Below are 57130 nucleotides of genomic sequence, written 5' to 3'. Positions count from 1 at the left end.
CCTCCTGCCACCCCGCCCGCAGGCCGACCCGGCGCCACCCGTGCCCTGGCCCGCGAACATCACCGAATGGCGCTACACGGGGCTCGCCCAGACCACCGACACCCCCACCACGACCGGCTTCTTCCGCTTCGCCGTCACCGTGGACAGCGGGCCGCCCGTCGCCGTACGGGTGATCGGCGCCGCCTTCGACGGGCTCATCGCCCAGGCCGTCCCCGACCCGTCCTTCACCGTCCGCGCCGGGACGACCCGCCGCGTGACCGTGGAGATATCGGTTTCCGACTGTTCGGGACTGCCCCTGAATGCGGACCTCGCCTTTCTGGACGTAACGCTGCGTAACACGCGCGCAATACAAAGCCACAGTTTCATCTTCGGCAGCGCCTACTCCAAGGACCTTTCCCAGCTCCTCCACAGGGCCTGCGGCACGACAAACGCCAGGCCAGGCCCACGGCCAAGCGGAAGTGCAGGTTCTCAAAATGTGGACCGCGGCTGAATTCCGCCAAACCGGCCGAGACCCACCCTCCACGATCCCCGCCAACCTGCACGTCATAACAAGAAAGTCACAAGCCAGCGCACGACGATGCCCATGCCCACAGACCGGGCTTAGAGTCACGGCCAGTCACCGCTCCATCGGGAGTTGGGTACCAGCGCAGCACCTTGCCGCTCCAGACCGGAGCGACGGTGTCTGCGGAAAGGACTGATTGTGCGACAGCGTTCTTTGGTGATACTGACCTCCGTTCTCACGACCGGAGCTCTGACCCTCACCGCCTGCGGCTCCCGGGACAGCGACAGCAAGAGCGACAGCGGGTCGACCACCCTGACCATCGGTGTCGACGCCCCGCTGTCCGGTGAGAACTCCACCACCGGTCTCGGCATCCAGTACGGCGTCCAGATCGCGATCGACGACGCCAACAAGAACAACTGGGTCCCCGGCGTCAAGTTCAAGATCAAGGCCCTGGACGACAAGGCCCAGCCCGCCACCGGCCAGTCCAACGCCACCGCCTTCACCGGCGACAGCAACGTTGTCGGCGCCGTCGGCCCGCTGAACTCCGGCGTCGCCCAGTCGATGCAGCAGGTGTTCGCCTCGGCCAACATGGTCGAGATCTCCCCGTCGAACACCAACCCCGCCCTGACCCAGGGCAAGGACTGGGCGACCACCAAGACGCGGCCGTACAAGACGTACTTCCGCACGGCCACCACGGACGCCCTCCAGGGTGCCTTCGCCGCCGACTACGCGTACAACGGCCTCAAGAAGAAGAAGGCCTTCGTCGTCGACGACAAGCAGACCTACGGTGCCGGCCTGGCCGGGATCTTCAACAGCGCCTTCAAGAAGCTCGGTGGCTCCATCGCGGGCACCGACCACGTCAACACCGGCGACACCGACTTCAGCACCCTCGTCACCAAGATCAAGACCTCCGGTGCCGACCTGCTCTACTACGGTGGCCAGTACGACGAGTCGGAGAAGATCACCAAGCAGCTCAAGGGCGCCGGCGTCAACATCCCGCTGTTCGGCGGTGACGGCATGTTCGCCACCACCTACATCGAGACCGCCGGCAAGTCCGCCGAGGGCGACCTCGCCACCTCCGTCGGCGTCCCCGCCGACACCCTGCCCGCCGCCAAGGCGTTCATCGCGACCTACAAGGCCAAGGGCTACAAGGGTGACTACGGCGCCTACGGCGCCTACGCCTACGACGCCGCCACGGCCATCATCAAGGCCGTGAAGGCGGTCAAGGACGGCAACGGCGACAAGCTGCCCTCCGGCAACGACCTCCGCTCCAAGGTCGTCGACGCCGTACAGAAGTCGGACTTCGAAGGCATCTCCGGCAAGGTCGCCTTCGACGAGTACGGCGACACCACGAACAAGCAGCTCACCGTCTACCAGGTCACCAACGGCGCCTGGAAGGCCGTGAAGACCGGCACCTTCAACGGCAGCTGATCTCAGCCCAGCACCACAGCACCACCGCACCACGGGCCGCGCGGAAGGAGGATCCCGACCGCGCGGCCCGTTGTCACACCCCCCACCCCCAGGCACGCGATCTGTGCACACGACCACCAGCGACATGGAGGCCATGCGGTGAACACCCTGCCGCAGCAGCTGGCCAACGGGCTGCTTCTAGGCTCGATGTACGGGCTGATCGCCATCGGCTACACGATGGTGTACGGCATCGTCCAGCTCATCAACTTCGCGCACGGCGAGATCTTCATGACCGGCGCCTTCGGCGCCCTCACGGTCTACGCCTACATCCTGCCGGACGGCACCTCGATGGTGGTCGCCGTACCACTCATGCTGATCGGCGGCGGAATCGTCTCCGTCGTCGTCGCGGTAGGGGCCGAACGATTCGCCTACCGCCCCCTGCGGCAAGCACCACGGCTGGCGCCCCTCATCACCGCCATCGGTCTCTCCCTGTCACTGCAGGAACTCGTCCGGAACTTCTACCCGGGCGCCGACAAGGCCCGCTCCTTCCCCAGCCTCGACGGCAACCACGACATCGGCTCCGTCACGATCTCCGACGCCGACATCTTCCTGGTCATCGCCGCCATCGTCTGCATGTCCGGCCTCGCCTGGTTCGTCCGCAAGAGCCGCACCGGCCGCGCGATGCAGGCCACCGCGCAGGACCCGGACACCGCGCAGCTCATGGGCATCGACACCAACCGCATCATCGTCATAGCGTTCGCGATCGGCGGCTTCTTCGCCGCGGTGGCAGCCGTCTCCTACGGCCTGAAGTACGGGAACATCGACTACCGCATGGGCTTCCTGATGGGCCTCAAGGCCTTCACCGCGGCCGTCATGGGCGGCATCGGCAACATCTACGGCGCCATGCTCGGCGGAGTCGTCCTCGGCGTCGCCGAGACCCTCGCCTCCGCCTACATCAGCAAGATCCCCGGCATGGAACAGCTCGGCGGCTCCAGCTGGGCCAACGTCTGGGCCTTCTGTCTCCTCATCCTCGTACTGCTGTTCAGGCCACAGGGCCTGCTCGGCGAACGCGTCGCGGACAGGGCGTGATCACATGACCGAGACGAACGAAACCCCCGAAACGCCGGTCGCCGCCCCCGCGACACAGCGCGGCCTCATCCCGCTGCCCCTCGCGGCCGCCCGCGCCCTCCTGCTCGTCGGAGGCATCGCCACCGCCGCCTCCACCGCACTGCGCTGGACCTGGACCTCCGATTTCCCGGGCGACCTCACCTACAACGGCAGCCCCGCCGGCCTCCAGATCCTCACCCTCGTCGCGGGCGTCATCACCGCGGTGTTCGCCCTCGCCACCTACGGCGTCCGCGGCCTCCGCTGGCTCATGCCCGCCCGCAACAACGCACCCGTCGTGCTCATCGCCCTCGCCGGCTTCGCCGTCACCTGGTACACGGTGATCTCGATCGCCGCCGAACTCGGCGGCATCGCCAACTGGGAACCCGGCACCTACATCGCCGCCGTCGCCTCCCTGCTTCCCGTCATCGGCGCCCTCGCCCTCCCGCAGGACGCCACCGACAACACCAAGGAAGCGCTCAAGGCGTACATCCGCAAGGCCGACAGCATCCCGGCCCCCCAGCCGACCGCACCCTGGATCCAGCGACTGGCCATCACCGTCGTCGCCGCCCTGGGCCTCACCGTCTTCGCCTACGGCATCGACGCGGAGGAGGAACTCTTCGTCGGCTTCCTCATCGTGGTCGTCTTCACCGCCTGGGCCCTGCACAGCGCCGGCCTCTTCGACCGGTTCAGCCACCTCACGGCCACCAACCGCAGCTTCGCCCTCGCCATGGGCTTCGTCGCCGCGATCGCCTTCCCCCTCACGCAGACCAACGACCACTACGCCAACCTCGGCGTCAACATCCTGATCTTCGGCACCGTCGCCCTCGGCCTCAACATCGTCGTCGGCCTCGCCGGACTCCTCGACCTCGGCTACGTCGCCTTCCTCGGCGTCGGCGCCTACACCGCCGCCCTGGTCTCCGGCTCCGAGTTCTCCAAGTTCTCCGGCGTCCAGTTCCCCTTCTGGGCCGCCGCCCTCACCGGCGCCGCCGCCAGCCTGGTCTTCGGCGTCCTCATCGGCGCCCCCACCCTGCGCCTGCGCGGCGACTACCTCGCCATCGTGACCCTCGGCTTCGGAGAGATCTTCCGCATCGCCGTCAACAACATGGACGGCGTCTCCGGCCCCGACATCACCAACGGCCCCAACGGCATCCCGTCCATCCCCGACCTGTCGTTCTTCGGCTTCGACTTCGGCCAGAGTCACGACTTCGCCGGATTCACCATCGGCCGGTTCGCCAACTACTACCTGCTCATGGTCCTGATCAGCGCCCTCGTCGTCACGATCTACCGCCGCGCCTCGGACTCCCGCATCGGCCGCTCCTGGATCGCCATCCGCGAGGACGAGACCGCCGCGACCGCCATGGGCATCAACGGCTTCCGCGTCAAGCTCGTCGCCTTCGCCCTCGGCGCCACCCTCGCAGGCCTCGCCGGCACGGTCAGCGCCCACGTCACCTACAGCGTGGTGCCCAACCCGTACCAGTTCGCCGGAGCGGCCCCGCCCAACTCCGCGTTCCTCCTGGCGGCCGTCGTCCTCGGCGGCATGGGCACCGTCTCCGGACCCTTCCTCGGCGCCGCCCTGCTGTACCTGCTCCCGGAGAAGCTCGTCGCCCTCCAGGACAAGTCGCTCCTCGCCTTCGGCATCGCGCTCATCCTCCTGATGCGCTTCCGCCCCGAGGGAATCATCCCCAACCGCCGACGCCAGCTCGAATTCCACGAGACCGGCCAGCTCGACGTACCGGACACCACGACCCTGACCGACGAACCGGCCATCACCAAGGCAGGGGCGTAGAGAGCCATGACGACACCCGTACTCGAAGCCCGTGACGTCACGATGCGCTTCGGCGGCCTCACCGCCGTCCGCTCCGTCGACTTCACCGTCAACGCCGGCGAGATCGTAGGCCTCATCGGCCCCAACGGCGCCGGCAAGACCACCTTCTTCAACTGCCTCACCGGCCTCTACGTCCCCACCGAGGGCACGGTCTCCTACAAGGGCACGGTCCTTCCGCCGAAGCCCCACCTGGTCACCAAGGCCGGCATCGCCCGCACCTTCCAGAACATCCGCCTGTTCGCCAACATGACGGTCCTGGAAAACGTCCTCGTCGGCCGCCACACCCGCACCAAGGAAGGCCTCTGGTCGGCCCTCCTGCGCGGCCCCGGCTTCAAGAAGGCCGAAAAGGCGAGCGAGGAACGCGCCATGGAACTCCTGGAGTTCATCGGCCTCGCCCACAAGCGCGACCACCTCTCCAGGAACCTCCCCTACGGCGAACAGCGCAAGCTGGAGATCGCACGCGCCCTCGCGTCCGAGCCGGGCCTGCTCCTCCTGGACGAGCCGACGGCCGGCATGAACCCCCAAGAGACGCGCGCCACCGAAGAGTTGGTCTTCGCCATCCGCGACAAGGGCATCGCCGTCCTCGTCATCGAGCACGACATGCGCTTCATCTTCAATCTCTGCGACCGCGTCGCCGTCCTCGTCCAGGGCGAGAAACTCGTCGAAGGCACCTCCGACGTCGTCCAGGCCGACGAACGCGTGGTGGCCGCCTATCTCGGCGAACCGTTCGAGGCCACGCCCGAGGACACCCAGCCCGCGACGGAAGCGGAGAGCACCACCAGCGCCAAGGGAGAAGCCCAGTGACCGCACTGCTAGAGGTCGAGGACCTCAGGGTCTCCTACGGCAAGATCGAAGCCGTCAAGGGCATCTCCTTCAGCGTCGAGGCCGGCCAGGTCGTCACCCTCATCGGCACCAACGGCGCCGGCAAGACGACGACCCTGCGCACCCTCTCGGGCCTGCTCCAGCCCTCCGGCGGCAAGATCACCTTCGACGGCAAGCCGCTCAACAGCGTCCCCGCCCACAAGATCGTCGCCCTCGGCCTGGCCCACTCCCCCGAGGGCCGGCACATCTTCCCCCGCCTCACCATCGCGGAGAACCTCCAGCTCGGCGCCTTCCTCCGCAAGGACAAGGAAGGCATCGAAAAGGACATCCAGCGCGCCTACGACCTCTTCCCCATCCTCGGGGAACGTCAGAAGCAGGCCGCGGGAACCCTCTCCGGCGGCGAGCAGCAGATGCTGGCGATGGGCCGCGCGCTCATGTCCCAGCCGAAACTGCTGATGCTGGACGAGCCGTCCATGGGCCTCTCCCCGATCATGATGCAGAAGATCCTGGCGACGATCGTGGAGCTCAAGGCGTCGGGCACGACGATCCTCCTCGTCGAGCAGAACGCCCAAGCGGCGCTCTCCCTCGCCGACCAGGGCCATGTCATGGAGGTCGGCAACATCGTCCTCTCCGGCACGGGCGAGGACCTGCTGCACGACGAATCGGTACGCAAGGCGTACCTCGGCGAGGACTGAGTTCTCCTTCGCCCTTCGCCACGACGAGGCCCGCGCCCCCAGCTTCGGGGGCGCGGGCCTCGTCGTAGTCACCGTCTCGGGTGTCAGCCCTTCGCGGACTTCTTCTCGTCGGCGTCCTGGATGACCGCCTCGGCGACCTGCTGCATGGACATCCGGCGGTCCATCGACGTCTTCTGGATCCACCGGAACGCGGCCGGCTCGGACAGTCCGTACTCGGTCTGCAGGATCGACTTCGCACGGTCGACCAGCTTGCGGGTCTCCAGCCGCAGCGTGAGGTCGGCGACCTCCTGCTCAAGCTGCTTGAGCTCGGTGAAGCGTGAGACGGCCATCTCGATCGCGGGCACGACGTCACTCTTACTGAAGGGCTTCACCAGGTACGCCATCGCACCGGCGTCCCTGGCCCGCTCGACGAGGTCGCGCTGCGAGAAGGCGGTGAGCATCAGTACGGGAGCGATGCCCTCCTCGGCGATCTTCTCGGCGGCGGAGATACCGTCCAGCTTGGGCATCTTCACGTCGAGGATCACCAGGTCGGGCTTGTGCTCACGGGCCAGCTCGACGGCCTGCTCACCGTCGCCGGCCTCACCGACGACGGTGTACCCCTCTTCTTCGAGCATCTCTTTGAGATCGAGCCGAATCAGGGCCTCGTCCTCGGCGATGACGACACGGGTCGTCAGCGGAGGCACGTGCGACTTGTCGTCGTCGGGCGCGTCTACGGGCTGGGGCGACTCGGGGGCGGTCACGGGGGCTCCTCGTTCAGGGCACGGGGGTAGTGCTGAGCAAGAGCCTACCTAGCTGCGATAAGGTGGGGGCACAGCGGGAGACCGCTGACCTTGGTTTTAGGGGAAGCCCCGGTAGTCCAGCGGTAGAGACAATGGATTCAAAACCCATCAAGCGTCGGTTCGAATCCGACTCGGGGCACTTTTCCTTCGATTCGAAGGACGCGCTTTAAGGCGGAGGTTCACGTTCGCGTGAACCTCCGCTTTCTGCTGCCAGCACACGCGAACGAGGTCGGCGTCAGTCGGAAGCAGGCGAACGCCTACAACATCTCCGTTGCCCGCAAGGCGTCAGTCGCCCTCATGGACACCCGTGTAGGCCTACCGATGCTCAACTCCGGTCTCACGGCCCGTGAATTCGCTGAGGAGTTCCAACTGCCGCCCGGGTTCTCCGAGATGTGAGTGAACCGGGGTTATCACGGGCGCATCCGCCATAACGTGAAGGGAATTCATCGGCGTCGAAAGCCGGCGAATTTCATCCGCGACGGCGACCTTCGCCTCGCCGTCGCTCTTCTCGTGTCCGTAGGCGCTACTTGGGGCTGTCGTCCTCACCGACGTGGTGGACGCGGACGAGGTTGGTGGAGCCGGCGACTCCGGGGGGCGAGCCCGCCGTGATGACGACGATGTCGCCCTTCTGGCAGCGGCCGTGCTTGAGGAGGAGTTCGTCGACCTGGTCGACCATCGCGTCGGTGGAGTCGACATGTGGGCCGAGGATGGTCTCCACGCCCCAGGTGAGGGTGAGTTGGGCGCGGGTGGCCGGGTCGGGGGTGAAGGCCATCACGGGGATGGGCGACCTGTAGCGGGACAACCGCCGTACCGTGTCGCCGGATTGGGTGAAGGCCACCAGGAACTTCGCGCCGAGGAAGTCGCCCATCTCGGCGGCGGCCCGGGCCACCGCGCCGCCCTGGGTGCGGGGCTTGTTGCGTTCGGTCAGTGGGGGCAGGCCCTTGGCGAGGATGTCCTCCTCGGCGGCCTCGACGATGCGGGCCATCGTGGTGACGGTCGCGATGGGGTAGTTGCCGACGCTGGTCTCGCCCGACAGCATCACCGCGTCCGTGCCGTCGATGACGGCGTTCGCCACATCGCTCGCTTCCGCCCTGGTCGGGCGGGAGTTCTCGATCATCGAGTCGAGCATCTGGGTGGCGACGATGACCGGCTTGGCGTTGCGCTTGGCCAGTTTGATCGCGCGCTTCTGGACGATCGGGACCTGTTCGAGGGGCATCTCGACGCCGAGGTCGCCGCGGGCGACCATGATGCCGTCGAAGGCGGCCACGATGTCGTCGATGGCCTCGACGGCCTGGGGTTTCTCCACCTTGGCGATGACGGGCAGGCGGTGGCCCTCCTCGTCCATGATGCGGTGGACGTCGTCGATGTCCTTCCCGCTGCGGACGAAGGAGAGGGCGATGACGTCGAAGCCGGAGCGCAGGGCCCAGCGGAGGTCGACCTCGTCCTTGTCGGAGAGGGCGGGGACGGAGACGGCGACGCCGGGGAGGTTGAGGCCCTTGTGGTCGGAGACCATGCCGCCCTCGACGACCTTGGTGTGGACGCGGGGGCCGTCGACGGAGGTGACTTCGAGGCAGACCTTGCCGTCGTCGACGAGGACGCGCTCGCCGGGGGTGACGTCCGCGGCGAGGCCGGCGTAGGTCGTGCCGCAGGACTGGCGGTCGCCTTCGGCGCCTTCTTCGACGGTGATGGTGAAGGTGTCTCCGCGTTCAAGGAGTACGGGGCCTTCGGTGAATCGGCCGAGTCGGATCTTCGGGCCTTGAAGGTCGGCGAGCATTCCGACGCTGCGGCCGGTCTCCTCGGAGGCCTTACGGACGCGCTGGAAGCGCTCCTCGTGCTCGGCGTGGGTGCCGTGGCTGAGGTTGAAGCGGGCTACGTCCATTCCGGCTTCGACCAGGGCTTTGATCTGGTCGTACGAGTCGGTCGCGGGGCCCAACGTACAGACGATTTTTGCTCGGCGCATGGTTTGAGCCTAGACCTTACCGATGGGTAGGGAATTGGCCGTGCATGACTACTCAACAACCTTTGGGTGAAGGCTTATTGACAAGGCTTGAATGTGCGGCGAGGTGCTCCAATGAGCGTGGGAATGGTCGAATCAAAGGCTCGGTTCATAGGCGCGGTGGTGCCATCGTGAAGCGCGCGTTGACCTGGGCGTAGACCTGTTGCCGTTCGGGTTCGAGGTCGAGGGGCGCGGCGGCGGTGTCCTCGGCGGCTCCGCCCATGAGGGCTCGGGAGCGCATACGGCCCGCGGGTGCCGCGTAGGTCTGGGCGTTCTCGGCGCCGATGTCGGCGAGTTCGACGAGGGCGGCGAGGGTGGTGCCGAGTGCTTCGGCGTATTCGCGGGCACGTTGGACGGCTTCGTGCACGGCCTGTTGGCGGGCCTGGCGGTGGACGGGCGAGTCAGGGCGCAGGGCCCACCAGGGGCCGTCGACGCGGGTGAGTTCGAGGTCGGCGAGGCGGGTGGTGAGTTCGCCGAGGGCGGTGAAGTCGGCCAGTTCGGCGGTGACGTTGACTCTGCCGTGGTAGCGGTGGACGCGTTCGCCCCGGCCGTGCTTGGTGAGTTCGGGGGTGATGGAGAAGCCGCCGGTCTCCAGGCGTTCGACGGCTTCGCCGTAGCTCTTGACCAGGTCGAGGACGGCGGCGTTGCGGCGGGTGAGGTCGTCGAGGGCGGTGCGGCGGTCGGTGCCGCGGGCGGCGACGGTGATGCCGATGCGGGCGATCTCGGGGTCGACTTCGAGGCGGGCCTCGCCGCGGACGGCGATGCGGGGGGCGTCGGGGGTGCCGTAGGGGACGTGGGGTCGGGGGTCGTCCGGGGTGGGGGTGGTCATACGTCCCACTCTGTCAGTTGTGGCGCCTGGTGGTCATCAGATCGAAACCTGCGGGACCTGTCGCGGCCAGTAAGAAGCGAGTAAGAATCTACGCGCGTTGTTGACCGTTTCCCGAGGAGATCCAGACATGCCCTTGAACCGCCGGAAGTTCCTGAAGAAGTCCGCCGTGACGGGTGCGGGGGTCGCGCTGGCCGGTGCGGCGGCGGCTCCGGCGGCGCAGGCCGCAGAGAGGAAGAAGCCGGGCAGGCACCCGAAGCGGTACTCGCTGACGGTGCTGGGCACGACCGACCTGCACGGGCATGTCTTCAACTGGGACTACTTCAAGGACGCGGAGTACTCGGACGCCAAGGGCAACGCGATGGGTCTGGCTCGGGTGTCGACCCTGGTGAACCAGATCCGCCAGGAGAAGGGCCGGCGCAACACGCTGCTGCTGGACGCGGGCGACACGATCCAGGGCACCCCGCTGACGTACTACTTCGCGAAGGTGGACCCGATCACCGCCAAGGGCGGGCCGGTGCACCCGATGGCGCAGGCGATGAACGCGATCGGGTACGACGCCGCGGCGCTGGGCAACCACGAGTTCAACTACGGCATCGAGACGTTGCGGAAGTTCGAGGACCAGTGCCGTTTCCCGCTCCTCGGGGCGAACGCGCTGGACGCGAAGACGCTGAAGCCCGCGTTCCCGCCGTACTTCATCAAGAAGTTCCAGGTGCCGGGCGCTCCGCCGGTGAAGGTGGCGGTGCTGGGGCTGACGAACCCGGGGATCGCGATCTGGGACAAGGCGTATGTGCAGGGGAAGTTGACGTTCCCGGGCCTTGAGGAGCAGGCGGCGAAGTGGGTGCCGAAGCTGCGGTCGATGGGTGCGGACGTCGTCGTGGTGTCGGCGCACTCGGGGTCGTCGGGGACGTCGTCGTACGGTGACCAGTTGCCGTACGTGGAGAACTCGGCGGCGCTCGTCGCGCAGCAGGTGCCCGGGATCGACGCGATCCTCGTCGGCCACGCGCACGTGGAGATCCCCGAGTTGAAGGTCACGAACACGGCGACGGGGAAGACGGTCGTACTGTCCGAACCGCTGTGCTACGCCGAGCGGTTGAGCGTGTTCGACTTCGAGTTGGTCTTCGAGAAGGGCCGTTGGACCGTCGAGTCGGTGGCGGCCTCGCTGCGGGACGCGAAGACGGTCGCGGACGACCCGAAGATCACGCGCTTGCTGAAGGACGAGCACGCGCTGGTCGTGGAGTACGTCAACCAGGTGGTCGGTACGGCGACGGCGACGCTGACGACGGTGGACGCGCGGTACAAGGACGCGCCGATCATCGACCTGATCACCAAGGTCCAAGAAGACGTGGTGAAGGCGGCGTTGGTGGGGACGGCGTACGCGTCGCTGCCGGTGATCGCGCAAGCGTCGCCGTTCTCGCGGACCTCGGAGATCCCGGCGGGCGAGGTGACGATCCGGGATCTGTCGGGTCTGTACGTGTACGACAACACGCTGGTCGCGAAGTTGCTGACGGGCACTCAGGTGCGGGCGTATCTGGAGTACTCGGCGGAGTACTTCGTGCAGACGGCGGCGGACGCGGTCGTCGACACGGAGAAGCTGACGAACGCGAACGGCCGCCCGGACTACAACTACGACTACGTGTCGGGCTTCTCGTACGACATCGACATCGCGCAGGCGGCCGGTTCGCGGATCAGGAACCTGACGTACAACGGTGCGGCGCTGGACGACGCGCAGCAGTTCGTGCTCGCGGTGAACAACTACCGGGCGAACGGCGGCGGCGCGTTCCCGCATGTGGCCTCGGCGACCGAGGTGTGGGCGGAGTCGACGGAGATCCGGACGCGGATCGCGGAGTGGGTGACCGCGAAGGGTGTGCTGAACCCGGCGGACTTCGCTTCGGTGGACTGGAAGTTGACGCGGAACGGGGCGCCGGTCTTCTAAGGCGTCCGGTGTTCTGAGGGGTCCGGTGTTCTGAGGGGTCCGGCGGGTTCTGGTCACCGCCGGGCCCCTGCCTCTGTCTAGCGTCCTTCGACGAGTGGGGTGAGGGTGCGGACGGCCTGCCGGGCCTGGGGGATCTGGGCCTGGGGGTCGAGGCCGAAGGTGGTGAAGGCCGTACGGCCGGGGAGGGGGTAAGGCTCCTTCCCCGTCAGGGAGTTGAGGATGGTGGCGCTGCGCCAGGCGGCGAGGCCGAGGTCGGGGGCGCCGACGCCGTGGGTGTGGAGTTCGGCGTTCTGGACGTAGACCTGGCAGCCGGCGCCGGTGACGGAGGGGTCGAGGACGAGTCTGAACTGGTCGTCGACGCGCGGGCGTTCGGCGCTGTCGCGGCGCAGATAGGGGTCGAGTCCGGCGAGGATGCGGCCGAGGGGGCGTTCGCGGTAGCCGGTGGCGAGGACGACGGCGTCGGTGGTGAGCCGGGAGCGGGTGTTCTGCTGGAGGTGTTCCAGGTGGAGCTCGACCTTGGTGGTCGCGATGCGGCCCGCGGTGCGGACCCGGACGCCGGGGGTGAGCACGGCGTCGGGCCAACCGCCGTGCAGGGTACGGCGGTAGAGCTCGTCGTGGATGGCCGCGATGGTGTCGGCGTCGATGCCCTTGTGGAGTTGCCACTGCGAGCCGACGAGGCGGTCGCGGACGGGTTCGGCGAGGGCGTGGAAGTAGCGGGTGTAGTCGGGGGTGAAGTGCTCCAGGCCGAGCTTGGAGTACTCCATGGGGGCGAAGGCCTCGCTGCGGCCGATCCAGTGGAGTTTCTCGTGTCCCGCGGGGCGGTGGCGGAGCAGGTCGAGGAAGACCTCGGCGCCGGTCTGTCCCGAGCCGATGACGGTGATGTGTCCGGCGGCGAGAAACGTTTCGCGGTGGGCCAGGTAGTCGGCGGCGTGGATGACGGGGACGCCGGGGGCTTCGACGAGGGGCTTGAGCGGGTCGGGGACGTAGGGGGCGGTGCCGACGCCGAGGACGATGTTCTTGGTGTAGGTCCGGCCGAGGGCCTCGGCCTCTCCGTCGCCGTCGAGCTGGGTGAAGTCGACCTCGAAGACGTCACGTTCGGGATTGAAGCGGACGGCGTCGACCTGGTGGCCGAAGTGGAGTCCGGGGAGGCTGTCCGCGACCCAGCGGCAGTAGGCGTCGTACTCGGCGCGCTGGATGTGGAAGCGCTCGGCGAAGTAGAAGGGGAAGAGCCGGTCCCGGGCCTTGAGGTAGTTGAGGAAGGACCAGGGGCTGACAGGGTCGGCGAGGGTCACCAGGTCGGCCAGGAAGGGGACTTGGACGGTGGCGCCGTCGATGAGCAGGCCCGGGTGCCAGTCGAAGCCGGGGCGCTGTTCGTAGAAGACGGTGTCGAGTTCGGCGAGCGGGTGGGCGAGGGCGGCGAGCGAGAGGTTGAAGGGGCCGATGCCGATGCCGACCAGGTCGCGGGGTGGATCGGGTTCGTGGTGTGGGGGGTTGGGGGTCTGGGGGTGACCCGTCGGGGGGTGGCTCATCGGGGGGTGTTTCCTTCCACCAGTTTCAGGAGGGCGGCCAGGTCGTCGGGCCGGGTGTGGGGGTTGAGGAGGGTGACCTTGAGCCAGAGCCGGCCGTCGAATGCGGCCCGGCCGAGCACGGCCCGTCCCTCGGTGAGGAGTTGGCGGCGTACGGCGGCCACCGCGTCGTCGGCGGCTTGGGCGGGCCGGAACAGGACCGTGCTGATGACGGGTGCGCCGTAGAGCTCGAAGCCGGGGTGGTCGCGGACGAGCGCGGCGAACTCCCGTGCGCGGGCGCAGACTTGGTCGACGAGGGTGCCGAGTCCGGTGCGGCCGAGGGTTTTCAGGGTGACGGCGAGCTTGAGGACGTCGGGGCGGCGGGTGGTGCGCATCGAGCGGCCGAGGAGGTCGGGCAGGCCCGCTTCGGTGTCGTCGTCGGCGTTGAGGTAGTCGGCGCGCTGGGTGAGGGCGGCGAGGTCGCGGGGGTGGCGTACGGCGAGAAGGCCGGCGGCCACGGGCTGCCAGCCGAGTTTGTGCAGGTCGAGGGTGACGGTGTGGGCGCGGTCGAGGCCGGCGAGTTTGTCGCGGTGGCGGTCGCTGAAGACGAGGCCTCCGCCGTAGGCGGCGTCGATGTGGAGGCGGGCGCCGTGGGCGGCGCACAGGCCGGCGATCTCGGGGAGCGGGTCGATGAGTCCGGCGTCGGTGGTGCCGGCGGTGGCGGCGACCAGGACGGAGCCGCGCGGGCCGGGCAGTGCGGTGAGGGCCTTGTCGAGGGCGGCGGGGTCGAGGGTGCCTGCGGGCGTGGGGACGACGACGGGGTCGGGCAGTCCGAGGAGCCAGGCCGCGCGGGGCAGGGAGTGGTGGGCGTTGGAGCCGCACACCAACTGCACGCTGCCGTTGTGGGCTTCGCGGGCGAGCAGCAGGGCGAGTTGGTTGGCCTCGGTGCCGCCGGTGGTGACGAGGGCGTCGGCGAGGCCGATCGCGTGGGCGAGGGTGCGGGTGACGAGGGCTTCGAGCGCGGAGGCGGCGGGGGCCTGGTCCCAGGAGTCCAGGGACGGGTTCAGCGCGCTGACGGCGAGGTCGGCGGCGGTGGCGACGGCGAGCGGCGGGCAGTGCAGGTGTGCCGCGCACAGCGGGTCGGCGGGGTCGGCGGCGCCTTCCGCGAGGGCGTGCACGAGGGTGCGCAGGGCGGTCGGATCGCCTTCGTCCGGGAGTACGTCCCCCACGGCGTCCCGCATCCGGGCGGCGACCGCGTCGGGGCCACCGGCCGGGAAGGGCCCGCCGCGTGCGCGGCGTCCGGTGCCGAGGGCGTCGAGGACGGTGTCGAGCAACGGCCGTAGGGCGTCCGGGCCTTCGGCGCCTGAGGCGAGGGGCGCGTTGCTCATGGGCTGTCCTCCGGGGCGCGGGGCAAGGGGGGTTCCAGCTTGTACCTGGATGAGTCGGCGCGCCCGGGAAGAACAACGATCAGAACCCGAAAGTGTTGCTGGGGGCCGATCGTCCTCGGTCGTGGAGCCCAGGAAGGACGATCAGCCCGCAGTGCCCGGGTGCTATGCCTTCCGCACCCTCAACGCCCGTGCCAGGTCGTCGAGTTGGTCGGCGAGCTTGCGACGCAGGGAGGGGGTGAGTTCGGCGTCGCGGAGGCATTCCTCGCCGAGGCGGAGGGTTTCGGGGTCGACGGCGTGCGCGGGGAAGGCCCAGCGGCCGGCGGCGTCGGCGATGGCGGGGCCGCGCCGGGTGGCGAGGGCCACCGCGTCCGGGTAGTAGCGGGGCACGTACTCCCGTACCAGGTCGGCCTGTTCGGGTTGCCAGAAGCCCTGGGCGGTGGCGGTGAAGAGGTAGTTGGAGAGGTCGTCGCCGGCGAACATCGCGTCCCAGGCCGTGCGCTTGGCCTCGGGGTCGGGGAGTGCGGCTCGGCAGCGGGCCGCGCCTTCCTGGCCGGTGGCGGACGGGTCGCGTGCCAGCTCGGCGGCGATCGCGCGCTCGTCGGTGGCGCCGAGGACGGCGAGGCGGGCCAGGACGCGCCAGCGCAGCTCGGGGTCGAGTTCCGGGCCGCCGGGGACGATGCCTTCGGCGAGCCAGGCGGCGATGGTGTCGGGGTGCGCGGCGACGTCGATGAAGTGGCGTACGGCGATGAGGCGCAGGCCGGGGTCGGAGCCGTCCTCGGTGCGGCGGATGAGGTCGCGGCACAGGGCGGTGAGGGTGGCGAGCGCGGCCGGGCGGTCCTCGGGGGTGAGGTAGCGGTCGGCGACCTGGGTGGAGGCGAAGGCGAGGACGCCCTGGACGAGGGCGAGGTCCGTCTCGTGCAGGAGGTGGGCGCGGGCGGCGTCCAGGTAGGCGGAGGCGGGGAGTTGACCGTCCCGGACCGTGTCGCGCAGGGCGTTCCAGACGACCGCGCGGGTGAGGGGTTCGGGGAGGCCGGAGAGGCTGGTGCGGACCGTTTCGAGGGACTCGGCGTCGAAGCGGATCTTGGCGTAGGTGTAGTCGCCGTCGTTGAGGAGGACGAGGGCGGGGCGGGGGCCCGAGGTGCTGGTGAGGCGGGTCTCGGCAGTGGCGGCGAGGTCCTCCTCGATGCGGCCGCGGAGGATCAGGCGGCTCGCGTCGTGCAGGTCACGGTCGTAGAGGCCGATGGTGATGCGGTGCGGGCGGGTGCCGCCGGACGGTACGAGGGAGTTGAGGTGGGTGAGTCCGTCGTGGTCCTGGGAGGGGTCACGCTTGAGCCAGACTCCGAGGCTGCCCTCGTGCTGGACGGAGTAGCTCCAGTGGCCGTCACCGGCTTCGACCTCGGGCGTGAGGGTGTCGACACCCGTCGTGCGCAGCCACGCGTCCGCCCAGGCGTTGACGTCCCGTTCGGTGCCGGAGGCGAGGGAGTCGATGAAGTCGGCGAGGGTGGCGTTGGCGAACTTGTGGCGGGCGAAGTGGGTGTTGATGCCGGCGAGGAAGTCCTTCTCGCCGAGCCAGGCCACCAACTGCCGTAGTGCGGAGGCGCCCTTGGCGTACGAGATGCCGTCGAAGTTGAGGAGGGCGGAGGCGGTGTCGTCGACGTTCTCGGGGGCCACGGGGTGGGTGGAGGGGCGCTGGTCGGCGTCGTAGCCCCAGGCCTTGCGGACGACGCCGAAGTCGGTCCAGGTGTCGGTGAAGCGGGTGGCCTCGGTGAGGGTCTGGTAGCCCATGTACTCGGCGAAGGACTCGTTCAGCCAGATGTCGTCCCACCACTGGAGGGTGACGAGGTCGCCGAACCACATGTGGGCCATCTCGTGGGCGATGACCATGCCGCGGGTCTGCCGCTCGGTGTCGGTGACGGCGGAGCGGTAGACGAACTCGTCGCGGAAGGTGACGAGTCCGGGGTTCTCCATGGCGCCCGCGTTGAACTCGGGGACGAAGGCCTGGTCGTAGGAGTCGAAGGGGTAGGGCTCCTCGAACTTCTCGTGGTAGCGGTCGTAGCACTGGCGGGTGATGTCGAGGATCTCCTCGGCGTCCGCGTCGAGGTGGGGGGCCAGGGAGCGGCGGCAGTGGATGCCGAAGGGCAGGCCGCGGTGTTCGGTGCGGATCGAGTGCCAGGGGCCGGCGGCGACCGCGACGAGGTAGGTGGAGATGAGCGGGGTGGTGGCGGCCTGCCAGCGGCCTTCGCCGAGGTGTTCGGTGATGCCGTTGGCGAGGACGGTCCAGCCTTCGGGGGCCGTCACGGTGAGGTCGAAGACGGCCTTGAGGTCGGGCTGGTCGAAGGCGGGGAAGACGCGCTGGACGTCGTCCATGAAGAGCTGGGTGTAGAGGTAGGTCTCGCCGTCGGTGGGGTCCGTGAAGCGGTGCATGCCCTCGCCGGTGCGGGAGTAGCGCATGCTCGCGTCGACGCGCAGTTCGTGCTCGCCGGCGGTGAGGCCGGGCAGCGGGAGCCGGTTCTCGACCAGGTGCTCGGGGTCGAGGGGGTGGCCGTCGAGGGTGACGGAGCGCAGCTCGGCGGGCTTGAGTTCGACGAAGGTGTCCGCGTCGGCACGAGCGCTGAACCGGATGACGGTGCGGGAGTCGAAGGTGTCTTCGCCCGTCGTCAGATCGAGTTCGATCGTGTAGCGGTGGACGTCGAGGAGCCTGGCACGGGTCTGCGCTTCGTCGCGCGTCAGTACGGACATGGTGGACATGCTGCCTGATGGCACCGACATGGCACAGGGGCGGTCCGGTACGCGGCTTATGTGCGGTCCGGTGCGGGCGCGGTGTTCTGGGCGTCCCGCTGATAGGGCACGTGCGCGCCCGGGTGGGACAGGGCCGGGCGGGGGCCGGGCGGGTCCTTGAGGAGGGCGCGGAGTTCGCGGACCTCCTGTTCGAGGGCCCGGTGGCGCTGGTGGGCGTCGTAGAGGTAGCGGACCTTGGTGCGCAGGATCCAGGGGTCGACGGGTTTCAGGACGAGGTCGGCGACGCCCAACGCGAAGGCGGCGGCGGTCAGTTCGAGGTCGGCGCCGAAGCCGGTGAGGAGGAGGACGGGGATGTGCTGGGTCTGTTCCAGGCGGCGCAGGTAGCGGACGACGTCGAGGCCGCTGACGCCGGGCATGCGCACGTCGAGCAGGAGGAGGCCGACCTGGCCGCGGAGCACCTGCTTGAGCGCCTTGTCGCCGCTGGTGGCGCGGGCGAGCGGACGGCCCAGCGGGGCCAGGGCGCTCTCCAGCGCGTACAGCGTGTCCTCATGGTCGTCGACGATGAGGATCTTGGCATCCGACGGCATGACCCGACGTCCCTCCCGCGTGGGACAACCAGCTTATGGCGCAGGCGTTGACGGGGCGTGCCCGTCGGCTGACAAGGAGTGCACAGCGAAGCATGGCCCCGTGTACCCCCGTTGTCACCTCCCGAACGGAACCCGCGGTGTCAATTCGCCATGGGCGAACCGCCGTTGACGGCGTCCTCCGCGATGCGCTCGTGGTGCCGGATGACCTCGCCGATGATGAAGTTCAGGAACTTCTCGGCGAACGCCGGGTCCAGCTTGGCGCTTTCGGCCAGGGCGCGCAGCCGCTCGATCTGGCGGGCCTCGCGGGCCGGGTCGGCGGGCGGCAGTTGGTGGGTGGCCTTGAGGACACCGACCTGCTGGGTGGCCTTGAAGCGTTCGGCGAGCATGTGGACGACGGCGGCGTCGATGTTGTCGATGCTGTCGCGCAGCCGGGCGAGCTCCTCGCGCACGGCGGGGTCGACGTCACCGGTTCCCTTGGTGCTGGTGGTCATGGGCGACCACCCTACGTGGCGCGCGGCACCTCGATCATCCGGCCTGTCTCGATCACCGGTCGTCCTCCGTGGCGTGCGGCCACTCGATCCTCGGCGGATCGGCCGGATCGGGGACCTGGTAGCTCCAGCCGCCGGGGACGGTGCGGCCCTGCTGGGCGCGGAAGCGGACGGGGGCCGTGCCGACGCGGCGGGTGAACAGACGGGAGAAGTAGGCGGGGTCGTCGTAGCCGACGCGGCGGGCGACGGCGGCGACCGGGAGTTCGGTGGCGGCGAGGAGTTCCTTGGCGCGGCCCAGGCGGATGCCGAGGAGGTAGTCCTTGGGGCTGCATCCGGCGCCCCGGCGGACGGCGGCGCGCAGTGCGGCGGGGGTCATGCCGTGCCGGGTCGCGTGGTCGGCGACGGTGAGCGGCAGACAGGCGTCGCGGGCGAGGGCCTGGAGGACCGGGTCGCCGTCGGGGGCGAGGTCGGCGCGGGCGCGGCGCAGGGCGACGAGGAGTTCGTGGACGGCCGCGCCGGTCTCCACCTCCAGGAGGGGGTTGCCGCGGCGTGCGGCGCGGGCCATGCGCCCGATGACCGCGCGGGGTCCCGCCGCGTCCGAGAGGGCCACCACGGGCCGTTCCGGCTCGATGTAGCCGAGTTCGGTGTACGTCGTCGTCGCGGGCCCGGTGAAGTCGACGAACCCCTCGTCCCAGCCGGCGCCGGGGTCGGGCGCGTAGTGGTGCGGCACTCCGGGGGTGAGCCACAACAGCGCGGGCGCGGTGACGGTCGTACGGCGGCCGTCGGGGGTCAGGTACCAGCCGCCGCCCGCGCTGATCACGACGGCGACGTGGTGGTCGAGGGTGCGGGGGCCGACGGTGGGCAGGGCGCCGTACTGGAGGCCGACGCCGAGGCAGGCGAGGCCGAGGCGGTGGTGGGCGGGTGTGGGCGTGAAGAAGCGCATCCAGGTGTGGTAGGTCGGCGCCCCCTCACGCACGGCCCGCACCCTCTCACTCACCACCCGCGTCTCCTCACGCACCGCTCGGTCTGCTGCGTCCAAGTAGGGGTGATCTTTGTCCATGGACGTGATCGGCGCCAAGGGGAGAGAGTCGGGGCATGAGTGAGTTCACGGTGGGCGACAGGGACTTCCTGCTGGACGGGCGACCGGTGCGGCTGCTGTCCGGGGCACTGCACTACTTCCGGGTGCACGAGGCGAGCTGGGGACACCGGCTGGCGATGCTGCGGGCGATGGGCCTCAACTGCGTGGAGACGTACGTCCCGTGGAACCTGCACGAGGCGGCGCCGGGCGACTTCCGGGACGTGGCGGCGCTGGGCAGGTTCCTGGACGCGGCCCGGGAGGCGGGCCTGTGGGCGATCGTGCGCCCGGGGCCGTACATCTGCGCGGAGTGGGAGAACGGCGGGCTGCCGTACTGGGTGACCGGGGAGGTGGGGGCACGCGCGCGTACGCGTGACGTGCGCTTCATGGGGCACCTGGAGCGCTGGTTCGAGCGGCTGCTGCCCGAGGTCGTCTCCCGACAGCTGGATCGCGGCGGTCCGGTGATCATGGTGCAGATCGAGAACGAGTACGGGAGTTACGGCTCCGACGCGGTCTATCTGAGCCGTGTGGCCGATCTGCTGCGCGAACAGGGCGTCACCGTCCCGCTGTTCACCTCGGACGGTCCCGAGGACCACATGCTGAGCGGCGGCTCGGTCCCCGGTGTCCTCGCCACGGTGAACTTCGGGTCCCACGCGCGCGAGGCGTTCGAGACGCTGCGCCGGCGGCAGCCCGAGGGGCCGCTGATGTGCATGGAGTTCTGGTGCGGCTGGTTCGACCACTGGGGCGGCGAGCATGTCGTCCGCGATGCCGGGGACGCGGCCGACGCGCTGCGGGAGATCCTGGAGTGCGGCGCGTCGGTCAACCTCTACATGGCGCACGGCGGCACCAACTTCGCCGGCTGGGCGGGCGCCAACCGGGGCGGCGGCGCCCTGCACGAGGGGCCGTTGGAGCCCGATGTGACGTCGTACGACTACGACGCCCCGATCGACGAGCACGGGCTCCCCACGGAGAAGTTCTGGCGGCTGCGCGAGGTCCTCGCCGAGTACGCCGACGGCCCGCTGCCCGAACTCCCGCCCGCGCCCGCCGTGTTGGGCCACCGGGCCGAGGCGCGGCTGACCGGCTGGACGTCCCTGGACGACGTGCTGGAGGCGCGCGGTGGGCCGGAGATCGGGACGCCGGTCCCGCCGACCTTCGAGCAACTGGGCGTCGAGCGGGGAATCGTGCGCTACGAAGTGACCGTTCCGGGACCGCGTCCCCCGTATCCGCTCACCGCGCGCGGGCTGCGGGACCTCGCGGTGGTGTACGTCGACGGGGAACGGGCCGGGGTCCTCACGGAGGGCGACGAGCAGCTCAAGGAGCCTGTCGCCGGGCACGCGCGTGTGCAGGTGTGGGTGGAGTCCCTGGGGAGGGTCAACTACGGGCCGCGGCTCGGGGAACCGAAGGGGATCACCGGGGGGCTGCTGCACGAGCGGCAGTATCTGCACGACGTACGCGCGCGTGGGCTGCGGTGGGACGCGCTGGACGACGTCGAGGGGGTCCCGGCGCGGGAGCTGCCCTCGGACGGCTCCCCAGGGCTGTACCGCGGCATCGCGGAGGTGCGCGGCGCGGGGGACGCCGTGCTCGAACTGCCGGGCTGGACGCGGGGGTTCGTGTGGGTCAACGGGTTCAATCTCGGGCGGTACTGGTCGGCCGGGCCGCAGCGGGAGCTGTACGTCCCCGGTGCCGTGCTCCGGGAGGGCGTGAACGACGTGTGGGTGCTGGAGCTCCAAGAGGCGCCGTTCAGCGGGGAGTCCGTCGTCCTGCGTGCTCATCGGGAGACGGGCGCGGAGCCGATCTCGACGACACGGGCCCAGTCCGGCGGTGTGTCCGGCACGTAGTCGGGGTCGTCCTCGGCGTACGCCCCGGTCGAGTACCGGCGTGGGAACAGGCCCACGACCGTCCGGCACGACGGTCGCGCCGACGGCCAGGGGGTCTGGCCGTCGGTGAGGACCACGACCGCGTCGGGCCGGGGCTGGGTGCGCAGTGCCCTGGCGAAACCGGCGCGCAGGTCGGTGCCGCCGCCGCCCAGCAGTTCGATGCCCTCGGCGCGGCACAGCGGCTGGGCGACCCGGGCCGCCGCGTCGCACGGCACCACCGTGACCAGGTCGCGGCGGCCGCCCACCGCCCGGGAGATGGCGGCGACTTCGAGGAGCGCGCTGCCCAACTCGGCGTCGCTGACCGACCCGGAGGTGTCGATGACCACACAGACCCGGGGCGGTCTGCGGCGCAGGCTCGGCAGCACCACGCCGGGCAGTGACACCGCGCGGCGCGAGGGTCTGCCGTAGGTGTAGTCCTCGCCCGCGCCGGGGGCGGAGACCGCCGAGCGGACCGCCGCGCCCAGCAACTCCCGCCAGGGCTGCGGCGGATGGAACGCCTCCTCGGCCCAGCGCCGCCAGCCGTCGGGGGTGCTGCCGGGGCGGCCGGTGATGCCCTGCGCGACCCGGAAGCGGACGGCGTCGCGCTGCTGCTCGCTGAGGCCGTCCGCGCCGTCCGGCCCCAGCTCCCAGTCCCGGTCGAGGCCGTCGGCGCCGCTGCCGCAGTCCAGCCACGCCAACCCCTGGGTGCGCGACCCGAGTTGGAACCAGCGCAGATAGTCCTCCATCAGGTTCCCGGCGGGCAGCCCCAGTGTCTTCGGCTGGATCGCGCCTTCGGGGGTGATCAGGCCGTCGCCGTACGCGTCGTCGTTGATCTCCATGTCGGCGGCGATGTTCATCCGCAGCCGCTCCCCCGGGCCGGTCAGTCCGCGTTCGCGGGCGAGACGGTCGCTGCGGCCGTGGTGGTCGCGGAGCAGGTGCGAGACCTCGTGGACCCAGACGCCGGCCAGGTCCTCGACCGTCGTCCGGTCCACGAAGCCCGGTGAGACGTAGCAGCGCCAGTGGCGGTCGACGGCCATCGTCGGCACCTGCCGCGACTCGACGGTGTGCAGGGCGAACAGGGCCGTGGCGAGGTAGGGGCGGGCGCGGGCGGCGTAGAGGCGGGCGGCGAAGAGCTTGTCGCGGTCGAGAGGGGTCACCGTGTTCATCGGCGGGCCTTCGCGGCCTCGGCGGCGCGGTCCGCCCGCTGGGAGAGGGAGATCGCCCCGGCGAGTCGCTCGATGGACGCGGGCACGTCCCAGTCGTCGCGGCGCAGCGCGGCGAGGGTGGTCGCGGGGACGACGACCAGGTCCGGGGCGCCGGTCTCCAACGCACGCACCAGGAGCGCCCACGCGGCGTCCCAGCGGGCCCGCTCGGGACGGTTGCGGACCGCGGCCACCACACCGTCGAGGACGGCCTGGCGCAGGTCTCCGCGCGCGGGCAGTTCACCGGCCGTCGGGTCGGCGAGGAACAGCTCGGGGTCGGGCAGGTCCATCCGGTCCACCCAGGCCAGCAGTTCCAGGCCGGGGCCGTCCCCGACCGTGCCTCTGACCAGCAGGGACAGCACCTCGCGGGAGGAACCGGCCGCGGTCGCGAACGCGATCAGGGACATCGCCGTCTCCCAGCTCCGGGGCGAGGGCCAGGCGCCGCCGCGCCGCGTCTCGCTGCCGGGGAGCTGGTGGACGAGCTTGGGGCGGCCGGTGAGCAGCCCGCACACCGCGCGGCGCGCGTGGTCCACGGCCTCGGGCAGCTTCTCCGGGTCGAGCCGCGGCAGGGTGGCCCGGGGCCAGGTGCCGCCGAGACCGCGGACGACGACCTCGTGGTCGTGGGTCCACTGGAGGTGCACGAACCGGTTCGCGAGCGGCGGGCTCAGCTCCCAGCCGTCGGCCGCCGAGGACCGCGGGTTGGCGGCGGCCACGATCCTTACCCCGGGCGGGAGTTGGAGCGCGCCGATCCGCCGTTCCAGCACCAGCCGCAGCAGCGCGGCCTGCACGGCGGGCGGCGCGGTGGACAACTCGTCCAGGAACAGCAGCCCCCGGCCCGCCCGTACGAGCCGTACGGCCCAGTCCGGCGGGGCCATCGGGATGCCCTGCTCGGCGGGATCGTCGCCGACGACGGGCAGCCCGGAGAAGTCGGACGGCTCGTGGACGCTGGCGATCACCGTGGTCAGCGGCAGATCCAGGGAGGCGGCGAGCTGGGTGAGGGCGGCCGTCTTGCCGATGCCGGGCTCGCCCCACAGCAGCACGGGGAGGTCGGCGGCGACGGCCAGGCTCAGGGCCTCCAGTTGGGTGTCGGGGCGGGGTTCCGTGGTGGTGTCGCGCAGGAGGGTCAACAGGTCGGCGGCGATGTCCAGTTGAGAGATCTCGGCGGGAGCGCCGGCAGCGGCGTACAGGGTGCGTGTGGGCATGTGTGGTCACCTTTGGGGTCGAGTCGGGATGGGCCGAGGCATGCGTGGGGTGAGGGCGGGCGAACCTTCTGGAGGCGAACCTTCCAGAGGTGGACCTTCCGGAGGCGAACCCACCGGAGGTGGCGAAGTCCCGTGCGGTCAGCGGCTGTTGGTTCGGCGGGGATGAGGGTTCCGGGGGTGCGGACGGCCCTCCCAGAAGCGTCCGGACCGGGGCCCGGGGCCGGCCAGGCCGGCCTTGAACAGGCCGTACCTGAGCCGCCGTTCGGCCGCCGCCTGGAGTTCGTCCCGCAACGCCCCGCCGCGCAGCACCGCTTCAGGACCCAACAGCCCTTCTACGACGGCCAGCGCGCCGGCGATGTCTCCGTGCAGGAGGCGGTCGCGGACGCCGGTGAGGCAGTCCGGGCGGCGGTGGGCGTCGTCGATGACCTGGAGGCAGGGCAGCGGGGTGCCGGTGAGCGCGACGAGCAGTTCCTCGCGGCGGATCTCGGCGGGATCGTGGTCCAGGGGTGCGAGGACCCCGTCGACCAGCCCGATGCGGTGTCGGTCGCCCCGGCAGTCGACCAGGTGCGGTCGGTCCGGCCCGGGACGGTCGGGGCTGTGGACGCGGGCGGGACGGTCCGGTGCGAGTGCGGCGGCGACCAGCGGATGCAGCCGGTCGGCGTCGATCGCGCCGATGCGCAGCAGTTCCAGGTCGGGCAGGACCCAGGTCGCCGCGTCGGGCAGGACCGGCAGCCCGGTGGCCCCGCCGTCCGTCGGTGCCGGTGCGATGCGGAGGGAGTCCGCGCCCGGCTCCGATGTCAGTGCCAACCGGTGCCGGGACCCGAACCGCACGATGACGGGACCGGCGCTCCGCCCCTCGGCGCGCAGCAGGATCGCCGCCTCGGCGGCCCACCGGTCGACGGCGCGACTACGCCCCTCGGGCACCGTGTCCGGCAGCTCCGCCGTACGGTCGACAGGTGGCCGATCGGCCCCGGACCTGACCCGCAGCTCACCGCTCCTCCCCGCGTCCCACAGATGTCGGTGCAGGTCGAGGCGGAACCATCGGCTCGGCCGGGGATGCGGATGCCGACGGGCGTCGGCGTCGCGGCGGGTGCCGTCCCACAGCGCGAGGCTGATCCGCTGGCCGCCGTCCGCCCAGGCCGGTGGAGTGCGGACCACCAGATACGGCGGGCCCGTGGCGTCGTCGCCGTAGCGGGCCAGGGCGATGGTCAGTCCCGGGCGCAGCAGTCCGTCCGGGGCGATCCTCGGCAGATGCCAACGGAGCAGGTCGGGGGCGAGCCGGCGGAGATCGGCGCGGACCCGGGCGGCCAGTTCGCGGCCGTGGGTGCGCGTCACGGACCGTAGATCGAGATCGATGTCGACACCGGCGGCGGCGCAGGCGCCCGCCCAGTCGCCCGCGCGGCGGCGGGCCGTAGCGGTGTCGATCATGGAGTGCGGTACGGCGAACTCGCGTACGCGCAGCCAGAAGGAGAGTCGGGAATCCCCGTTCGCGGTGGGAGGGAGCATCAGCGCTCACCTTGCGCGGACGGGACCCCCGATCTGTGAACAGGGTGGATCGTCTTGGTCGTCATCGCGGGGAGCATAGCCCTCCCGGCCCTGATCTGTCAGGGAAATATGGGGGGCCGCATCCGCGCCTCGTCGGCATACAGTGGATGGGGGTTCAGGGCGTCTCTGGGGGTTGTGGACGTGGCGGACGACGGACCGGTCGAGCACGGCTACCCACACCTCGATACGGTGCGGGACGCCATCACCGCGCTCTACAAGCGGTTGTCCTACGACACCGTCCAGACGTTCGCGACCAGCGTGGCCCCCGTCGACGTGGCGTTCGCCGACACGGACGACCTGCACCTCGGAGCGCAGCGGGTGGCCCGTGAGATGGTCCGGCACTACCGCCTCCCGGACGCACGGCCGATCGTCAGCTTCCGTGAGATGACACATGCGGCGAACGTCGAACTCACCGCCGGACCCGAGTACTTCATCGAGTTGAACGACCGGTTCCGCACGCATCGGCGGGACATCGGCGCGGCTCTGGCGCACGAGGTGATGCACGTCTATCTGCACCGCCTCGACCTGTCCTTCCCCGGCACCCGCGAGAACGAGATCCTCACGGACACGGCGGCGACGTATCTGGGGGCGGGGTGGTTGCTGCTGGACGCGTACCGGGAGGACTCGGCGTCCTCCCAGAAGCTGGGGTATCTCACGCCGGAGGAGTTCGGGTACGTCCTCGCCAAGCGGGCGCTGGTCTTCGGCGAGGATCCCTCCGTGTGGTTCACCAGTCCGCAGGCCTACACGGCGTACGTCAAGGGCATGGCCCAGGCCCGACGTGACGAACAGCAGCCCCCGTTGACCGCGGCGGGGTGGGTCGGCCGGCGCCGCTACGCCCAGGACCGGCGGCACGGGCCCGGCGCTCAGACAGGCGTGCCGTATGCCTTCAGCGGGGACCAGGGGGGCAGCTTGCGGGTGTCGTTCCCTTGCCCCACGTGTCATCAGCGGATCAGGGTGCCGGTGCGGGGGCGAGTACGGGCGAGGTGTTCTCTGTGCCGGACGGTGCTGGAATGCGACACGTGAGGTGCGGTACCGGGGGCATTCCGGCCGGGCGGTGCCACTGAGCGCGGCCCATGCATCCACGAACGTCCCTGGGGGCTCCGCCCCCAGCCTCCCGACCTCTGCCCGCCCACCACCCGACTCGGTCCGCCAAGAAGTGGACGCACAGCAGCAGGCTCGGTCGGTCGAGAAGTGGGCCCACCACTCCTCCGCCTACGCCCCGTACACCACCCCCGGAACCTCCGCCTCAGCCAACAGCTTCAGCACCGTCTCCCCCGCCTCAACCGCCCCCCACCGCGCCCCCTTGTCCACACTCGGCCCCGCCCGCCACCCCTCCATCACGGTGATCCGACCGCCCTCCGCCTCGAAGACGCGCCCGGTCACCCCGGAACTCGCGGCGGACCCCAGCCACACCACCAACGGCGAGACGTTCTCCGGGGCCATCACGTCGAACCCGGAGTCGGGTGCCGACATCGTCTCCGCGAAGGTGTGTTCCGTCATGCGGGTGCGGGCCGCGGGGGCGATCGCGTTGACCTGGACTCCATAGCGGGCGAGTTCGGCGGAGGCGACGAGGGTGAGGGCGACGATGCCGGCCTTGGCGGCGCTGTAGTTGCCCTGGCCGAGTGAGCCCAACAGGCCTGCTCCGCTGCTGGTGTTGATGATGCGGGCGGTCGGGGTGCGGCCCGCCTTCGACTCCGTGCGCCAGTGTGCGGCCGCGTGCTTCAGGGGCAGGAAGTGGCCCTTCAAGTGCACCCGCATCACCGCGTCCCAGTCGTCCTCGTCGAGGTTGACCAGCATCCGGTCACGCAGGTAACCCGCGTTGTTGACAAGGGTGTCGAGCCGGCCGAAGGACTCCAGCGCGGTCGTCACCAAGGACGCCGCACCCGCGCCGGTGGCGATGTCGCCGCCGTGGGCGACCGCCTCACCGCCCGCCGCGCGGATCTCCGCGACGACCTGGGCCGCCGGGCTGTCGGGGTCGGGCGTGCCGTCGAGGCCGACACCGAGGTCGTTGACGACGACCCGGGCACCCTCCGCCGCGAACGCGAGGGCGTGGGCGCGGCCGAGGCCCCGGCCCGCGCCGGTGACGACGACGACCCGGCCGTCGCAGATTCCGCTCGGCTCCTTCAACTCGCGCTCCCTCTCCGATCGTTCAACTCGCCCTCACCTCTCAGGTCGTTCAACTCGCCCTCACCTCTCAGATCGCACAACTCGTTCTCACTCCTCCGGTCGACTCACGTCTGTTTGTTGGCAGTTGCCGCGTCCAGGAACGCCGGCCGCTCCCCGCCCCCGTGGACCAGAAGGCTCGCGCCGCTGATGTACGCGGCGGCGGGGGAGGCCAGGAAGACCGCCGCCGCGCCGACGTCGGAGGGGTCGGCGAGCCGGCCGAGCGGGACGGTCCGGGAGACGGCCTCGACGGCGTCCTCGCCGCCGTAGTGCAGGTGGGCCAGCTCTGTGCGGACCATGCCGACGACGAGCGTGTTGACGCGGATGTCCGGCGCCCACTCCACCGCCATCGAGCGGGCCAGGTTCTCCAGGCCGGCCTTGGCCGCCCCGTACGCCGCCGAACCGGGCGAGGGGCGGCTGCCGCTGACACTGCCGATCATCACGACCGAGCCCTTGGCCCGCTTGAGGTGTTCGTACGCGGCGAGGGAGGCGGTGAGCGGGGCGAGGAGGTTCAACTCGATGATCCGCGCGTGCCGTTCGGCCTCCGCGTCGACCAGGGGGCGGTACGGCGCGCCGCCCGCGTTGTTGACGAGTACGTCGAGGCGGGGCAGGGCCGCGAAGAACTCCCGCACCGCGTCCGGGTCACGGAGGTCGAGGGGGCTGAACTCGGTTCCCTTGACGGGGTCTTCGGGCGGTCTGCGCGCGCAGGTCAGCACTTGGGCGCCGGCTTCGACGAAGGCCCGGGCGATCCCGGCGCCGACGCCTCGGGTGCCGCCGGTGACGAGGACGGTTCTGCCGACGACCGACTGGTCGCGCGAGTTGTCCACAGGGCCTCCCGCTCGGATTCTCCGGCTGCTAGCTTCGAAGCCTCGCACCTAACAAATGTTTGGTGGAAAGGTAGCTGATGCGTCCATGGGTGTCTCCACCTCCTCATCAGAAAAGGCGATTTCCGTCATCACGGTCGACTACCCGCCGGTGAACGCGCTGCCGGTGGACGGCTGGTTCGCCCTGGCCGACGCCGTGCGCGCGGCCGGGCGCGACCCCGGCGTGCGCTGTGTGGTGCTGGCGGCCGAGGGGCGGGGGTTCAACGCGGGCGTGGACATCAAGGAGATACAGGCGCGGGGACAGTCGGCCCTGGTCGGGGTGAACCGAGGCTGCTTCGAGGCGTTCGCGGCGGTGTACGAGTGCGAGGTGCCGGTCGTGGCGGCCGTGCAGGGCTTCTGTCTGGGCGGGGGCATCGGCCTGGTGGGGAACGCGGACGTGATCGTGGCGAGCGAGGACGCCACCTTCGGCCTGCCCGAGCTGGACCGGGGCGCGCTGGGCGCGGCCACGCATCTGGCCCGGCTGGTCCCCCAGCATCTGATGCGCGCCCTGTACTACACCTCGCGCACGGCGACGGCGGCGGAGCTGCACGCGCACGGCTCGGTGTGGCGGGTCGTGCCGCGCGCTGAACTACTGCCCGCAGCGCTGGAGTTGGCGGCCGAGATAGCCGCGAAGGACGGCGAGCTGATCCGCCTCGCCAAGTCCGCGATCAACGGCATCGACCCCGTCGACGTCCGCCGCAGCTACCGCTTCGAGCAGGGCTTCACCTTCGAGGCGAGCGTCAGCGGGGTGGCCGACCGGGTGCGGGACAGGTTCGGGAACACCGGAGGAGATTCGTGAACACCGGAGGAGAGGGGGCGTAGATGACCGACAAGACGATGACCGCCGACGAGGTCGTGTCCCGGCTGCACAGCGGCATGACCCTCGGCATCGGCGGCTGGGGCTCGCGGCGCAAGCCGATGTCGCTGGTCAGGGCGTTGTTACGGAGCGACATCGACGATCTCACCCTGGTGTCGTACGGCGGCCCGGACGTCGGGATGCTGGTGGCGGCCGGCCGGGTCCGCAAGCTGGTGGCGCCCTTCGTCACCCTCGATTCCATCCCGCTGGAACCGCATTACAGGGCGGCGCGCGAGCGCGGGGCGTTCGAGCTGACGGAGGTCGACGAGGGCATGTTCATGTGGGGGCTGCACGCCGCCGCGAACCGGCTGCCGTTCCTGCCGGTGCGCGCGGGGATCGGTTCGGACGTCATGCGGGTCAACCCCGGTCTGCGGACGGTCACTTCGCCGTACGAGGACGGGGAGACGTTCGTCGCGATGCCCGCACTGCGGCTGGACGCGGCCCTGGTGCACGTCAACCGCGCCGACCGGCTGGGCAACGGACAGTATCTGGGCCCCGACCCGTACTTCGACGACCTGTTCTGCGAGGCGGCGGACGCGGCCTATGTCTCCTGCGAACGGATCGTGGACACGGCCGAGTTGACGAAGGAGGCCCCGCCGCAGTCCCTGCTCGTGAAGCGGTTGCACGTGACCGGGGTCGTCGAGGCGCCCGGCGGCGCCCACTTCACGTCGTGCGCTCCCGACCACGGCAGGGACGAGGACTTCCAGCGGCTGTACGCGACGACACCGTGGGCGGAGTTCTCCGAGCGCTTCCTGGCCGGTGACGAGGCGGACTACCGGTCGGCGGTGCGCAACTGGCAGGAAGGGGAGCAGGGATGACGGACATACGGCGGACAGAGACGGACGTACGGCTGACGGAGGTGTCGCGCTCCGAGTACTGCGTGATCGCCTGTGCCGAGGCGTGGCGCGGCGCCGGTGAGATCCTGGCCAGCCCAATGGGTCCGATCCCGTCCGTGGGGGCTCGGCTGGCCCGGCTCACCTTCGCGCCCGACCTGCTGCTGACCGACGGCGAGGCGATGATCGTCCGCCCGGACGGGACGCCGGAGGGCTGGTTGCCGTACCGGCAGCATCTGGCGCTGGTGTCCGGGGGGCGGCGGCACGTGATGATGGGCGCGAGCCAGATCGACCGGTACGGCAACCAGAACATCTCGTGCGTCGGAGACTGGGCGCGGCCGAAGCGGCAGTTGCTCGGGGTGCGCGGGGCGCCGATCAACACACTGAACAATCCGACGAGTTACTGGATACCCCGGCACTCGCGGCGGGTGTTCGTGGAGAAGGTCGACATGGTGTGCGGGGTGGGGTACGACCGGGTCGCCGAGCACCCGGGGACGGCTCGCTTCCACCGTATCCCCCGGGTCGTGTCCGACCTCGGTGTGTTCGACTTCGCGACCCCGGACCGCTCGATGCGGCTGGCCTCGCTGCATCCGGGGGTCACGGTGGAGCGGGTCAGGGAGGCGACCGGCTTCGAGCTGGCGATCCCGGACGAGGTGGAGTCGACGCGTGAACCCACCCCGGAGGAGCTGCGGTTGATCCGTGAGGTCATCGACCCCGGGGACCTCCGTCGCAGGGAGGTGGCCACCTGATGGAGACCGCGCTGACCCGGCTGGTCGGGGTGCGGCATCCGATCGTGCAGACGGGCATGGGGTGGGTGGCGGGACCGCGTCTGGTGTCGGCCACGGCGAACGCGGGCGCGCTGGGCATCCTGGCCTCGGCGACCATGTCGTCCGACCGGCTGCGGGAGGCGATCCGTGAGGTCAAGTCCCGTACGCGGGAGCCGTTCGGGGTGAATCTGCGGGCAGACGCGGCCGACGCCGGCGACCGGGTGCGGATCATGATCGAGGAGGGTGTGCGGGTGGCGTCCTTCGCGCTCGCGCCGTCCGCCGAGCTGATCGCCGAGTTGAAGGAGGCGGGGGTGGTCGTGATCCCGTCGATCGGGGCGCGACGGCACGCGGAGAAGGTCGCGGCGTGGGGTGCGGACGCGGTGATCGTGCAGGGCGGTGAGGGCGGCGGGCACACCGGGGAGGTGGCGACGACGGTGTTGTTGCCGCAGGTAGTGGACGCGGTGGACATACCGGTCGTGGCGGCGGGCGGCTTCTTCGACGGGCGGGGGCTGGTCGCCGCGCTGGCCTACGGTGCGGCGGGCGTCGCCATGGGCACCCGTTTCCTCCTCACCTCGGACTCGACGGTCCCGGACGCGGTGAAGGCGGCCTATCTGGCGGCGACGGTCAAGGACGTCACGGTCACGAGGGCGGTCGACGGCCTCCCCCACCGGATGCTCCGTACGGAACTGGTCGACGCCCTGGAGAACTCCGGCCGTACGAGAACCCTGTTCCAGGCGGTGCGCCGGGCGGCGGGCTTCCGCCGCCTGTCCGGCCTGACCTGGCAGCGCATGATCCGCGACGGCCTCACCATGAAGCACGGCAAGGACCTGACCTGGAGCCAGGTCCTGCTGGCCGCGAACACGCCGATGTTGCTGAAGGCGTCGATGGTGGACGGCCGCACGGACCTCGGCGTGATGGCGTCCGGGCAGGTCGCCGGGGTGATCGAGGATCTGCCGTCGTGTGCGGAGCTGGTGCGACGGGTGATGAAGGAGGCCGACGAGGTGCTGTGGACGCTGGTCCGATCCGACTCCTGAAGAACGCGAGCCGGTCTCAGAGCCGTTCGATGATCGTCACATTGGCCTGGCCGCCGCCCTCGCACATGGTCTGGAGGCCGAACCGGCCGCCGGTGCGCTCCAGTTCGTGGAGGAGGGTGGTCATGAGTTTGACGCCGGTCGCGCCGAGGGGGTGGCCCAGCGCGATCGCGCCGCCGTTGACGTTGACCCTGTCGGGGTCCGCGCCGGTCTCCTTCAGCCAGGCGAGGACGACGGGGGCGAAGGCCTCGTTGATCTCGACGAGGTCGATGGCGTCGATGGTCAGGCCGGTCTTCTTCAGGGCGTGGGCGGTGGCCGGGATGGGCGCCGAGAGCATGCGGATCGGGTCCTCGCCGCGGACGGAGAGGTGGTGGACGCGGGCGCGGGGCGTCAACCCGTGTTCGCGTACGGCCCGTTCGGAGGCGAGCAGCATCGCCGCCGCGCCGTCGGAGACCTGGGAGGAGCAGGCGGCGGTGATGGTGCCGCCGTCGACGACCGGTTTCAGGCCGGCCATCTTCTCCAGTGACGTGTCCCGGCGCGGGCCCTCGTCGACCGCGACCGCGCCGTAGGCCACCGTCTCCCGCTCGAAGCGGCCCTCGTCGATGGCGCGCAGGGCCCGCCGGTGCGAGCGGAGGGCGAACTCCTCCTGGTCCTGCCTGCTGATTCCCCACTTGGCGGCGATCATCTCGGCGCCGGCGAACTGGTTCACGGGCTGCGTCCCGTACCGTGCGCGCCAGCCCTCGCTGCCCGCGAAGGGGCCGTCCGTGAGGCCGAGCGGTTCGGCGGCCTGCCGGGAGGCGAACGCGATGGGGATGAGCGACATGTTCTGGACGCCGCCCGCGACGACCAGGTCCTGGGTTCCGGAGAGCACGCCCTGGGCCGCGAAGTGCACGGCCTGCTGCGAGGACCCGCACTGCCGGTCCACCGTCACGCCCGGCACCTCCTCGGGCAGCCCGGCCGCCAGCCAGGCGGTCCGCGCGATGTCCCCGGCCTGCGGCCCCACCGTGTCCAGGCATCCGAAGACGACGTCCTCGACGGCGGCGGGATCGATCCCCGCGCGCACCACCAGCGCCTTCAGCACATGCGCCCCGAGGTCGGCGGGATGCACCCCGCTGAGCCCTCCCCTGCGCCGCCCGACGGGCGTCCGTACCGCTTCGACGATATAGGCCTCGGCCATGTCAACTCCCCATACAGACCAGTGAGTTATGTGCGTACGGCGATCCCGTCCAGGACCATCGACAGGTACTGCCGGGCGATCTCCTCCGCGCTGTGCTGTCCGCCGGGCCGGTACCAGGAAGCGGCGACCCACACCGTGTCCCGGACGAACCGGTAGGTGAGCCGGACGTCGAGGTCGGCGCGGAAGACCTTGGCGGCGACCCCGCGCTCCAGCGTGGACAGCCACGCCTTCTCGAACTTGCGCTGCGACTCGGCGAGGAACGCGAACCGCTCCTGCGCGACCAGTTGCCTGCTCTCCTTCTGGTAGATCGCGACGGCCGCGCGGTGCCGGTCGATCTCCCGGAACGACTCCGTGACCAGGGCCTCCAGCGTCTCGCGCGGTCCCGACTCGGCGTCCAGGACGGTGTCGTAGCCGCTCCACAGCTCGTCGAGGAAGGTCCGCAGGATCTCCTCCAGCATCGATTCCTTGGAGTCGAAGTGGTAGTAGAGGCTGCCCGCGAGCATGCCCGCGTGGTCGGCGATCTTCCGTACGGTGGTGGCGTTGTACCCCTGCTCGGCGAAGACCTCGGCCGCCGTGTCGAGGAGTTCGCGACGGCGGGCCGGAGCGGCGGTCACCGGGGGTTTCTTCTTGGTCGGCACGGGACCATTGTCGTGCCCCGGCCCCGGCTCCCCGTGCGGCCCCTCGCGCGACCTCCCGCTCGGCTACGCATGCTGGCTGCTGACGGAGACGACCTCGCCGGTCATGTACGAGGAGTAGTCCGAGGCCAGGAACACGATCACGTTGGCCACCTCCCAGGGCTCCGCGTACCGCCCGAAGGCCTCGCGCGCGGTGAGGTCCGCCAGCAGTTCGGGGGTCGTCACCTTCACCAGGTGCGGGTGCATGGCGAGGCTCGGCGAGACCGCGTTGACCCGCACCCCGTACGCGGCGGCCTCGATCGCCGCGCACCGGGTCAGCGCCATCACGCCCGCCTTGGCCGCCGCGTAGTGCGCCTGCCCGGCCTGGGCGCGCCAGCCGACGACAGAGGCGTTGTTGACGATCACGCCGCCGCCGGTCCCGCGCATCGCGCGCAGGGCGGCCCGGGTGCAGCGGAAGGTGCCGTTCAACGTCACGTCCAGCACCTTCGACCACTGGGTGTCGGTCATGTCGACGAGGTCCGAAGTGCCGCCCAGGCCCGCGTTGTTGACGACGACGTCCAGTCGCCCGTGCGCGGCGACCGCCGCGTCGAACAGGGCCTGCACCTGCGCCTCGTCGGTGACATCGCACGGCAGCGCACCCACCGACTCCGCGCCGAACTCTCCGGCCAGCTCGGCCTCGTACTCCTTCAGCCGCCGCGCGTGCGCGTCGCTGATGAACACGCGCGCGCCCTCCTGGAGGAAGCGGCGCGCGGTGGCCCCGCCGATGCCCGCGCCGGCGGCGGCGGTGACGACGGCGGTGCGTCCCTTCAACAGCCCGTGCCCGGGGACGTATGCCGGACTCTCGACGCCTGTCATACGCTCACGCTAACCTACCAAACACTTGTTAGGGAAGGATTCCCGGGGAGGAACCGCCGTCGATGGACCTCGACTTCACGCCCGGCCAGGAGGCATTCCGCGCCGAGGCCCGTGCCTGGCTGCGCGCGCATGTGCCGGCCTCCCCGCTCCCCTCCCTGGAGACCGAGGAGGGCTTCGCCGCGCACCGCGCCTGGGAGGCCCAACTGGCCGCGGACCGTTGGTCGGTGGTGTCCTGGCCCGAGGAGTACGGCGGCCGGGGCGTGGACCTCGTACGGTGGCTGATCTTCGAGGAGGAGTACTACGCGGCGGGCGCGCCGGGCCGGGTCGGCCAGAACGGCATCAACCTGCTCGCCCCGACCCTCTTCGACCACGGCACACGGGAGCAACGCGCGCGCGTGCTGCCGGAGATGGCGACCGGTGAAGTGGTGTGGGCGCAGGCGTGGTCGGAGCCGGAGGCGGGTTCGGACCTGGCCTCGCTCACCTCGCGGGCGGTGCGCACGGGCGGCGGTTGGCTGCTGAGCGGACAGAAGACGTGGTCGTCGCGCGCGGCCTTCGCGGACCGCGCGTTCGGCCTGTTCCGCAGCGAGCCGGACACACCGAAGCCCCAACAGGGTCTGACCTACCTGATGTTCGACCTCCGCGCACCCGGTGTCACGGTCCGCCCGATCGGCCGCCTCGACGGCAGGCCCGCCTTCGCGGAACTCTTCCTGGACGAGGTCTTCGTCCCCGACGCGGACGTGATCGGCGAGCCGGGCCAGGGCTGGCGGGTCGCCATGTCGACCGCCGGCAACGAACGCGGGCTCACCCTCCGCTCCCCCGGCCGCTTCCTCGCCACCGCCGACCGTCTGCTCGACCTCTGGCGGAAGCAGGGCGGTTCGGGGGCCATGAGAGACCGGGTGGCCGATGCCGTGATCGGTGCCCGCGCCTACCAGCTCTTCACCTACGCCAACGCCTCCCGCTTCCTCGACGGCGAGTCCATCGGCCCGGAGTCCAGCCTGAACAAGGTCTTCTGGTCCGAGTACGACATCGCCCTGCACGAGACGGCCCTCGAACTACTGCGCTCCGACGGCGAGTTGGCGGACACGGACTGGGCCGAGGGCTATGTCTTCTCCCTCGCGGGACCCATCTACGCCGGTACGAACGAGATCCAGCGCGACATCATCGCCGAGCGCCTGCTCGGCCTGCCGAAGGGACGCCGCTGATGCGCTTCCTCCTCGATGCCGAACAGCGGGCGTTCGCCGACTCGTTGAACGCGATGCTGACGGCCGCGGACACTCCGTCGGTCGTACGGTCCTGGAGCCGCGGCGAGCATGCGCGGGGGCTCGCGTTGTGGCGCCGGGTCGCGGAGGCAGGGGTGTTCACGCTGGCGGTGCCCGAGGCGTACGAGGGGCTGGGGCTCCGGCCGGTCGAACTCGCCGTGGCGTTCGTGGAGTTGGGGCGGCACGCGGTTCCGGGACCGCTGGTGGAGACGGTCGCGGCGGCGGCCCTGCTGACCGCCCTGGACGACTCCGCCCCGGCCAAGCGACTGCTGCCCGCGCTGGCCTCCGGCGAGTCGACGGCAACGCTGGCGACCGGGCGGTACGCGCTGGACGCGGACATCGCGGACGTACGGCTGACGGCGCGGGCGGCGGGGGTGGCGGGGGGTTCGGTGCGGCGGGCCGTGGCGGAGACGGCCGTAGCGCCTGTGGCTGCTTACCGATCCGCTTGTGGAGAAGGCACGTTGACGCCCGGAGGGAGCACGGCGGCATCCGGGGGAAGCGCGTCGGCGTCCGAGGCAAGCGGCTGGGCGTCCGAGGCGGGCAGGTCGGCGGCGGAGTCGCGCCTCACCCGCCTGCCCGATGGCACATCCCCGGCGGCGGAGCCCCGGCTCACCCCCCTGCCCGGTGACGCACCCCCCGCAGCCGAGTTGCGGCTCGGACCCCCACCCGGCCACGCACCCTCGGCGGCCGAGCCCCACGCGTCCCTCGACCCCGCCCGTCGCCTCTTCCCCGCTCCCACCGGCGGTGAACTCCTCGCCGTCGGACCGCATGTGACCGTCGCCGTCGCCCAGGCCCTCATCTGGGCCCGGCTCGCCACCGCCGCCCAGGCGCTCGGGGTCGGGCTCGCGTTGCTCGACAGGACGGTGGCCTACGTCAAGCAGCGCACCCAATTCGGGGTGCCCATCGGCTCGTTCCAGGCCGTCAAGCATCAACTGGCCGATGCGAAGATCGCGTTGGAGTTCGCAAGGCCCCTGCTCTACGGCGCCGCTCTCACCATGACGGAGTCCGACGTGGCCGCCGCGAAGGTCACGGCGTGCGAGGCGGCGTACCGGACGGCCCGGACCGCACTGCAACTGCACGGGGCGATCGGCTACACCGCCGAGTACGACCTGTCGCTGTGGCTGACCAAAGCCCGTGCCCTGCGCGGCGCTTGGGGCGACCCGGGTGAGTGCCGGGCCGCCGTGCTCGACGGGATCAGTGGTGGTGGTCGCCGCTCGTGAGTTCCTTGTACTCCTCCGCCGTCGGCTTGGGGATGCGCGCCTCGGTCCCGAACATCGCCTTGGCGAGCCGCGCCCGCACCCGCTGCCCACCCTTGACCTGCCGCTCGACACCGTTCGCGTCGACGAGCGGACCGATCGCGTACGGCGGCTCCTGCTCGTGCTGGGTGAGCCTGAACCGCTCGTCGGGCGCGAGGGGTACGTGGACCTCGACGTACTCGCCGTGCGGCAGCATCTTGATGAGGCCGGACTCGCGGCCGTGCAACACCTTGTCCCGGTCCCGGCGTTGGAGCCCGAGGCAGACGCGTTTGGTGACCAGGAACGCGAGGACCGGCAGGACGAAGAAGGAGATCCGCACGAACCAGGTGATCGCGTTGATGGAGAGATGCAGATGCGTGGCCACCACGTCGTTGCCGCCGCCGATCAGCAGCACTCCGTACAGGCTGAGCCAGGCCACCCCGAGTCCGGTGCGCACGGGCATGTTGCGCGGCCGGTCCAGGATGTGGTGTTCGCGTTTGTCGCCGGTGATCCAGGCCTCGATGAACGGGTAGACACCGAGGGCGACCAGGATCAGCGGGAAGAGCGTGAAGGGGATGAAGACGCCCAACTCCAGTGTGTGGCCCCAGGCGTTGATCTCCCATCCCGGCATCACCCGGACCAGTCCCTCGGAGAAGCCGAGATACCAGTCGGGCTGGGCGCCGGTCGTCACCAGGTCGGGCCGGTACGGTCCGAAGGCCCACACGGGGTTGATGCTGGCGATGCCGCCCATGATCGCGAGGACGCCGAAGACGAGGAAGAAGAAACCGCCCGCCTTGGCGGTGTAGACGGGCAGCAGGGGGCTGCCGACCACGCTCTTCTCGTCGCGTCCGGCGCCGGGGTACTGCGTGTGCTTGTGGTAGAAGACCAGGATCAGGTGCGCGACCACCAGGCCCAGCATGATGCCCGGCAGCAGCAGGACATGGATCGGGAAGAGCCGCGAGATGATGTCGTGCCCCGGGAACTCCCCGCCGAACAGGAACATCGACATGTAGGTGCCGACGATCGGCACGGACAGCATCGCGCCGTCCGCGAAGCGGATGCCGGTGCCGGACAGCAGGTCGTCGGGGAGCGAGTAGCCGGTCAGTCCGGTGAGGATGCCGAGGAACAACAGGGTCCAACCGAACACCCAGTTCATCTCGCGCGGCTTGCGGAACGCGCCGGTGAAGAACACCCGCATCATGTGGATGAGCATGCCCGCGATGAAGACGACGGCCGCCCAGTGGTGGATCTGCCGGATCAGCAGCCCGCCGCGCACGTCGAAGCTGATGTCGAGCGTGGACTCGAAGGCCCTGGTCATCGGGATGCCGTTCAACGGCGTGTACGACCCGTGGTAGATGACCTCGACGCCGCTCGGTTCGAAGAACAGGGTGAGATAGATGCCGGTGAGGATCAGGACGAGGAAGCTGTAGAGGCAGATCTCGCCCAGCATGAAGGACCAGTGGTCCGGGAAGACCTTGCGCATGTTGGACTTGGCGATCGCGTAGAGCCCGAGCCGCCCGTCCGCCCAGTCGGCGAGCTTCTCGCCCTTGCCGGGCTCGGCGCGCCGACCGCCGTCCGCGGACCCGCTCGCCGATCCGTTCACCGAACGGCCGCCGTTCACCGATCCGTTCACCGGCCGTGCGGGGTCCGCCGCTCCGTTCACCGATCGTGCGCCGTCCATGCGTGGGCCGCCCTCCCCGTCGGTTCACCGACAGGGTGCCACGGTGGACCGGTTAAGCCAACGGTGCGTCAGAAGACCGTACCGGCCCGCCGATTCCGATCACCGCGGTTCGGCCGTGCGCGTGCAGCAGTGCCTCCGCACCGCCCAACCGGACGGCGTCGTACGGCTGGAGGGTCACTCCGGCCACCTCGGCGGTTCCGTCCAGCGCCACCACCAGGGCATCGGCACCCACCCGCAGCCGCCCGCGCACGACGGCCACCGTGGGGGTCGTGGCGCCGGCTGCCCTGCGCCACATCACGTTGAGGTTGACGACGGGGCCGTCCAGCAGCCGGCATTCGGTCGGCACGTCGCCTCTGAAGTCCCGTGGAACGTAACGGGTGTTGACGAGGTGCCGGGCGCCGCCGACGGTGAGGTCCATGCCCGTGCCCTCGACGAGGGTGAGGGTCCGGTCGATGTCGGGAAAGGCCGAGAACGGCCCGTCCGCCGCGACCTCGGCAAGGCTCACCCGCCACGCGAAGTCGTCCATGCCCGCGCCCTCGGGCCAGGCGGCGATCTCCCGCGTGACGCCGCCGCCGTTCTTCCAGGGCACGGGAGTCCGGGCCGAGGCGGGCAGGGCGCGGGTCACTGGACGATCCCCTGTTCCCTGGCCGCCACGAGCCACTGCGGGAACTCGCCCATCATCCGGTCGTACAGATCGTCGTCGGACATCCTCCGGGGGTTCGAACCGGCCGGGAAGAAACCGGCGTTGTCGATCACCCGCTTCTGCGGCACCGCCAACTCGTCCAGCCTGCGCAGGAAATCGAATTGCTTGCTCCGCGCGTTGCCGAATCCGATGAACTGCCAGAACAGCGGAAGCCGCGCCGCCTTGCACAAGTACCGTTCCGCGGCGGCCTTGTTGCTCGGTCCGCCATCGGTCTGGAAGACGACGAAGGCCGGATCCTTCGCGCCGCTGTCGAGGTAGTGGTCGATCACGGCGTCCATGGCCACGTGATAGCTGGTCTGCCCCATGTGCCCGAGCCCGGAGACGATCCGTTCGATCCGCTCCTGATGACTGTCGAGGGCGATGTCCGTGACCGCGTCGACCTCGGTCGAGAAGAAGACGACCGGCACGGTCCCGTCGTCGTCGAGGTGCGCGGACAGGCCCAACACCCGGTCGGCGAGGGCCTGCACGCTGCCGTCCTTGTAGTACGGCTTCATGGAGCCCGAGTGGTCGACCACCAGATAGACGGCCGCCCGCTGCCCGTCCAGGCCGTGCTTGCGGAGCGAGACCCCGGCGCTCTTGTACAGGCTGACCAGCGCGGGCGCGGTCTCCTCGACCTTGCTGAGCGAGATCGCGGCCACAGGGGGCTCCCTTCGGATCACGGCGAAAGGACCGAGATTACGCCACGGAGGTCCGGCGAGCACAATGTCCCCCCAACCCTCGGAATAACGGACGTAACCGCCCCTACGCTGGCCCCATGAAACGCGCCGGCGTCCTGATGCTCGCCGCCGTACCCGTCGCCATCGCCGCGACGGCCTACGGCTTCTCACCCACCACCCACACCGCCGCGCGGTCCGCGCAGCCGTCCGCCGCGACGCAGCGGAGAGCATCCGAGGGTCTGGCCGCGCCGGCCATGAAGAACCTCGCGCAGAAGCTTGTCGCCAGCGCCGAGAACTCGACGCTCAACTGGCGCAGCGCGTACGGATATGTGCAGGACATCGGCGACGGCCAGGGTTACACGGCGGGCATCATCGGCTTCTGCACCGGCACCCACGACCTGCTCGTCCTGGTCGAGCGCTACACCGCCGCCCACCCCGACAACGGCCTCGCCCGCTACCTCCCCGCCCTGCGCAGGGTCGACGGCACGGACTCCCACCAGGGCCTGGACCCCGGCTTCCCGGCCGCCTGGCGGGCCGAGGCGAAGGTCCCGGCCTTCCAGTCGGCGCAGGACGCGGAGCGCGACCGCATCTACTTCGACCCGGCGGTCAGCACCGCCAAGCGCGACGGCCTGGGCCCGCTGGGGCAGTTCATCTACTACGACGCGATGGTCTTCCACGGCCCGGGCACGGACGGTTTCTACGGCATCAGGAAGCGCGCGACGCAGCGCGCCGAGCCCCCTGCCCAAGGCGGCTCCGAGGAGGCCTACTTGAACGCCTTCCTGGATGTCCGGCGCGCCACGATGCGGGCCGAGCATCCCGGGATCGACACCTCCCGCATCGACACGGCCCAGCGGAAGTTCCTGGCGGAGGGGAACCTGAGCCTGCGGACGCCGTTGGTGTGGAAGGTGTACGGGGAGACGTACAAGGTGCCCTGAGAGTCCGGGACTTGAGCCAGGACATGCGGCGGCGCCTGCCCAGGTCCGGTCGGGGACAGGGCAGGCGCCGTCGAGGGGATCCGGGGTGCTCCCCGGATGACCCGCCCGTACGCCGTTGTACGGGACGCTTTGTGATGAACCGTCAGACCGTGAACCGTCAGGTCGTGAAGCGTCAGACCATCAACGCACGGTCCGTCGGCCGGATCGGCGCCGGGAGTTCGCTGGCTCCCGTGAGGAAGCGGTCGACGCCGCGGGCGGCCGAGCGGCCCTCCGCGATCGCCCAGACGATGAGGGACTGGCCGCGGCCCGCGTCACCGGCGACGAAGACGCCGGGGACGTTGGTCTGGAAGTCGGCGTCGCGGGCGATGTTGCCGCGCTCGTCGAGTCCCAGGGCGAACTGCTCGACCAGGCCGTTCTCGCGGTCCGGGCCGGTGAACCCCATGGCCAGCGTGACCAGTTGGGCCGGGATCCGGCGCTCGGTGCCCGGCTTCTGGGTCAGCTTGCCCTCGACGAACTCGACCTCGACGAGGTGCAGCCACTGGACGTTGCCGTCCTCGTCGCCCTCGAAGTGGGTGGTGTTGACGGAGTAGACCCGCTCACCGCCCTCCTCGTGCGCGGAGGTCACCTTGTAGAGCATCGGGAAGGTCGGCCAGGGCTGCGCGACCGCGTTCCGCTCGTCGCCCGGGCGGGGCATGATCTCCAACTGCGTGACGGAGGCGGCCCCTTGGCGGTGTGCCGTACCGACACAGTCCGCGCCGGTGTCGCCGCCGCCGATGACGACGACGTGCTTGCCCTCGGCCGAGATCGGGGCGGTGACGTAGTCGCCTTCCTGGACCTTGTTCGAGAGGGGCAGGTACTCCATCGCCTGGTAGACGCCGGTCAACTCCCGTCCGGGGACGGGGAGATCACGGGCGGTGGTGGAGCCGGCGGCGATGACGACCGCGTCGTAGCGCTTGCGCAGGTCGGTGGCCTTGAGGTCGCGGCCGATCTCGATGCCGGTGCGGAAGCGGGTGCCCTCCGCGCGCATCTGCTCGATACGGCGGTTGATGTGCCGCTTCTCCATCTTGAACTCGGGGATGCCGTAGCGCAGGAGGCCGCCGATGCGGTCCGCGCGCTCGTACACCGCGACCGTGTGGCCGGCCCGGGTCAGCTGCTGGGCGGCGGCGAGGCCCGCCGGGCCCGAGCCGATGACCGCGACGGTCTTGCCGGAGAGGCGCTCCGGGGCCTGCGGGGCGACGTCGCCCGTCTCCCAGGCCTTGTCGATGATGGAGACCTCGACGTTCTTGATGGTGACCGGCGGCTGGTTGATGCCCAGCACGCACGCCGACTCGCAAGGAGCCGGGCACAACCGCCCGGTGAACTCGGGGAAGTTGTTGGTGGCGTGCAGGCGCTCGGAGGCGGCCGTCCAGTCCTCGCGGTAGGCGTAGTCGTTCCACTCGGGGATCAGGTTCCCCAGCGGACAGCCGTTGTGGCAGAACGGGATGCCGCAGTCCATGCACCGGCCGGCCTGCTTGCCGATGATCGGCAGCAGCGAACCGGGGACGTAGACCTCGTTCCAGTCCTTCAACCGGACGTCCACGGGACGGGACTTGGCGACCTCGCGCCCGTGGTTCAGAAAGCCCTTCGGGTCAGCCATTGATCGCCGCCTCCATCATCTTCTCGGTGATCTCGGTCTCGGAGAGACCCGCTCGCTCGGCGGCGTCCTTGGCGGCGAGCACTGCCTTGTAGGCACTGGGGATGATCTTGCTGAAGCGGTCCACGGAGACGGGCCACTCGGCGAGCAGCTTCTCGGCGACCGTCGAAGCGGTCTCCTCGGCGTGCCGGCGCACCACGTCGTGCAGCCACTGCTTGTCGGTGTCGTCCAACTCGCTTACGGCGCCCGCGTTTCCGACATTCACGTTGTCGGGGTTCAGGTCGATGACGTAGGCGATGCCGCCGGACATGCCCGCCGCGAAGTTGCGGCCGGTCTCGCCGAGCACGACCGCCCGGCCGCCGGTCATGTACTCGCAGCCGTGGTCGCCGACACCCTCGGAGACCACCGTGGCACCGGAGTTGCGGACACAGAAGCGCTCGCCCGTACGACCGCGCAGGAACAGTTCGCCGCCGGTCGCGCCGTAGGCGATGGTGTTGCCCGCGATGGTGGAGAACTCGGCGAGGTGGTCGGCGCCCCGGTCGGGGCGGACGATGACCCGGCCGCCCGAAAGGCCCTTGCCGACATAGTCGTTGGCGTCGCCCTCCAGGCGCAGCGTGACACCGCGCGGGAGGAAGGCGCCGAAGGACTGGCCCGCGCTGCCCGTGAAGGTGATGTCGATGGTGTCGTCGGGCAGGCCCGCACCGCCGAACTTCTTCGTCACCTCGTGGCCGAGCATCGTGCCGACCGTGCGGTTGATGTTGCGGATCGCGACCTGGGCGCGGACCGGCTGGGCGTCGGTGGCGCTGGACGCGGCCAGGGCGTCGGCGGCGAGCTTGATCAGCTCGTTGTCGAGCGCCTTCTGGAGGCCGTGGTCCTGCTGGATGACCTGGTGGAGGGCGGCGCCCTCGGGGAGTTCGGGGACGTAGAAGAGGGGGGCCAGGTCGAGGCCCTGCGCCTTCCAGTGGTCGACCGCGCGCTCGACGTCCAGCGTGCCGGCCTTGCCGACGGCTTCCTCGATGGTGCGGAAGCCCAGTTCGGCGAGGATCTCGCGGACCTCTTCGGCGATGAACCGGAAGAAGTTCACGATGTACTCGGCCTTGCCGGCGAACCGGTCGCGCAGCACCGGGTTCTGCGTGGCGATGCCGACCGGGCAGGTGTCGAGGTGGCAGACGCGCATCATGACGCAGCCGGAGACGACGAGCGGCGCGGTCGCGAAACCGAACTCCTCGGCGCCGAGCAGCGCGGCGATGACGACGTCACGGCCGGTCTTGAGCTGGCCGTCCGTCTGGACCACGATCCGGTCGCGAAGTCCGTTGAGCAGCAAGGTCTGTTGGGTCTCGGCGAGGCCCAACTCCCAAGGTCCACCGGCGTGCTTGAGCGAGGTGAGCGGCGAGGCGCCCGTACCGCCGTCGTGGCCGGAGATCAGGACGACGTCCGCGTGCGCCTTCGAGACACCGGCGGCGACCGTGCCGACGCCGACCTCCGAGACCAGCTTCACGTGGATCCGCGCCTGCGGGTTCGCGTTCTTCAGGTCGTGGATGAGCTGGGCGAGGTCCTCGATGGAGTAGATGTCGTGGTGCGGCGGCGGGGAGATGAGGCCGACACCGGGGGTCGAGTGACGCGTCTTCGCGACCCACGGGTAGACCTTGTGGCCGGGCAACTGACCGCCCTCACCCGGCTTCGCTCCCTGGGCCATCTTGATCTGGATGTCGTCCGCGTTGACCAGGTACTCGGAGGTGACGCCGAAGCGGCCGGAGGCGACCTGCTTGATGGCGCTGCGCCGGGCCGGGTCGTAGAGCCGGTCCGCGTCCTCGCCGCCCTCGCCGGTGTTGGACTTGCCGCCCAACTGGTTCATGGCGATGGCGAGCGTCTCGTGCGCCTCCAGGGAGATGGAGCCGTACGACATGGCGCCGGTGGAGAAGCGCTTGACGATCTCGGAGACGGACTCGACCTCGTCGATGGAGATCGACGGGCGGTCCGACTTGAAGCCGAAGAGTCCGCGCAGCGTCATCAGCCGCTCGGACTGCTCGTTCACGCGGTCCGTGTACTTCTTGAAGATGTCGTAGCGGTTGCTGCGCGTCGAGTGCTGGAGGCGGAAGACCGTCTCCGGGTCGAACAGGTGCGGCTCACCCTCACGGCGCCACTGGTACTCGCCGCCTATGTCGAGGGCGCGGTGCGCGGGCGCGATGCCGCTGGCCGGGTACGCCTTCGCGTGCCGGGCGGCGACCTCCTTGGCGATGACGTCGATGCCGACGCCGCCGATCTTGGTGGCCGTACCGCTGAAGTAGCTGTTGACGAACCGCTCGTCGAGGCCGACCGCTTCGAAGACCTGGGCGCCCCGGTAGGAGGCGACCGTGGAGATGCCCATCTTGGACATGACCTTGAGGACGCCCTTGCCGAGCGCGTAGATCAGGTTGCGGATGGCCTGCTCGGCCTCGATGTCGGTGAGGAACGTACCCGCGCGGACGAGGTCCTCGACGGACTCCATCGCCAGGTACGGGTTGACGGCGGCGGCGCCGAAGCCGATGAGCAGGGCGACGTGGTGGACCTCGCGGACGTCACCGGCCTCCACCAGCAGGCCCACCTGGGTGCGCTGCTTGGTGCGGATGAGGTGGTGGTGGACGGCGGCGGTGAGCAGCAGCGAGGGGATCGGCGCGTGCTCGGCGTCGGAGTGCCGGTCCGAGAGGACGATCAGCCGGGCGCCGTTCTCGATCGCGGCGTCGGCCTCGGTGCAGATCTCGGCGAGGCGGGCGGCGAGGGTGTCGCCGCCGCCGGAGACGCGGTAGAGGCCGGAGAGGGTCGCGGCCTTCATGCCGGGCATGTCGCCGTCGGCGTTGATGTGGATGAGCTTGGCCAGCTCGTCGTTGTCGATCACCGGGAAGGGCAGGGTGACGCTACGACAGGACGCGGCCGTCGGCTCCAGCAGGTTGCTCGCCGGGCCCAGCGACGAGCGCAGGGAGGTCACGAGCTCTTCCCTGATCGCGTCCAGCGGCGGGTTGGTGACCTGCGCGAACAGCTGGGTGAAGTAGTCGAAGAGCAGGCGCGGGCGGGCGGACAGCGCGGCGATCGGCGAGTCGGTGCCCATCGAACCGATCGGCTCGGCACCGGCCTTGGCCATCGGCGCGAGGATGACGCGCAGCTCCTCCTCGGTGTAGCCGAAGGTCTGCTGGCGGCGGGTGACCGAGGCGTGCGTGTGCACGATGTGCTCGCGCTCGGGCAGGTCGGACAGCTCGATCTCGCCGGCCTCCAGCCATTCCGCGTACGGCTTCTCGGCGGCGAGGCCGGCCTTGATCTCGTCGTCCTCGATGATGCGGTGCTCGGCGGTGTCCACGAGGAACATGCGGCCGGGCTGGAGGCGGCCCTTGCGGACGACCTTCGCGGGGTCGATGTCGAGGACGCCGACCTCGGAGCCGAGGACGACGAGGCCGTCGTCGGTGACCCAGTAGCGGCCGGGGCGCAGGCCGTTGCGGTCGAGGACCGCGCCGACCTGGGTGCCGTCGGTGAAGGTGACGCAGGCCGGGCCGTCCCAGGGCTCCATCATCGTGGCGTGGAACTGGTAGAAGGCGCGGCGGGCCGTGTCCTTGATGTTCATGGATTCGTGGTTCTCCCACGCCTCCGGGATCATCATCAGCACGGAGTGCGGGAGCGAACGCCCGCCCAGGTGGAGGAGTTCGAGCACCTCGTCGAAGGACGCGGAGTCGGACGCCTCGGGCGTACAGATGGGGAAGATCCGGTCGATCTTCTCCTGGTCGCCGAACAGGTCCGAGGCGATCTGGGACTCGCGGGCCGCCATCCAGTTGCGGTTGCCCTTGACCGTGTTGATCTCGCCGTTGTGCGCGACGAAGCGGTACGGGTGGGCGAGCGGCCACGACGGGAACGTGTTGGTGGAGAACCGGGAGTGCACGAGCGAGATCGCGGAGGCGAAGCGCCGGTCGGACAGGTCCGGGAAGAAGGGCTCCAGCTGGCCGGTGGTCAGCATGCCCTTGTAGACGATGGTCCGGGCGGAGAGCGACGGGAAGTAGACACCGGCCTCACGCTCGGCGCGCTTGCGCAGCGCGAAGGCCTTGCGGTCGAGGTCGATGCCCCGCGTCTCGCCGTCGCTGACGAAGACCTGCCGGAAGAGCGGCATGGTGGAGCGGGCGGTGGCGCCGAGGAGTTCGGGCGCGGTCGGAACCTCACGCCAGCCGAGGACGGTGAGGCCCTCTTCGGCGGCGACCGTCTCGATCTGTGAGACGGCGGCGTCCGCGCCGTCCGGGGGCAGGAAGGCGATGCCGACCGCGTAGCCGCCGGCGGCGGGGAGGTCGAATCCGGCCACCTCACGGAAGAAGGCGTCCGGCACCTGGGACAGGATGCCCGCGCCGTCGCCCGAGTCGGGCTCGGCTCCGGTCGCACCGCGGTGCTCCAGGTTGCGCAGCACCGTGAGCGCCTGCTCGACCAGCGCGTGGCTCGCCTCGCCGGTGAGGGTGGCCACGAAGCCGACGCCACAGGCGTCGTGCTCGTTGCGGGGGTCGTACATACCCTGCGCGGCAGGGCGAGCATCCATGAAGGACCACTTCTGGCCATTCGTGGGCTGCTGGGACGGCTGGCGCGGCGTACGCATCGGCTCTCCCGTCGTCGTCGTGGCATATGCATGGGCATAGGGACGACGTTGGCCCTCTGCGGGTAAGCGCAAAATTTCGTGCAGGTTACATGATGGAACGGTTCTCGGGAACCGGATACTCCGTTCCAACATGCGGACGCCGCGGGGTGGCGGCGGTGCACCGCATCAGCGGTGGAGATGAAGGGGGTCAAAGCGGACAGATCGATGTCCGCCGGACCAGGGCAGAGGGAGCGTCGTCGCCCATCCCGCGGGTGCGCCACAGGCGTCGTTGCCCAGAGCGCTTACGGCTCATGCCCAGTGGTTAAGCGTTCGAAACCAGCGAGTAACGGCTACTTATGCAGACTGCTGCATAAGTGCGCGTCGAGCTATCCTACGACCGTTCCGAACAAGGTGCCCAGGGCGTACGTCACACCGGCCGCCGCACCGCCCAGCGTGAGCTGCCGCAGCCCGCTGAACCACCAGGTCCGCGCGGTCACCCTGGCCACCACCGCACCGCACCCGAACAGCCCGACCAGCGCGAGCAGCAGGGCGGGCCACAGCGCGGTCGCCCCGAGCAGGAACGGCAGTACGGGGAGGAGCGCGCCCAGCGCGAACGCGCCGAAGGACGACACGGCGGCGACGAGCGGCGAGGGCAGATCGCCGGGGTCGATCCCCAGCTCCTCCCGGGCGTGTATCTCCAGGGCCTGCTCGGGATCGCGCGAGAGCTGCCGGGCGACTTCACGGGCGAGCGCGGCCTCGACCCCACGGCTCTCGTACAGCGAGGCGAGCTCCCCTTCCTCGTCCTCCGGGTGCTTGCGCAACTCCCGGCGCTCGACGTCGAGTTCGGCCTCGACGAGTTCCCGCTGGGAGGCGACGGAGGTGTACTCGCCGGCCGCCATGGAGAAGGCGCCCGCGGCGAGCCCGGCCAGTCCGGTGATGACGACGGTCTGATGACTGACGGCGCCGCCGACGACACCGGTCATCAGGGCGAGGTTGGAGACGAGACCGTCCATCGCGCCGAACACGGCGGGGCGCAGCCAGCCGCCGCTCACATCACGGTGGGTGTGGTTGTCGCGGTGCGCTTCGTGGAGCGTGGCTTCGGTCTCGATGATGGCCATGCGGGTCCCCCAGAAGTCTTAGGTAAGGCTAAGTTTGGACAGATTCCATAACTCGACAACACCAAACCTACGTCCCTCATTCCGCCCCCGCCAGCAAGGAAAGGCTGGGCTAACCTGCACGTTTAACCTCGAACGCTCATCCGTGACGAAGGCCGATCAGATGTCGACCGGGTGATGCTGCGCTCCGTCAGGCTCTGCCGAAGGCCTCCCGTGGGAGACATCGGCAAAGGGTTCCGCGCCCTGAGGCGCCCTGAGGGAACCCCGTAGGAGAGGTCGCGCGTATGGCATCGATCGCCTGCATTCCCCCGGTCCCGGCGCCCAAGAACGCCTCCGAACTCCGCGAGCGAGCACGCGGCGCGCTGCTCGGTCTGGCGGTGGGGGACGCCCTGGGCGCACCGGCGGAGAACATGAAGCCGTCCGAGATCCGCGCCCGTTGGGGCCGCATCGAGGGATACGTGGCGGAGACCCCGGCGGGTACGGACGACACGGAGTACGCGATCTTCTCCGGCCTCCTCCTGGCCCGCCACGGCTCGGCCCTCACCCCCTCCCATGTGGAGGCGGCCTGGCACGAGTGGATCGCGGACCGGGACGAGGGCCCGTTCCGGGGCGCGGGCTTCAGTGAACGCGGCACCCTGGAGAACCTCCGCCGGGGCCTGGCCGCGCCCATCTCCGCCCAGCACCGCCACGCCTGGAGCGACGGCCTGGCCATGCGCGCGGCCCCGTTCGGCGTCTTCGCGGCGGGCCGCCCGGCGGAGGCGGCCCGGCTGGTCGCGATCGACGGTTCGGTGAGCCACGACGGCGAGGGCATCTACGGCGGCCAGGCGGTCGCGGCGGGCGTGGCGGCGGCGATGGCGGGCGCCCCGACGATCGCGGTGGTCGCATCGGCGCTCGCGGTCGTCCCGGACGACTCCTGGACGGCCCGCTCCCTGCGCCGAGCCGTGGCGGTCGCCCACCGCGGCGAACGCGCGGTCCGCTCCGCGGTGGTCATCGGCGGCTACCCCTGGACCGACCTGGCCCCCGAGGCCGTCGCCCTCGCCTTCGGCGCGTACGCGGCGGCGGACGGCGACTTCGTGGAGTCGGTCCTCACCGCGGTCAACATGGGACGCGACGCGGATACGACGGCGGCGGTGGCAGGCGCGCTGGCGGGAGCGACCCGGGGCGCGTCCTCGATCCCGCCCGACTGGGCGTCGGCGATCGGCCCGGCCCGGGGGAGTTGCCTGCCCGCGATGGCCGGCCACCATGTGCTGGACATCGCGGAGTTGCTGGTCCCGGAGGAGGGCGGCAAGTGGGGCCGCCAAGGGGAGTACGTACTGGCGGCGGACAAGGACGAGGTGCAGCTGTGAGGCATCAGGACAGGGGGGCGGAGACCCCTACGCGGACGACGCCCGGGATGGAACGGGGGACTGCGCAGGGCGAGTTCGGCCGGCAGGGGCCTCCGGCACCCCACCCCGCGCCGCACAAACCCGCGGTCGCCGACGGCGAGTCCGCACCGCAAGACCCACCCGCACCCCAGCCCAAGCTCCACGAACCCGCAGCCGCTAGCGGCGAGTTCGCCCCACAGGGGCCACCCGCACCCAACTCTCCGTTCCACTCGCCCCACCCCACCCCACTCAACCCCGTGGCCACCAAAGGTGATTACGCCCCGCAGGGGCCACCCACACCCGCCCCTCGGCTCCGCCCACCGCACCCCGCACCCCACGAACCCGCGGCGGTTGACGGCGAATCCGCCCCGCACAGCCCACCCGCACCCGACTCCCTGATCCGCCGACCCCACCCCACTCCCCACGAACCCGCAGCCGCCAACGGTGCGTTCGCCCCACACAGCCCACCCGCACCCAACCCTCAGCTCCGCCCACCCCACCCCACACCCCACGAACCCGCAGCCGCCGACGGCGAATCCGCACCGCAGGGGCCACCCGCACCCGGCAACGAAACCAGCACGGGCGGTGCGGGTGGGAAGGACTGGGGCGATGGCGGAGCCGAGGTGTTTCGGGTTGAGGGGCTGCTGTTGGGGCTTGCCGCAGGGGATGCCGCCGGTTGGCCCGCCGCAAGGCACCGCGCCGCGAGGATGCCCGAGTGGACCCGCCGCCTCACCCGCGAGCTGGACACCTTCGCCGAACAGAACGCGACCACCACCCTCCCCGTCCCCATCGCCCTGAACCAACCCCCCGAGCCCCTGCGCCTCGGCCCCTCCGACGACGCCGAGTGGGCGGCGTTCACCGCGGAGGCCGTACTACGAGCCGGCGACGACACAGTCCTCGGCGACCTCAGCAGAGAACGCAGAACCCGCGCCGCGATCGACCTCGGCTGGAACGCCGTGGCCAGCGAAGTAGCCGCCGCGGCGGACCGCGCCCCCGAGGTCGAATCCGCCGTGCTCCCCCTCCGCGCCCGCATCTCCGTAAGAGCCGGTCTGGGAAACCTCGTCGCCGGCCTGCGCCCGCCCGCCACCGGCCACGACAACCCCCACTACTTCGACGACGCGGCCTGCATCAGGGCCTGCGTACTGGCCGTGGCCCACCCCGGCGACCCCCAACGCGCCGCCGCCCTCGCCGAGTTCGACGCCCGCTACACCCAGGACGGCGACGGGGTCCACGGCGCCAGAGCCATGGCTGCGGCCCTCGCACTCGCGCTGGTCGGCACGGCCGTAGACGACTGCGTGGCAGCCGCCGTCGCCGAACTCCCCGAAGCCACGGAGATCGGCCGCAACGCCCGCCACGCCCTGAAGTTGGCCCAGGACAGCGACAACACCTTCGCCCTGATCCCCCTCCTGGAACACCAGATCGTCGACCACGTCTACAGCTACGGCATCGCCGCCGCCGAAACCGTCCCGGTCGCCCTGGCCCTCGCCACCGCGTCCCGCGGCCGTATCGCGGAGGCGGTCCCGGCCGCGGCCTGCCTCTCCCGCGTGGCCGACTCGGCACCCGCCCTCGTGGGCGCCCTCACCGGAGCGCTCAGCGGCGGGCGAGCGATCCCCACCACCTGGCGGGAGGCCTGCCGCACCCTCTCCGGCTGCGCCCTCCCCCGCCTCACCGGCACCGATCTCGTAGAACTCGCCGAACTCCTGGAAGCCACACAACCGGCCCCACCAAGAGGATGATTCAGTGCATGCCACCGAAAGACCTCAAAGAACCCAATAAAACCAAACAACCCAAACAACCTGAACAACCTGAACAAGCCGAAGGTCCTGATGCCGGCCTTGAGGACCGGATCACCGGAGCCCTCGTCGGCGCGGCGGTCGGCGACGCCCTCGGCGGTCCCGTCGAGGGCTACTCCCCCGACCAGATCCTCGAACGTCACGCCGGCCGCGTGCACGGCATCGTCGGCCCCTGGAACGGCGACGCCTGGCGCACCGCCCGCCCCATCGCGCCGTACCACAAGGGCGACGGCCACGTCACCGACGACACCTTGATGACCCACGCGCTGGTACGGGTCTACGCGACCGTCCGCGACCACCTCGACGCGTACGCGATCGCCGACCACCTCGTCCCCGATCTGATGCAGAACCCGCGCTGGATCCCGGAGTTGGAGGCGGAAGCCATCCCGCTCCAGCGGATCTTCCTCGCCGAGAAGTGGCTCGCGGCCCGTCTCCACTACGGCCACATCGACCCCCGCGAGGCCGGCGTCGGCAACATCGTCAACTGCGGTGCCGCGATGTACATGGCACCGGTCGGCCTGGTCAACGCGGCCCATCCGGCGGGTGCTTACGCCGAGGCCCTGGACCTCGCGGGCGCACACCAGTCGTCCTACGGCCGTGAGGCGGCGGGCGTCTTCGCGGCGGCGGTGGCCGCGGCCTGCGTACCGGGCGCGACCCCGGACTCGGTGGTGACCGCCTGCCTCGCCCTGGCGAAGGACGGCACCCGCACCGCCATCGAGCGGGTGTGTGAAGTGGCCGCCCGTTACTCGGACTTCGAGTCGGCGCTCGCCCCGCTGCGGGAGGCGATCGCGCCGTACGACACGGTGGGCCCCGACTACCGCACCCCCTCCCTGGACGCCCGCCGCCCCTCCCGCACCCGTGCGATCGAGGAACTCCCCGTCGCCCTGGGCATGTTGGTGGTCTCCGGCGGCGACTACCGCCACGCGGTGCTGGGTTCGGTGAACTACGGCCGTGACTGCGACTCCATCGCGACGATGGCGGGCGCGGTGGCCGGTGCGCTCGGTTCCCCGGTGCCGCAGGAGTGGTCGAAGACGGTCGCCGAGGCCAGCCGCCTCGACCTGTGGGAGCCGGCGGCGACCCTCACCGCCGTCACCCGCGAGGTCTTCGAGCGCGATGTCCGCCGACGCCGGGCCCACGAGGCCGCGTTCAGCGAGATCGGAGGGCTGCGGTGCTCCGACTGACCTGGGTCCAGCCGGAGGACCTGCTCGGCCACGAACTGCGCCAGGCCGCCCAGGACGGACGCGCACCGTCGGCGATCGCGGCGCGTTGGCGCGCGGCGGGAGGTGCCGAGGCTCCGGACCGGGCGGGCGCGTCCGCCCAATCCCCCACCCGCTACCTCCGGTTGCTCGCCGAGGACCTGCTGGACGAACTGGCCGACCTGCCGAGTCAGTTGGCGGGCCAGGAGCCGACGGACCTGGTGCGGATCAAGGCCCTCTGCCCCAACTGGCCTGCCCCGCAAGCCGCTTCCTCGCCCCGCCCCGTCACTCTCCAGGCCGCCTGGCTCGGCCGCGCCGTCGGCTGTCTCCTCGGCAAACCGGTCGAGAAGCTCCCCCTCGACGGCATCCGCGAACTCGCCCGGGCCACCGGCAACTGGCCCCTCACCACCTACTTCACCGCCCGGGGCGTCCCCGCCGACCTTCTCGCCGCCCACCCCTGGAACCGCCGCTCCGCCCCCACCTCCCTCGCCGAGAACATCGACGGCATGCCCGAGGACGACGACCTCAACTACCCCTTGTTGAACCTCCTGTTGCTCCAGCGCCACGGCAAGGACTTCACCACCACCGACGTGGCGAGGCTCTGGCTCGACGAACTCCCCGCGGGCCGCACCTTCACCGCCGAACGCGTCGCCTACCGCAATCTGCTGTCCGGCCTGGAACCCCCGCGAACGGCCCGCCACCGCAACCCGTTCCGCGAGTGGATCGGCGCCCTGATCCGCGCCGACCTGCACGGCTGGACCAACCCCGGCAACCCGGGCGCGGCAGCCGAACAGGCCCACCGCGACGCCACCCTCACCCACACCGCGAACGGCGTCTACGCGGCCATGTTCACGGCGGCCGTCATCGCCACCGCGAGCACCGGCACCGACGACATCCACACCTGTCTGCGCACCGGCCTGACCGTCGTACCGCCCGACTCCCGGCTCGCCAAGGCGATCCACCACGCCCTCGAACTCGCCCGGAAACACCGGGACTTCGACACCGTCGTGGACGAACTCCACGCGATCTACTCCCCCACCCACCACTGGGTCCACGCGATCCCCAACACCGCCCTGATCACCGCCGCCCTCACCCACGCGGACGGCGACTTCACCGGCTCCATCTGCCGTGCGGTGTCGGGCGGTTGGGACACCGACTCCAACGGCGCGACGGCCGGCTCCGTCTCCGCCCTGCTCGCGGGCGGCCCGGCCGCACTCCCCGACCGCTGGACGGCTCCCCTCAAGAACCGACTCGCCACCTCCGTAGGCGACTTCAACGGCATCGGCTTCGACACCCTCGCCCGGCTCACCCACCAGGAGACCGCCCGCCCATGACCCTCATCGCCGTGCTCGGCAGCACGAACATGGACCTCGTCGCCTACGTCGCGAAGGCCCCGCAGCGCGGAGAGACCGTGACAGGACGGGAGTTCCGCACGATCCCCGGCGGCAAGGGCGCCAACCAGGCGATCGCCGCGGCCCACGCGGGCGCCGACGTCACCATCATCAGCGCGGTCGGCAACGACACCTACGGCGCCCGACTCCGTTCCACCTTCGAGCACTCCGGCGTCGACACCGACCATCTGCGCACCGTCGAGGGCCCGTCCGGCACCGCGCACATCGTCGTGGACGACGAGGGCGGCAACGCGATCGTGGTGATCCCCGCCGCGAACGGCACCGTCGACCACCTCGCCCCCGGCGACGAGGGTCTCATCGCCACGGCCGACGCCCTGCTCCTCCAGTTGGAGATCCCCCTCGCGGCGGTGATCGCGGGCGCGGAGGCGGCCCGCCGCCACGGCGTCCGTACGATCCTCACCCCCGCCCCGGCCCAGCCACTGCCCGCCGAACTCCTGGCCGCCGTGGACCTGTTGGTCCCCAACGAGCACGAGGCCGCCGCCCTCACCGGACACACCGACCCACGTGAGGCTGCCGCCGCCCTGCTCGACCAGGTGCCCGAGGTGATCGTCACCCTGGGTGCGGCGGGCAGTCTGTACGCGGCCCGGGGCGCCGAGCCGTTCACCGTCCCCGCGCCGCGAGTGACCGCCGTGGACTCGACGGGCGCGGGCGACACGTTCGTCGGCGCGCTGGCGGTCGCCCTCGCCGAGGGCCGCCCGATGCGGGACGCGCTGGCCTGGGCGGCAGCGGCAGCGGCGCTCTCCGTGCAGCGGCCGGGGGCGACGGCGTCGATGCCGTACCGCGCGGAGATCGACAAGCAGTACGCCGCATGACCGGGACGACGACCACAACTCCCCTGGCGGGCCTGCGCGTTCTCGATCTCGCGACACTCTTCGCCGGTCCCCTCGCCGCCACCATGCTCGGCGACTTCGGCGCCGAGGTCATCAAGGTCGAGCACCCGGCCAAGCCCGACCCGTCCCGGGGCCACGGCCCGTCGAAAGACGGCGTCGGCCTGTGGTGGAAGCTGCTCGGCCGCAACAAGCGCACCATCACCCTCGACCTGTCGAAGCCGGGCGGCCGGGACACCCTCCTCCGCCTGGCCGCCACCGCCGATGTGATCATCGAGAACTTCCGCCCCGGCACCCTGGAGAAGTGGGACCTCGGCTGGGCCGAACTCTCCGCCGCCAACCCGAAGTTGGTGCTCGCCCGGGTCACCGCGTTCGGCCAGTTCGGGCCCTACGCGCACCGCCCCGGCTTCGGCACCCTGGCCGAGGCGATGAGCGGTTTCGCCGCGATCACCGGCGAGCCGGACGCTCCCCCGACCCTCCCGCCGTTCGGCCTCGCCGACTCGATCGCGGGCCTGGCGACGGCGTACGCGGTGATGACGGCCCTCGCCGCCCGCGACCGCACGGGCGAGGGCCAGGTCGTCGACATGGCGATCATCGAACCGATCCTGACCGCGCTGGGCCCCCAGCCCCTCTGGTACGACCAGCTCGGCCACGTCCAGCCGCGCACCGGCAACCGCTCCCAGAACAACGCCCCGCGCAACACCTACCGTACGGCGGACGGCAGTTGGGTCGCCGTCTCGACCTCGGCCCAGTCGATCGCCGAGCGTGTGATGCGCCTGGTCGGCCGTCCGGAACTGATCGACGAACCGTGGTTCGCGACGGGCGCGGACCGGGCCCGGCACGCCGACGTCCTCGACGCGGCGGTGGGCGACTGGATCGCGCGGCGCTCGCGCACGGAGGTGCTGGCCGCCTTCGAGAAGGCGGAGGCGGCGGTCGCCCCCATCCAGGACGTACGGGACGTGATGACGGACCCGCAGTACCAGGCCCTCGACACGATCACCACGGTCGACGACCCCGAACTCGGCCCGCTCCGCATGCAGAACGTCCTCTTCCGACTCTCCGCCACCCCGGGCGCGATCCGCTGGTCCGGCCGCCCGCACGGCGCCGACACGGACACCGTCCTGACCGAACTGGGCCTGACCGAGACCGAGTTGACCACTCTCCGCCAGGAGGGCGCCCTGTGACCCCGTACCCCCTGACCTGGCTCTACGTCCCCGGTGACCGGCCCCCGATCGTCGCCAAGGCCCTCGCCGCCGGCGCCGACGTGGTCGTCGTCGACCTGGAGGACGCGGTCGCCCCGGACCGTAAGGACTACGCCCGCGCGGCCACGGCGGAGCTGCTCTCGGAGTCTCAACCCAATGTCCACGTCCGGGTGAACGCCCTGGACAGCCCCTGGGCGGCCGACGATCTCCGCGCACTCACGTCCCTCCCGGGCGTGTCCGGCCTACGGCTCCCGAAGGTGACGTCCGCCGAGGAGGTCGTAGCCGTAGCGGAAAGGCACAACTCCCCTCCTCTGTACGCCCTGTTGGAGACGGCCCTCGGTATCGAGCGGGCCTTCTCGATCGCCTCCGCGCACCCCTTCCTGCGCGGCATCGCGCTCGGCGAGGCGGATCTGCGGGCCGATCTGGGGGTGCGCGACGACGCGGGCCTCGACTGGTCGCGCTCGCGGGTGATCGTCGCCGCCCGGGCCGCGGGACTGGCTCCGCCGCCGCAGTCCGTCCATCCGGACATCCGCGATCTGGAGGGCCTGGCGGCCTCCTGTGCGCACGGGCGCGCTCTCGGCTTCCTCGGGCGCGCGGCGATCCATCCCCGTCAACTCCCGGTCATCGAGAGGGCGTTCCTCCCGACCGACCGCGAACTCGAACAGGCCGAGACGATCGTCAAGGCGGCCGTGCGGGAGGAGGGCGCTCAGGCGCTCCCCGACGGGCGGTTCATCGACGCGGCCGTGGTGGCGGCGGCGCAGCGCACGCTCACGCTGGCGCGCCGGACCTGACATGCGAGAGGGCGCCCCGTCGTCCGACACGGGGCGCCCTCTTCGTCGTAGAACCGGCTGTCAGCTCTTCTTGGCCGACTCAGC

Annotated in this window: 48 protein-coding genes and 1 tRNA gene (2 of these 49 only partly in view); 25 read left to right on the top strand and 24 right to left on the bottom strand. The window is 70.7% G+C overall.

What is annotated here, in order from left to right; all coding sequences use genetic code 11:
- The 6 genes from ACIRRY_RS11105 to ACIRRY_RS11080 all read left to right on the top strand — a co-directional run.
- Positions 1-490, top strand: the 3' portion of a protein-coding gene (locus tag ACIRRY_RS11105; RefSeq protein ID WP_403970621.1) for a hypothetical protein. It extends 173 nt beyond the left edge of the window; 490 of the gene's 663 nt are visible here — the last part of the coding sequence; the start codon falls outside the window, past its left edge; the stop codon is at positions 488-490.
- 225 nt (positions 491-715) lie between these two features.
- The gene (locus ACIRRY_RS11100) at positions 716-1933 is read left to right on the top strand and encodes a branched-chain amino acid ABC transporter substrate-binding protein (RefSeq protein ID WP_403970895.1); all 1218 of its coding nucleotides are present in this window, start codon (positions 716-718) and stop codon (positions 1931-1933) included.
- Between the two features lie 138 nt (positions 1934-2071).
- Positions 2072-3001, top strand: coding sequence for a branched-chain amino acid ABC transporter permease (locus ACIRRY_RS11095; protein WP_200690684.1), 930 nt, complete (start codon positions 2072-2074; stop codon positions 2999-3001).
- 4 nt (positions 3002-3005) lie between these two features.
- Positions 3006-4805 carry a branched-chain amino acid ABC transporter permease gene (locus ACIRRY_RS11090; RefSeq protein WP_403970619.1) on the top strand — a complete coding sequence of 600 codons (1800 nt, stop codon included), beginning with the start codon at positions 3006-3008 and terminating at the stop codon, positions 4803-4805.
- A gap of 6 nt (positions 4806-4811) precedes the next feature.
- Positions 4812-5648, top strand: coding sequence for an ABC transporter ATP-binding protein (locus ACIRRY_RS11085; protein WP_403970617.1), 837 nt, complete (start codon positions 4812-4814; stop codon positions 5646-5648).
- Positions 5645-6361, top strand: a complete 717-nt coding sequence (locus tag ACIRRY_RS11080) for an ABC transporter ATP-binding protein (RefSeq protein ID WP_327404825.1) — start codon at positions 5645-5647, stop codon at positions 6359-6361. Before ACIRRY_RS11085 ends, ACIRRY_RS11080 begins: the two co-directional genes overlap by 4 nt.
- A gap of 83 nt (positions 6362-6444) precedes the next feature.
- On the opposite strand, the gene ACIRRY_RS11075 is transcribed toward ACIRRY_RS11080, so the two are convergent.
- A complete protein-coding gene (locus ACIRRY_RS11075; RefSeq protein ID WP_043675163.1) occupies positions 6445-7101 on the bottom strand; it encodes an ANTAR domain-containing response regulator in 657 nt (218 codons plus the stop codon).
- Between the two features lie 105 nt (positions 7102-7206).
- Here ACIRRY_RS11075 and ACIRRY_RS11070 point away from each other — a divergent pair.
- Both ACIRRY_RS11070 and ACIRRY_RS11065 read left to right on the top strand, forming a co-directional pair.
- A tRNA-Leu gene (locus ACIRRY_RS11070) sits at positions 7207-7279 on the top strand.
- A gap of 50 nt (positions 7280-7329) precedes the next feature.
- On the top strand, positions 7330-7536 hold the full coding sequence (locus tag ACIRRY_RS11065; protein WP_403970614.1) for a hypothetical protein: 207 nt from the start codon (positions 7330-7332) through the stop codon (positions 7534-7536).
- Between the two features lie 127 nt (positions 7537-7663).
- On the opposite strand, the gene pyk is transcribed toward ACIRRY_RS11065, so the two are convergent.
- Both pyk and ACIRRY_RS11055 read right to left on the bottom strand, forming a co-directional pair.
- A complete protein-coding gene (pyk, locus tag ACIRRY_RS11060; RefSeq protein ID WP_403970612.1) occupies positions 7664-9100 on the bottom strand; it encodes a pyruvate kinase in 1437 nt (478 codons plus the stop codon).
- Positions 9101-9245: 145 nt separating this feature from the next.
- Entirely contained in the window at positions 9246-9965 is a 720-nt protein-coding gene (locus tag ACIRRY_RS11055) for an SIMPL domain-containing protein (protein ID WP_403970610.1), read from the bottom strand.
- A 127-nt stretch (positions 9966-10092) separates the two neighbouring features.
- Between ACIRRY_RS11055 and ACIRRY_RS11050 the strand changes: the two genes are divergently transcribed.
- Positions 10093-11898 carry a bifunctional metallophosphatase/5'-nucleotidase gene (locus ACIRRY_RS11050; RefSeq protein ID WP_403970607.1) on the top strand — a complete coding sequence of 602 codons (1806 nt, stop codon included), beginning with the start codon at positions 10093-10095 and terminating at the stop codon, positions 11896-11898.
- Positions 11899-11975: 77 nt separating this feature from the next.
- Here ACIRRY_RS11050 and ACIRRY_RS11045 read toward each other — a convergent pair whose 3' ends face one another.
- The 6 genes from ACIRRY_RS11045 to ACIRRY_RS11020 form a co-directional block, all read right to left on the bottom strand.
- The gene (locus ACIRRY_RS11045) at positions 11976-13427 is read right to left on the bottom strand and encodes a lysine N(6)-hydroxylase/L-ornithine N(5)-oxygenase family protein (RefSeq protein WP_403970604.1); all 1452 of its coding nucleotides are present in this window, start codon (positions 13425-13427) and stop codon (positions 11976-11978) included.
- Positions 13424-14791: a pyridoxal phosphate-dependent decarboxylase family protein gene (locus ACIRRY_RS11040; protein WP_403970601.1), complete on the bottom strand. Its 1368-nt coding sequence runs from the start codon at positions 14789-14791 to the stop codon at positions 13424-13426. Before ACIRRY_RS11040 ends, ACIRRY_RS11045 begins: the two co-directional genes overlap by 4 nt.
- A 162-nt stretch (positions 14792-14953) precedes the next feature.
- Positions 14954-17539, bottom strand: a complete 2586-nt coding sequence (gene pepN, locus ACIRRY_RS11035; RefSeq protein WP_403970597.1) for an aminopeptidase N — start codon at positions 17537-17539, stop codon at positions 14954-14956.
- 47 nt (positions 17540-17586) lie between these two features.
- On the bottom strand, positions 17587-18117 hold the full coding sequence (locus ACIRRY_RS11030; protein WP_403970593.1) for a two-component system response regulator: 531 nt from the start codon (positions 18115-18117) through the stop codon (positions 17587-17589).
- A gap of 140 nt (positions 18118-18257) precedes the next feature.
- Positions 18258-18608: a chorismate mutase gene (locus ACIRRY_RS11025; RefSeq protein WP_403970590.1), complete on the bottom strand. Its 351-nt coding sequence runs from the start codon at positions 18606-18608 to the stop codon at positions 18258-18260.
- A 52-nt stretch (positions 18609-18660) separates the two neighbouring features.
- On the bottom strand, positions 18661-19548 hold the full coding sequence (locus ACIRRY_RS11020) for a helix-turn-helix domain-containing protein (RefSeq protein WP_403970893.1): 888 nt from the start codon (positions 19546-19548) through the stop codon (positions 18661-18663).
- Positions 19549-19700: 152 nt separating this feature from the next.
- Here ACIRRY_RS11020 and ACIRRY_RS11015 point away from each other — a divergent pair, with 152 nt between their 5' ends.
- A complete protein-coding gene (locus tag ACIRRY_RS11015; protein ID WP_403970587.1) occupies positions 19701-21518 on the top strand; it encodes a beta-galactosidase family protein in 1818 nt (605 codons plus the stop codon).
- Here ACIRRY_RS11015 and ACIRRY_RS11010 read toward each other — a convergent pair.
- From ACIRRY_RS11010 to ACIRRY_RS11000, 3 genes are all read right to left on the bottom strand, one after another.
- Positions 21449-22702 carry a VWA-like domain-containing protein gene (locus ACIRRY_RS11010; RefSeq protein ID WP_403970584.1) on the bottom strand — a complete coding sequence of 418 codons (1254 nt, stop codon included), beginning with the start codon at positions 22700-22702 and terminating at the stop codon, positions 21449-21451. The genes ACIRRY_RS11015 and ACIRRY_RS11010 overlap by 70 nt on opposite strands.
- A complete protein-coding gene (locus ACIRRY_RS11005; RefSeq protein WP_403970581.1) occupies positions 22699-23940 on the bottom strand; it encodes an AAA family ATPase in 1242 nt (413 codons plus the stop codon). Before ACIRRY_RS11005 ends, ACIRRY_RS11010 begins: the two co-directional genes overlap by 4 nt.
- A 138-nt stretch (positions 23941-24078) precedes the next feature.
- On the bottom strand, positions 24079-25446 hold the full coding sequence (locus ACIRRY_RS11000) for a hypothetical protein (RefSeq protein WP_403970578.1): 1368 nt from the start codon (positions 25444-25446) through the stop codon (positions 24079-24081).
- A gap of 180 nt (positions 25447-25626) precedes the next feature.
- Here ACIRRY_RS11000 and ACIRRY_RS10995 point away from each other — a divergent pair, with 180 nt between their 5' ends.
- The gene (locus ACIRRY_RS10995) at positions 25627-26508 is read left to right on the top strand and encodes a hypothetical protein (protein WP_403970575.1); all 882 of its coding nucleotides are present in this window, start codon (positions 25627-25629) and stop codon (positions 26506-26508) included.
- 189 nt (positions 26509-26697) lie between these two features.
- On the opposite strand, the gene ACIRRY_RS10990 is transcribed toward ACIRRY_RS10995, so the two are convergent.
- Both ACIRRY_RS10990 and ACIRRY_RS10985 read right to left on the bottom strand, forming a co-directional pair.
- Complete coding sequence (locus ACIRRY_RS10990; RefSeq protein WP_403970572.1) at positions 26698-27612, bottom strand: SDR family oxidoreductase; 915 nt, start codon at positions 27610-27612, stop codon at positions 26698-26700.
- Between the two features lie 104 nt (positions 27613-27716).
- Positions 27717-28475, bottom strand: coding sequence for an SDR family oxidoreductase (locus ACIRRY_RS10985; protein ID WP_403970569.1), 759 nt, complete (start codon positions 28473-28475; stop codon positions 27717-27719).
- Positions 28476-28560: 85 nt separating this feature from the next.
- Between ACIRRY_RS10985 and ACIRRY_RS10980 the strand changes: the two genes are divergently transcribed.
- The 4 genes from ACIRRY_RS10980 to ACIRRY_RS10965 are packed head-to-tail and all read left to right on the top strand — an operon-like array spanning position 28561 to position 32001.
- Positions 28561-29310, top strand: coding sequence for an enoyl-CoA hydratase family protein (locus ACIRRY_RS10980; RefSeq protein WP_403970567.1), 750 nt, complete (start codon positions 28561-28563; stop codon positions 29308-29310).
- Between the two features lie 23 nt (positions 29311-29333).
- Entirely contained in the window at positions 29334-30185 is an 852-nt protein-coding gene (locus tag ACIRRY_RS10975; RefSeq protein WP_403970564.1) for a CoA transferase subunit A, read from the top strand.
- Positions 30182-30949, top strand: coding sequence for a CoA-transferase subunit beta (locus tag ACIRRY_RS10970; RefSeq protein ID WP_403970560.1), 768 nt, complete (start codon positions 30182-30184; stop codon positions 30947-30949). The genes ACIRRY_RS10975 and ACIRRY_RS10970 overlap by 4 nt, the downstream gene beginning before the upstream one ends.
- Entirely contained in the window at positions 30949-32001 is a 1053-nt protein-coding gene (locus tag ACIRRY_RS10965; protein ID WP_403970556.1) for an NAD(P)H-dependent flavin oxidoreductase, read from the top strand. Before ACIRRY_RS10970 ends, ACIRRY_RS10965 begins: the two co-directional genes overlap by 1 nt.
- 16 nt (positions 32002-32017) lie before the next feature.
- Here ACIRRY_RS10965 and ACIRRY_RS10960 read toward each other — a convergent pair whose 3' ends face one another.
- From ACIRRY_RS10960 to ACIRRY_RS10950, 3 genes are all read right to left on the bottom strand, one after another.
- On the bottom strand, positions 32018-33175 hold the full coding sequence (locus ACIRRY_RS10960) for an acetyl-CoA C-acetyltransferase (protein WP_403970553.1): 1158 nt from the start codon (positions 33173-33175) through the stop codon (positions 32018-32020).
- Positions 33176-33201: 26 nt separating this feature from the next.
- Positions 33202-33813 (bottom strand): TetR/AcrR family transcriptional regulator, encoded by a 612-nt coding sequence (locus ACIRRY_RS10955; protein WP_403970550.1) that lies wholly within the window; start codon positions 33811-33813, stop codon positions 33202-33204.
- A 63-nt stretch (positions 33814-33876) separates the two neighbouring features.
- Positions 33877-34665: an SDR family oxidoreductase gene (locus ACIRRY_RS10950; protein WP_403970547.1), complete on the bottom strand. Its 789-nt coding sequence runs from the start codon at positions 34663-34665 to the stop codon at positions 33877-33879.
- Positions 34666-34727: 62 nt separating this feature from the next.
- Here ACIRRY_RS10950 and ACIRRY_RS10945 point away from each other — a divergent pair, with 62 nt between their 5' ends.
- Together ACIRRY_RS10945 and ACIRRY_RS10940 are read left to right on the top strand one after the other, a co-directional pair.
- Positions 34728-35867, top strand: coding sequence for an acyl-CoA dehydrogenase family protein (locus ACIRRY_RS10945; protein ID WP_403970544.1), 1140 nt, complete (start codon positions 34728-34730; stop codon positions 35865-35867).
- On the top strand, positions 35867-37144 hold the full coding sequence (locus ACIRRY_RS10940) for an acyl-CoA dehydrogenase family protein (protein WP_403970541.1): 1278 nt from the start codon (positions 35867-35869) through the stop codon (positions 37142-37144). The genes ACIRRY_RS10945 and ACIRRY_RS10940 overlap by 1 nt, the downstream gene beginning before the upstream one ends.
- On the opposite strand, the gene ACIRRY_RS10935 is transcribed toward ACIRRY_RS10940, so the two are convergent.
- The 3 genes from ACIRRY_RS10935 to ACIRRY_RS10925 are packed head-to-tail and all read right to left on the bottom strand — an operon-like array spanning position 37119 to position 40181.
- The gene (locus tag ACIRRY_RS10935) at positions 37119-38840 is read right to left on the bottom strand and encodes a cytochrome bc complex cytochrome b subunit (RefSeq protein ID WP_403970538.1); all 1722 of its coding nucleotides are present in this window, start codon (positions 38838-38840) and stop codon (positions 37119-37121) included. The genes ACIRRY_RS10940 and ACIRRY_RS10935 overlap by 26 nt on opposite strands.
- A 52-nt stretch (positions 38841-38892) precedes the next feature.
- Positions 38893-39465: a HutD family protein gene (locus ACIRRY_RS10930; protein WP_403970536.1), complete on the bottom strand. Its 573-nt coding sequence runs from the start codon at positions 39463-39465 to the stop codon at positions 38893-38895.
- Positions 39462-40181: a vWA domain-containing protein gene (locus tag ACIRRY_RS10925; protein ID WP_403970533.1), complete on the bottom strand. Its 720-nt coding sequence runs from the start codon at positions 40179-40181 to the stop codon at positions 39462-39464. The genes ACIRRY_RS10930 and ACIRRY_RS10925 overlap by 4 nt, the downstream gene beginning before the upstream one ends.
- A gap of 116 nt (positions 40182-40297) precedes the next feature.
- On the opposite strand from ACIRRY_RS10925, the gene ACIRRY_RS10920 reads away from it, so the two are divergent.
- On the top strand, positions 40298-41134 hold the full coding sequence (locus ACIRRY_RS10920; protein ID WP_403970531.1) for a chitosanase: 837 nt from the start codon (positions 40298-40300) through the stop codon (positions 41132-41134).
- 172 nt (positions 41135-41306) lie between these two features.
- On the opposite strand, the gene ACIRRY_RS10915 is transcribed toward ACIRRY_RS10920, so the two are convergent.
- From ACIRRY_RS10915 to ACIRRY_RS10905, 3 genes are all read right to left on the bottom strand, one after another.
- Complete coding sequence (locus ACIRRY_RS10915; RefSeq protein ID WP_403970528.1) at positions 41307-42770, bottom strand: glutamate synthase subunit beta; 1464 nt, start codon at positions 42768-42770, stop codon at positions 41307-41309.
- Complete coding sequence (gene gltB / locus ACIRRY_RS10910) at positions 42763-47367, bottom strand: glutamate synthase large subunit (protein WP_403970525.1); 4605 nt, start codon at positions 47365-47367, stop codon at positions 42763-42765. The genes ACIRRY_RS10915 and gltB overlap by 8 nt, the downstream gene beginning before the upstream one ends.
- A gap of 365 nt (positions 47368-47732) precedes the next feature.
- Positions 47733-48464 (bottom strand): VIT1/CCC1 transporter family protein, encoded by a 732-nt coding sequence (locus ACIRRY_RS10905; RefSeq protein WP_403970522.1) that lies wholly within the window; start codon positions 48462-48464, stop codon positions 47733-47735.
- Between the two features lie 281 nt (positions 48465-48745).
- On the opposite strand from ACIRRY_RS10905, the gene ACIRRY_RS10900 reads away from it, so the two are divergent.
- The 7 genes from ACIRRY_RS10900 to ACIRRY_RS10870 all read left to right on the top strand — a co-directional run bounded on the left by ACIRRY_RS10900 (position 48746) and on the right by ACIRRY_RS10870 (position 57046).
- Positions 48746-49807, top strand: coding sequence for an ADP-ribosylglycohydrolase family protein (locus ACIRRY_RS10900; protein WP_403970519.1), 1062 nt, complete (start codon positions 48746-48748; stop codon positions 49805-49807).
- A gap of 275 nt (positions 49808-50082) precedes the next feature.
- Positions 50083-51561 carry an ADP-ribosylglycohydrolase family protein gene (locus tag ACIRRY_RS10895; protein ID WP_403970517.1) on the top strand — a complete coding sequence of 493 codons (1479 nt, stop codon included), beginning with the start codon at positions 50083-50085 and terminating at the stop codon, positions 51559-51561.
- 8 nt (positions 51562-51569) lie between these two features.
- The gene (locus ACIRRY_RS10890) at positions 51570-52799 is read left to right on the top strand and encodes an ADP-ribosylglycohydrolase family protein (RefSeq protein WP_403970514.1); all 1230 of its coding nucleotides are present in this window, start codon (positions 51570-51572) and stop codon (positions 52797-52799) included.
- Positions 52787-54148 (top strand): ADP-ribosylglycohydrolase family protein, encoded by a 1362-nt coding sequence (locus ACIRRY_RS10885; RefSeq protein WP_403970511.1) that lies wholly within the window; start codon positions 52787-52789, stop codon positions 54146-54148. Before ACIRRY_RS10890 ends, ACIRRY_RS10885 begins: the two co-directional genes overlap by 13 nt.
- Complete coding sequence (rbsK, locus tag ACIRRY_RS10880) at positions 54145-55038, top strand: ribokinase (protein WP_403970508.1); 894 nt, start codon at positions 54145-54147, stop codon at positions 55036-55038. The genes ACIRRY_RS10885 and rbsK overlap by 4 nt, the downstream gene beginning before the upstream one ends.
- Positions 55035-56237, top strand: coding sequence for a CaiB/BaiF CoA transferase family protein (locus ACIRRY_RS10875; protein WP_403970505.1), 1203 nt, complete (start codon positions 55035-55037; stop codon positions 56235-56237). The genes rbsK and ACIRRY_RS10875 overlap by 4 nt, the downstream gene beginning before the upstream one ends.
- Positions 56234-57046, top strand: coding sequence for an HpcH/HpaI aldolase/citrate lyase family protein (locus ACIRRY_RS10870; RefSeq protein ID WP_403970502.1), 813 nt, complete (start codon positions 56234-56236; stop codon positions 57044-57046). The genes ACIRRY_RS10875 and ACIRRY_RS10870 overlap by 4 nt, the downstream gene beginning before the upstream one ends.
- A 60-nt stretch (positions 57047-57106) precedes the next feature.
- On the opposite strand, the gene lgt is transcribed toward ACIRRY_RS10870, so the two are convergent.
- Positions 57107-57130: the end of a prolipoprotein diacylglyceryl transferase gene (lgt, locus tag ACIRRY_RS10865; protein WP_403970499.1), read on the bottom strand. 960 nt of this gene lie beyond the right edge of the window; 24 of the gene's 984 nt are visible here — the last part of the coding sequence; the start codon falls outside the window, past its right edge; it ends in the stop codon at positions 57107-57109.

It is taken from the genome of Streptomyces sp. NPDC101776 (genome assembly GCF_044766845.1).
Taxonomy (GTDB): domain Bacteria; phylum Actinomycetota; class Actinomycetes; order Streptomycetales; family Streptomycetaceae; genus Streptomyces.
Note: the sequence above shows the minus strand (reverse complement) of the source record. Positions and strands in the feature narration are given on the sequence as shown.

Coding starts and splice junctions, on each gene's coding strand:
- ACIRRY_RS11090 (WP_403970619.1), top strand. CDS start 3,006: ATGACCGAGACGAACGAAACCCCCGAAACGCCGGTCGCCGCCCCCGCG.
- ACIRRY_RS11085 (WP_403970617.1), top strand. CDS start 4,812: ATGACGACACCCGTACTCGAAGCCCGTGACGTCACGATGCGCTTCGGC.
- pyk (WP_403970612.1), bottom strand. CDS start 9,100: ATGCGCCGAGCAAAAATCGTCTGTACGTTGGGCCCCGCGACCGACTCG.
- ACIRRY_RS11055 (WP_403970610.1), bottom strand. CDS start 9,965: ATGACCACCCCCACCCCGGACGACCCCCGACCCCACGTCCCCTACGGC.
- ACIRRY_RS11050 (WP_403970607.1), top strand. CDS start 10,093: ATGCCCTTGAACCGCCGGAAGTTCCTGAAGAAGTCCGCCGTGACGGGT.
- ACIRRY_RS11045 (WP_403970604.1), bottom strand. CDS start 13,427: ATGAGCCACCCCCCGACGGGTCACCCCCAGACCCCCAACCCCCCACAC.
- ACIRRY_RS11040 (WP_403970601.1), bottom strand. CDS start 14,791: ATGAGCAACGCGCCCCTCGCCTCAGGCGCCGAAGGCCCGGACGCCCTA.
- pepN (WP_403970597.1), bottom strand. CDS start 17,539: ATGTCCACCATGTCCGTACTGACGCGCGACGAAGCGCAGACCCGTGCC.
- ACIRRY_RS11030 (WP_403970593.1), bottom strand. CDS start 18,117: ATGCCGTCGGATGCCAAGATCCTCATCGTCGACGACCATGAGGACACG.
- ACIRRY_RS11025 (WP_403970590.1), bottom strand. CDS start 18,608: ATGACCACCAGCACCAAGGGAACCGGTGACGTCGACCCCGCCGTGCGC.
- ACIRRY_RS11020 (WP_403970893.1), bottom strand. CDS start 19,548: ATGCGCTTCTTCACGCCCACACCCGCCCACCACCGCCTCGGCCTCGCC.
- ACIRRY_RS11015 (WP_403970587.1), top strand. CDS start 19,701: ATGAGTGAGTTCACGGTGGGCGACAGGGACTTCCTGCTGGACGGGCGA.
- ACIRRY_RS11010 (WP_403970584.1), bottom strand. CDS start 22,702: ATGAACACGGTGACCCCTCTCGACCGCGACAAGCTCTTCGCCGCCCGC.
- ACIRRY_RS11005 (WP_403970581.1), bottom strand. CDS start 23,940: ATGCCCACACGCACCCTGTACGCCGCTGCCGGCGCTCCCGCCGAGATC.
- ACIRRY_RS11000 (WP_403970578.1), bottom strand. CDS start 25,446: ATGCTCCCTCCCACCGCGAACGGGGATTCCCGACTCTCCTTCTGGCTG.
- ACIRRY_RS10980 (WP_403970567.1), top strand. CDS start 28,561: ATGGGTGTCTCCACCTCCTCATCAGAAAAGGCGATTTCCGTCATCACG.
- ACIRRY_RS10975 (WP_403970564.1), top strand. CDS start 29,334: ATGACCGACAAGACGATGACCGCCGACGAGGTCGTGTCCCGGCTGCAC.
- ACIRRY_RS10970 (WP_403970560.1), top strand. CDS start 30,182: ATGACGGACATACGGCGGACAGAGACGGACGTACGGCTGACGGAGGTG.
- ACIRRY_RS10965 (WP_403970556.1), top strand. CDS start 30,949: ATGGAGACCGCGCTGACCCGGCTGGTCGGGGTGCGGCATCCGATCGTG.
- ACIRRY_RS10960 (WP_403970553.1), bottom strand. CDS start 33,175: ATGGCCGAGGCCTATATCGTCGAAGCGGTACGGACGCCCGTCGGGCGG.
- ACIRRY_RS10950 (WP_403970547.1), bottom strand. CDS start 34,665: ATGACAGGCGTCGAGAGTCCGGCATACGTCCCCGGGCACGGGCTGTTG.
- ACIRRY_RS10945 (WP_403970544.1), top strand. CDS start 34,728: ATGGACCTCGACTTCACGCCCGGCCAGGAGGCATTCCGCGCCGAGGCC.
- ACIRRY_RS10940 (WP_403970541.1), top strand. CDS start 35,867: ATGCGCTTCCTCCTCGATGCCGAACAGCGGGCGTTCGCCGACTCGTTG.
- ACIRRY_RS10935 (WP_403970538.1), bottom strand. CDS start 38,840: ATGGACGGCGCACGATCGGTGAACGGAGCGGCGGACCCCGCACGGCCG.
- ACIRRY_RS10920 (WP_403970531.1), top strand. CDS start 40,298: ATGAAACGCGCCGGCGTCCTGATGCTCGCCGCCGTACCCGTCGCCATC.
- ACIRRY_RS10915 (WP_403970528.1), bottom strand. CDS start 42,770: ATGGCTGACCCGAAGGGCTTTCTGAACCACGGGCGCGAGGTCGCCAAG.
- gltB (WP_403970525.1), bottom strand. CDS start 47,367: ATGCGTACGCCGCGCCAGCCGTCCCAGCAGCCCACGAATGGCCAGAAG.
- ACIRRY_RS10905 (WP_403970522.1), bottom strand. CDS start 48,464: ATGGCCATCATCGAGACCGAAGCCACGCTCCACGAAGCGCACCGCGAC.
- ACIRRY_RS10900 (WP_403970519.1), top strand. CDS start 48,746: ATGGCATCGATCGCCTGCATTCCCCCGGTCCCGGCGCCCAAGAACGCC.
- ACIRRY_RS10890 (WP_403970514.1), top strand. CDS start 51,570: ATGCCACCGAAAGACCTCAAAGAACCCAATAAAACCAAACAACCCAAA.
- rbsK (WP_403970508.1), top strand. CDS start 54,145: ATGACCCTCATCGCCGTGCTCGGCAGCACGAACATGGACCTCGTCGCC.
- ACIRRY_RS10875 (WP_403970505.1), top strand. CDS start 55,035: ATGACCGGGACGACGACCACAACTCCCCTGGCGGGCCTGCGCGTTCTC.